This window comes from Lactobacillus xylocopicola (assembly GCF_033096005.1).
Lineage (GTDB): Bacteria > Bacillota > Bacilli > Lactobacillales > Lactobacillaceae > Lactobacillus > Lactobacillus xylocopicola.
The window spans coordinates 522095-579765 of sequence record NZ_AP026803.1; the positions used below are offsets into that span (position 1 = coordinate 522095).

At 43.6% G+C, this 57671-nt stretch carries 52 protein-coding genes (1 of these 52 cut by a window edge); 44 read left to right on the plus strand and 8 right to left on the minus strand.

Annotated elements, in window-relative coordinates:
* Window positions 1-135 precede the first annotated feature (135 nt).
* Complete coding sequence (locus R8389_RS02715) at window positions 136-1290, plus strand: glycosyltransferase family 4 protein (protein ID WP_317637947.1); 1155 nt, start codon at window positions 136-138, stop codon at window positions 1288-1290.
* Window positions 1291-1306: 16 nt separating this feature from the next.
* Here the strand turns inward: R8389_RS02715 and R8389_RS02720 are convergent, their stop codons facing one another.
* On the minus strand, window positions 1307-1969 hold the full coding sequence (locus tag R8389_RS02720; RefSeq protein ID WP_317637948.1) for a YigZ family protein: 663 nt from the start codon (window positions 1967-1969) through the stop codon (window positions 1307-1309).
* A gap of 47 nt (window positions 1970-2016) precedes the next feature.
* On the opposite strand from R8389_RS02720, the gene R8389_RS02725 reads away from it, so the two are divergent.
* The 17 genes from R8389_RS02725 (at window position 2017) to whiA (ending at window position 22824) form a co-directional block, all read left to right on the plus strand.
* Complete coding sequence (locus tag R8389_RS02725) at window positions 2017-3300, plus strand: helicase-related protein (protein ID WP_317637949.1); 1284 nt, start codon at window positions 2017-2019, stop codon at window positions 3298-3300.
* A complete protein-coding gene (locus R8389_RS02730) occupies window positions 3297-3986 on the plus strand; it encodes a ComFC family protein (protein ID WP_317637950.1) in 690 nt (229 codons plus the stop codon). Before R8389_RS02725 ends, R8389_RS02730 begins: the two co-directional genes overlap by 4 nt.
* An 81-nt stretch (window positions 3987-4067) precedes the next feature.
* Entirely contained in the window at window positions 4068-4613 is a 546-nt protein-coding gene (hpf, locus tag R8389_RS02735) for a ribosome hibernation-promoting factor, HPF/YfiA family (RefSeq protein ID WP_317637951.1), read from the plus strand.
* A 130-nt stretch (window positions 4614-4743) separates the two neighbouring features.
* Window positions 4744-7143 carry a preprotein translocase subunit SecA gene (gene secA / locus R8389_RS02740; protein ID WP_317637952.1) on the plus strand — a complete coding sequence of 800 codons (2400 nt, stop codon included), beginning with the start codon at window positions 4744-4746 and terminating at the stop codon, window positions 7141-7143.
* Window positions 7144-7213: 70 nt separating this feature from the next.
* Window positions 7214-8330, plus strand: a protein-coding gene (gene prfB, locus R8389_RS02745) for a peptide chain release factor 2 (RefSeq protein WP_317637953.1) whose coding sequence is annotated in 2 segments (ribosomal slippage) — window positions 7214-7285 and window positions 7287-8330 — 1116 coding nt in all. Because the reading frame shifts where the segments join, the coding sequence is not laid out codon by codon here.
* 8 nt (window positions 8331-8338) lie between these two features.
* Window positions 8339-8608 (plus strand): hypothetical protein, encoded by a 270-nt coding sequence (locus R8389_RS02750; protein ID WP_317637954.1) that lies wholly within the window; start codon window positions 8339-8341, stop codon window positions 8606-8608.
* Window positions 8609-8626: 18 nt separating this feature from the next.
* The gene (gene hprK, locus R8389_RS02755) at window positions 8627-9586 is read left to right on the plus strand and encodes an HPr(Ser) kinase/phosphatase (RefSeq protein WP_317637955.1); all 960 of its coding nucleotides are present in this window, start codon (window positions 8627-8629) and stop codon (window positions 9584-9586) included.
* Complete coding sequence (gene lgt, locus R8389_RS02760; RefSeq protein WP_317637956.1) at window positions 9587-10423, plus strand: prolipoprotein diacylglyceryl transferase; 837 nt, start codon at window positions 9587-9589, stop codon at window positions 10421-10423. It abuts the gene before it with no gap.
* A gap of 31 nt (window positions 10424-10454) precedes the next feature.
* A complete protein-coding gene (locus R8389_RS02765; protein ID WP_317638232.1) occupies window positions 10455-11474 on the plus strand; it encodes an NAD(P)H-dependent glycerol-3-phosphate dehydrogenase in 1020 nt (339 codons plus the stop codon).
* 57 nt (window positions 11475-11531) lie between these two features.
* Window positions 11532-12461 carry a thioredoxin-disulfide reductase gene (gene trxB / locus R8389_RS02770; protein WP_317637957.1) on the plus strand — a complete coding sequence of 310 codons (930 nt, stop codon included), beginning with the start codon at window positions 11532-11534 and terminating at the stop codon, window positions 12459-12461.
* 117 nt (window positions 12462-12578) lie between these two features.
* Window positions 12579-14303, plus strand: a complete 1725-nt coding sequence (locus R8389_RS02775; RefSeq protein ID WP_317637958.1) for a phospho-sugar mutase — start codon at window positions 12579-12581, stop codon at window positions 14301-14303.
* A 96-nt stretch (window positions 14304-14399) separates the two neighbouring features.
* On the plus strand, window positions 14400-16442 hold the full coding sequence (gene uvrB / locus R8389_RS02780) for an excinuclease ABC subunit UvrB (RefSeq protein ID WP_317637959.1): 2043 nt from the start codon (window positions 14400-14402) through the stop codon (window positions 16440-16442).
* Window positions 16432-19284, plus strand: a complete 2853-nt coding sequence (gene uvrA / locus R8389_RS02785) for an excinuclease ABC subunit UvrA (RefSeq protein ID WP_317637960.1) — start codon at window positions 16432-16434, stop codon at window positions 19282-19284. Before uvrB ends, uvrA begins: the two co-directional genes overlap by 11 nt.
* Before the next feature lie 51 nt (window positions 19285-19335).
* Window positions 19336-19878 (plus strand): HdeD family acid-resistance protein, encoded by a 543-nt coding sequence (locus R8389_RS02790; RefSeq protein ID WP_317637961.1) that lies wholly within the window; start codon window positions 19336-19338, stop codon window positions 19876-19878.
* Window positions 19879-19972: 94 nt separating this feature from the next.
* Entirely contained in the window at window positions 19973-20851 is an 879-nt protein-coding gene (rapZ, locus tag R8389_RS02795; RefSeq protein WP_317637962.1) for an RNase adapter RapZ, read from the plus strand.
* Between the two features lie 4 nt (window positions 20852-20855).
* Window positions 20856-21884 (plus strand): gluconeogenesis factor YvcK family protein, encoded by a 1029-nt coding sequence (locus R8389_RS02800; RefSeq protein WP_317637963.1) that lies wholly within the window; start codon window positions 20856-20858, stop codon window positions 21882-21884.
* 4 nt (window positions 21885-21888) lie between these two features.
* On the plus strand, window positions 21889-22824 hold the full coding sequence (gene whiA, locus R8389_RS02805) for a DNA-binding protein WhiA (protein ID WP_317637964.1): 936 nt from the start codon (window positions 21889-21891) through the stop codon (window positions 22822-22824).
* Between the two features lie 41 nt (window positions 22825-22865).
* On the opposite strand, the gene R8389_RS02810 is transcribed toward whiA, so the two are convergent.
* Together R8389_RS02810 and clpP are read right to left on the minus strand one after the other, a co-directional pair.
* The gene (locus R8389_RS02810; RefSeq protein WP_317637965.1) at window positions 22866-23015 is read right to left on the minus strand and encodes a hypothetical protein; all 150 of its coding nucleotides are present in this window, start codon (window positions 23013-23015) and stop codon (window positions 22866-22868) included.
* A 133-nt stretch (window positions 23016-23148) separates the two neighbouring features.
* Window positions 23149-23733: an ATP-dependent Clp endopeptidase proteolytic subunit ClpP gene (gene clpP / locus R8389_RS02815; RefSeq protein WP_317637966.1), complete on the minus strand. Its 585-nt coding sequence runs from the start codon at window positions 23731-23733 to the stop codon at window positions 23149-23151.
* Window positions 23734-23902: 169 nt separating this feature from the next.
* On the opposite strand from clpP, the gene R8389_RS02820 reads away from it, so the two are divergent.
* Window positions 23903-25606: an SH3-like domain-containing protein gene (locus R8389_RS02820; RefSeq protein ID WP_317637967.1), complete on the plus strand. Its 1704-nt coding sequence runs from the start codon at window positions 23903-23905 to the stop codon at window positions 25604-25606.
* Window positions 25607-25634: 28 nt separating this feature from the next.
* Here R8389_RS02820 and R8389_RS02825 read toward each other — a convergent pair whose 3' ends face one another.
* Together R8389_RS02825 and R8389_RS02830 are read right to left on the minus strand one after the other, a co-directional pair.
* Window positions 25635-26087 carry a Fur family transcriptional regulator gene (locus tag R8389_RS02825; protein WP_317637968.1) on the minus strand — a complete coding sequence of 151 codons (453 nt, stop codon included), beginning with the start codon at window positions 26085-26087 and terminating at the stop codon, window positions 25635-25637.
* 94 nt (window positions 26088-26181) lie between these two features.
* Window positions 26182-27624: an APC family permease gene (locus R8389_RS02830; protein WP_317637969.1), complete on the minus strand. Its 1443-nt coding sequence runs from the start codon at window positions 27622-27624 to the stop codon at window positions 26182-26184.
* Between the two features lie 165 nt (window positions 27625-27789).
* Between R8389_RS02830 and R8389_RS02835 the strand changes: the two genes are divergently transcribed.
* The 11 genes from R8389_RS02835 to R8389_RS02885 all read left to right on the plus strand — a co-directional run bounded on the left by R8389_RS02835 (window position 27790) and on the right by R8389_RS02885 (window position 41561).
* A complete protein-coding gene (locus tag R8389_RS02835; RefSeq protein ID WP_317637970.1) occupies window positions 27790-29328 on the plus strand; it encodes a GW dipeptide domain-containing protein in 1539 nt (512 codons plus the stop codon).
* A gap of 350 nt (window positions 29329-29678) precedes the next feature.
* Complete coding sequence (locus R8389_RS02840) at window positions 29679-31205, plus strand: LBA0864 family S-layer associated protein (protein WP_425604653.1); 1527 nt, start codon at window positions 29679-29681, stop codon at window positions 31203-31205.
* A gap of 262 nt (window positions 31206-31467) precedes the next feature.
* Window positions 31468-32490, plus strand: a complete 1023-nt coding sequence (gene argF / locus R8389_RS02845) for an ornithine carbamoyltransferase (RefSeq protein WP_317637971.1) — start codon at window positions 31468-31470, stop codon at window positions 32488-32490.
* A 395-nt stretch (window positions 32491-32885) separates the two neighbouring features.
* Window positions 32886-33917, plus strand: a complete 1032-nt coding sequence (locus R8389_RS02850; protein ID WP_317637972.1) for a sugar-binding transcriptional regulator — start codon at window positions 32886-32888, stop codon at window positions 33915-33917.
* A gap of 62 nt (window positions 33918-33979) precedes the next feature.
* Window positions 33980-34996: a type I glyceraldehyde-3-phosphate dehydrogenase gene (gap, locus tag R8389_RS02855; RefSeq protein WP_317637973.1), complete on the plus strand. Its 1017-nt coding sequence runs from the start codon at window positions 33980-33982 to the stop codon at window positions 34994-34996.
* A 105-nt stretch (window positions 34997-35101) separates the two neighbouring features.
* Window positions 35102-36313 (plus strand): phosphoglycerate kinase, encoded by a 1212-nt coding sequence (locus R8389_RS02860; RefSeq protein WP_317637974.1) that lies wholly within the window; start codon window positions 35102-35104, stop codon window positions 36311-36313.
* A 20-nt stretch (window positions 36314-36333) separates the two neighbouring features.
* Window positions 36334-37089 (plus strand): triose-phosphate isomerase, encoded by a 756-nt coding sequence (gene tpiA, locus R8389_RS02865; RefSeq protein ID WP_317637975.1) that lies wholly within the window; start codon window positions 36334-36336, stop codon window positions 37087-37089.
* Window positions 37090-37350: 261 nt separating this feature from the next.
* The gene (locus R8389_RS02870) at window positions 37351-39390 is read left to right on the plus strand and encodes an SLAP domain-containing protein (RefSeq protein WP_317637976.1); all 2040 of its coding nucleotides are present in this window, start codon (window positions 37351-37353) and stop codon (window positions 39388-39390) included.
* Window positions 39391-39551: 161 nt separating this feature from the next.
* The gene (locus tag R8389_RS02875) at window positions 39552-40178 is read left to right on the plus strand and encodes a hypothetical protein (RefSeq protein WP_317637977.1); all 627 of its coding nucleotides are present in this window, start codon (window positions 39552-39554) and stop codon (window positions 40176-40178) included.
* A gap of 126 nt (window positions 40179-40304) precedes the next feature.
* Window positions 40305-40889 (plus strand): hypothetical protein, encoded by a 585-nt coding sequence (locus R8389_RS02880; RefSeq protein WP_317637978.1) that lies wholly within the window; start codon window positions 40305-40307, stop codon window positions 40887-40889.
* A gap of 102 nt (window positions 40890-40991) precedes the next feature.
* Window positions 40992-41561 carry a GDSL-type esterase/lipase family protein gene (locus R8389_RS02885; RefSeq protein WP_317637979.1) on the plus strand — a complete coding sequence of 190 codons (570 nt, stop codon included), beginning with the start codon at window positions 40992-40994 and terminating at the stop codon, window positions 41559-41561.
* A gap of 22 nt (window positions 41562-41583) precedes the next feature.
* Here the strand turns inward: R8389_RS02885 and R8389_RS02890 are convergent, their stop codons facing one another.
* Together R8389_RS02890 and R8389_RS02895 are read right to left on the minus strand one after the other, a co-directional pair.
* Window positions 41584-42105 (minus strand): LURP-one-related/scramblase family protein, encoded by a 522-nt coding sequence (locus R8389_RS02890; RefSeq protein WP_317638234.1) that lies wholly within the window; start codon window positions 42103-42105, stop codon window positions 41584-41586.
* 10 nt (window positions 42106-42115) lie between these two features.
* Window positions 42116-42991 (minus strand): Cof-type HAD-IIB family hydrolase, encoded by an 876-nt coding sequence (locus R8389_RS02895; RefSeq protein ID WP_317637980.1) that lies wholly within the window; start codon window positions 42989-42991, stop codon window positions 42116-42118.
* An 82-nt stretch (window positions 42992-43073) separates the two neighbouring features.
* Here R8389_RS02895 and R8389_RS02900 point away from each other — a divergent pair, with 82 nt between their 5' ends.
* Genes R8389_RS02900 through tsaE form a run of 3 tightly spaced genes read left to right on the plus strand, consistent with a single transcriptional unit; the run spans window position 43074 to window position 45232 of the window.
* Window positions 43074-43769: a uracil-DNA glycosylase gene (locus R8389_RS02900; protein WP_317637981.1), complete on the plus strand. Its 696-nt coding sequence runs from the start codon at window positions 43074-43076 to the stop codon at window positions 43767-43769.
* Window positions 43770-43780: 11 nt separating this feature from the next.
* Window positions 43781-44755, plus strand: coding sequence for a phosphate acetyltransferase (pta, locus tag R8389_RS02905; protein WP_317637982.1), 975 nt, complete (start codon window positions 43781-43783; stop codon window positions 44753-44755).
* A 3-nt stretch (window positions 44756-44758) separates the two neighbouring features.
* A complete protein-coding gene (gene tsaE, locus R8389_RS02910) occupies window positions 44759-45232 on the plus strand; it encodes a tRNA (adenosine(37)-N6)-threonylcarbamoyltransferase complex ATPase subunit type 1 TsaE (RefSeq protein ID WP_317637983.1) in 474 nt (157 codons plus the stop codon).
* A gap of 30 nt (window positions 45233-45262) precedes the next feature.
* Here the strand turns inward: tsaE and R8389_RS02915 are convergent, their stop codons facing one another.
* Window positions 45263-45796, minus strand: a complete 534-nt coding sequence (locus tag R8389_RS02915) for a 3'-5' exonuclease (protein WP_317637984.1) — start codon at window positions 45794-45796, stop codon at window positions 45263-45265.
* Window positions 45797-45894: 98 nt separating this feature from the next.
* Between R8389_RS02915 and murB the strand changes: the two genes are divergently transcribed.
* From murB to R8389_RS02970, 11 genes are all read left to right on the plus strand, one after another.
* Window positions 45895-46794 (plus strand): UDP-N-acetylmuramate dehydrogenase, encoded by a 900-nt coding sequence (gene murB, locus R8389_RS02920; RefSeq protein WP_317637986.1) that lies wholly within the window; start codon window positions 45895-45897, stop codon window positions 46792-46794.
* 35 nt (window positions 46795-46829) lie between these two features.
* Window positions 46830-47675: a diadenylate cyclase CdaA gene (gene cdaA / locus R8389_RS02925; RefSeq protein WP_317638236.1), complete on the plus strand. Its 846-nt coding sequence runs from the start codon at window positions 46830-46832 to the stop codon at window positions 47673-47675.
* On the plus strand, window positions 47672-48652 hold the full coding sequence (locus R8389_RS02930; RefSeq protein ID WP_317637987.1) for a CdaR family protein: 981 nt from the start codon (window positions 47672-47674) through the stop codon (window positions 48650-48652). The genes cdaA and R8389_RS02930 overlap by 4 nt, the downstream gene beginning before the upstream one ends.
* A gap of 19 nt (window positions 48653-48671) precedes the next feature.
* On the plus strand, window positions 48672-50024 hold the full coding sequence (gene glmM, locus R8389_RS02935; protein WP_317637988.1) for a phosphoglucosamine mutase: 1353 nt from the start codon (window positions 48672-48674) through the stop codon (window positions 50022-50024).
* Window positions 50025-50217: 193 nt separating this feature from the next.
* Window positions 50218-52029 carry a glutamine--fructose-6-phosphate transaminase (isomerizing) gene (gene glmS / locus R8389_RS02940; protein WP_317637989.1) on the plus strand — a complete coding sequence of 604 codons (1812 nt, stop codon included), beginning with the start codon at window positions 50218-50220 and terminating at the stop codon, window positions 52027-52029.
* A 94-nt stretch (window positions 52030-52123) separates the two neighbouring features.
* Window positions 52124-52939 (plus strand): Cof-type HAD-IIB family hydrolase, encoded by an 816-nt coding sequence (locus R8389_RS02945; RefSeq protein WP_317637991.1) that lies wholly within the window; start codon window positions 52124-52126, stop codon window positions 52937-52939.
* A 23-nt stretch (window positions 52940-52962) separates the two neighbouring features.
* Window positions 52963-53397: a CopY/TcrY family copper transport repressor gene (locus R8389_RS02950; RefSeq protein ID WP_425604654.1), complete on the plus strand. Its 435-nt coding sequence runs from the start codon at window positions 52963-52965 to the stop codon at window positions 53395-53397.
* A gap of 34 nt (window positions 53398-53431) precedes the next feature.
* Window positions 53432-54151: a hypothetical protein gene (locus tag R8389_RS02955; protein WP_317637994.1), complete on the plus strand. Its 720-nt coding sequence runs from the start codon at window positions 53432-53434 to the stop codon at window positions 54149-54151.
* A 125-nt stretch (window positions 54152-54276) separates the two neighbouring features.
* Entirely contained in the window at window positions 54277-55797 is a 1521-nt protein-coding gene (gene asp1, locus R8389_RS02960) for an accessory Sec system glycosyltransferase Asp1 (protein ID WP_317637995.1), read from the plus strand.
* Between the two features lie 129 nt (window positions 55798-55926).
* Window positions 55927-57324: a DHA2 family efflux MFS transporter permease subunit gene (locus tag R8389_RS02965; protein WP_317637997.1), complete on the plus strand. Its 1398-nt coding sequence runs from the start codon at window positions 55927-55929 to the stop codon at window positions 57322-57324.
* 3 nt (window positions 57325-57327) lie between these two features.
* Window positions 57328-57671 carry the 5' portion of a MarR family winged helix-turn-helix transcriptional regulator gene (locus R8389_RS02970; RefSeq protein ID WP_317637998.1) on the plus strand. The gene runs 82 nt beyond the window's last position, so only the first 344 of its 426 coding nucleotides appear in the window; the start codon lies at window positions 57328-57330; the stop codon falls past the right edge of the window.

The window sequence follows — 57671 nt, forward strand, 5'->3', positions numbered from 1 at the left end:
GGCTGTGACAGTGGGATGCAAACTCAAAAAAGGCAGGGATCAAATTTAACTTTTAGCAGGTATTTGTCCAGTAATTTGTGCATTCTAAGTCAAGCTTGTATAATTAAAGCAACTTAATTATGAAAGTAGCCGACTATGTTTAAAATTATTGTTGAATTATTCTTTTTAGTGATTATTCAAGCTGCAATCACGCCCTTTATCAGACGGCTGGCCTTTGTGTTAGGGGCAGTTGATATTCCTAATAAACGACGGGTTAACAAGCAACCAATGCCCACATTGGGTGGTCTAGGGATTTTTGTGACCTTTAATATTGGGGTCTTTATCCTGCTACGAGAGCAATTTCCTACGCATGAGGCCTTTAGCATCCTTTTGGGTTCTAGTGTCATCGTTTTGACGGGGATCATTGATGATATTATGGAACTTAAACCCAGACAGAAGATGTTTGGCATTTTTATTGGCGCACTGGTTATTTACTTTTTAGCAGGGATCAAGATGAATGTGCTCAACCTGCCCTTTGTAAATAAGCAGATTAATTTAGGTTGGTGGAGTTTGCCGATTACAATTTTTTGGATCCTGGCCTTGACGAATGCAGTGGACTTGATTGATGGTTTGGATGGGTTGGCTGACGGAGTCTCAATGATTTCGCTGATCACGATGGGGGTCGTGGGTTACTTTTTCTTGCACACCGGCCAGTTATATATTCCGATTGGCTGTTTTATGTTAGCGGCCTGCCTGCTCGGCTTTTTGCCCTATAATTTTTATCCAGCTAAAATGTTCTTGGGCGATACGGGGGCGCTTTATATCGGTTTTATGATTGCCATTTTTTCACTCAAGGGTTTGAAAAACGTCACTTTCATCTCTTTGCTGGTACCGATTACAATTCTGGGTGTGCCAATCACTGATACAATTTATGCGATGATTCGGCGCAAGCTTAACAACCGACCAGTTTCGCAAGCTGACAAGCACCACTTGCACCATCAACTGATGAAGATGGGCCTCACGCACCGCCAGACCGTCTTAACGATTTATGCGCTGTCATTGATTTTTTCCTTTATCTCGCTATTGTTCTTGTTGTCACCAGCTTGGGGGATGTGGCTATTAATCGCTGGGTTAATTTTGGCCTTAGAAATTTTTGTGGAGTCAATCGGCTTACTTGGAGAAAAGTACAAGCCGCTCTTGGCATTGACCCAAAAATTTATTAATTCACGCAGTAAAAAAGACCCGACGGTTGAGGTTTGGCATTTAGGTCAGGAGAAACCGGAACAATTGAAAAAGCATCAAAAAGACTAGGATCAGCTAGTCTTTTTTAGTGGCTGTGGTAATTATGGTCGATGATGGGAAGTTCATTGTAGCGCTTAATGCCGACTTTAAACTGCACTTTACCCGCTAGTAAGTTAGTAAGCTGGTCTGCTAGTTGTTTTTGTTTTTGACTATCAGTATAAACATGCAGGACGACATCTGTGCCATAGTCAATGTGGTCGACCAAAAACTGTTCCGTCGCCAAAAAATGCTGTACTTCGTCGAAGTGGTTATACGGTACGTGGAAGATGAGCTCTTGCTGGAGCACCCGCTTGACTACGCCGATGGCTTCTACGCCTTTGGTAACACTGTTAGCATAAGCGCGAATTAGTCCGCCAGCACCCAGCTTAACCCCACCGAAGTAGCGGGTAACGACCACTGTAACATTTTTTAAATTCATCAGTTGCAGTGCCTTTAATTCGGGTACACCGGCAGTTCCAGCTGGTTCACCGTTGTCGCTTGCTTTCACGTGTTCGTCGTTTAAGCCTATCGTGTAAGCAAAAGTATTGTGGCTGGCATCGCGGTATTTTTGCTTTATTAAGCCAATTGCAGTTTCCGCTTCAGCAATGCTTGTGGTTCGAATTAGCGTGGCAATGAAACGACTCTTTTTAATGGTAAGTTCGTGACTACCGTTTACCTTAATGGTTAGGTAATTATTCTCTTGGGTCAAAAAATCAACCTCCTTTTTTGCGTATTTGGTAACTGGAGGATAAGTCAATGGAAAATCTAACCAACCTCGCAGGCCGTCAATGGATTAGCAGTCAAGAGGATTTTATCACAAGTGCGGGCTTGACCAAAGTTAGTGCAATTGTCAACAAGCATTGTCAGCGGTGCGGTGCCCGTGTAAGTGCGACCTTGCCTAACGGTAAGTTTTATTGTCGCGCCTGCATTGGGATAGGGCGTGTAGTCGAAGGAGATTTGCTGGTGCGTAATGGGGTAAGTAGAACTTTTCCGCACTGGCAAAACGGTGGCTTGACCTGGCGAGGACAATTAACAAATCAGCAAGCGGAAATTTCTCATAAATTGGTGACGAACTTCCAAAAGGGCCAAAATACATTGGTTCACGCGGTAACTGGTGCCGGTAAGACTGAAATGATGTTTTACCAGGTGGCTAAATGTCTAGCTAAGGGTGGCCGCTGCTGCATTGCCAGCCCGCGAATTGATGTGGTTAACGAACTGTTTCCCCGCTTTAAAGCTGCCTTTACCGACTTAACAATTGGAAAATACCACGGACGCGACTTTAATGAACCTGGGTTAGAACAACTGACAATATGTACAACGCACCAGTTGTTGAAGTTTTTTCGGGCCTTTGATCTACTAATAATCGATGAAGTTGATGCCTTCCCATATGTGGCCGATCCGCAGTTGCACTTTGGTGCCCGGCATGCGGTCAAAAAACCTGGCGTGTGTACTTATCTGACGGCGACTCCAACAAGGGCCTTGCTTGAGCAAGTTAAGACGGGTGAGCTTAAGCTGGTGCGACTTCAGCGCCGTTTTCATGGTGGACTTTTACCAGTTCCGCGAGAACGGTTGTTTTTGCGTCCCTATTTAGCAAAAGGTAAAATCCACCCGCAACTGCTAAAAGAAATTCGACTTGCCGTTAAACAGGGCCACCCGTTGCTACTCTTTGTCCCGCGGATCGAGCAGATTCCGCGCTATTTAGCCGCGCTTAAGCAGGTGAGCGCGCTCAGCGGGCTTGGCATTGCCGGTGTGCATGCCAGTGATCCGCACCGGCTAGAGAAGGTTGACCAATTTCGCCGGGGTGAGTTGCAGTTACTGGTGACTACGACGATACTGGAACGGGGCGTCACCTTTAAACATGTGTGGGTAATTGTCGTCCAGGCCGATGATCAAATTTATCCGGCTGCGAGTCTGGTTCAAATTGCTGGGCGGGTCGGTCGTGCAAAAGATGATTCCGCAGGGCTGGTTTTATTTTGCTACCACAAGTACACAGGCAATATTCGTCAGGCAATGCAGCAGATTAGGAGAATGAATCAGTGAAAAAATGCTTACTCTGTGGCCAGCTTTTTGTACCGCGAACTGCCCTGCTGCACCTGCTATCATGGCATTTACACCGCCAAGCAGCTATTTGTAGTCCCTGTTTGGCTAAGTTTGAACGGTTGGCAGAGCCAAAGTGCCGAATTTGCGCTGGCCAATTAGTGGCAGGCCAAGGGTGTGATGATTGCCAACGGTGGCAACAAATTTATGGCAAAAAGATTTTGTTTAACCATGCTGTTTACCGCTATAATGAGGCCTGCCACGACTTGATGGTAAATTTTAAACGCTACGGTGACTACCTGCTGTATCAGGTTTTACAGGAATTATGCTACCGCGAATTAAGTAAAATCAAGGCTGACTTTTATGTACCAGTGCCAACTTCACCTGAACATCTTGCCCAAAGACAATTTGACACAATTAGTGCAATCTATGGCGATTTAGTTCCCCTCAGTAATATTTTGTTAAAGGGGCCGGGCTACGGTGCACAAGGCGAAAAAACGCGTGCGGACCGCTTAAGCAGCCAGCAAAGTTTTACCGTTGCCAAAAAAACAGCTTCCAATTTAAACAAGCATAAAGTCTTGCTGTTGGATGATATCTATACTACTGGTAGGACACTGTATCATGCTCGGGATGCGCTTTTAAGCGTTTTTCCTCAGGCTCAGATTACTAGTTTCACAATTTGCCGGTAGATTAACTTGGTCAGTGCATTTTGGTTTTGGTATAATATGGGTAACAAAAAACTGCAGATACAGTTGAAAGGAGAATCTCAAATGTTAAAGTATAATGTTCGTGGAGAAAATATCGAGGTAACCGACGCTTTAAGAAGTTATGTTGAAAAGCGACTTAAAAAGCTAGAAAAGTATTTTGAATTGAATCAAGATATGTTAGCCCATGTCAACTTAAAAGTGTATCGTGACCGGCAGGCCAAGGTTGAAGTTACTATCCCACTGCCATACTTAGTTTTGAGAGCAGAAGAGACAACTGATGACATGTATCGCAGTATTGACTCTGTTTCCGAAAAGTTAGAGCGCCAGATTAGAAAATACAAGACCAGAATTAACCGGAAGAGTCGTGAAAAGGGGATTAGCGATTTCTTTGTCGACGGTGCTGCGGAAGAAGCAGATAAGAAGGCCAGCGATTTCACGATTGTCCGCAACAAACATATCGGTTTGAAGCCAATGAGTCCAGAAGAGGCAATTTTGCAAATGAATATGTTGGAACATGACTTCTTCGTTTTTCGTGATGCTGAAACAAACGGCATCAGTATTGTCTACCGTAGAAATGATGGTCGTTACGGTTTGATTGAAACCAAGTAAACAAGCTACTAAATTAACAAAGACCTCGCAGTTATTGTGGGGTCTTTGTTTCGTTTGTTTTTCATTTAGCCTCAATCATGGTAAAATTATTATGTGTTTTTATACTTATCTACATACAAGGATCGATTAAATGGCAAACATTTTAAAGAAGTTATACAACAACGATAAAAGAGAACTAAAAAAATTTGAAAAGATTGCGGCTCAGGTCGAAAGTTATGCTGATGAATATGCTGAACTGACGGATGAGCAACTACAGGAAAAAACACCTGAATTTCGTGAACGCTTGCAGAGCGGGGAAGAATTAGACGATCTTTTGCCAGAGGCCTTTGCGGCTTCACGTGAAGGGGCTAAAAGGGTCCTAGGTCTGTACCCGTTCCACGTTCAAATATTAGGTGGGATTGCATTGCATTTTGGTAATATCGCCGAAATGATGACCGGTGAAGGTAAGACTTTGACGGCAACGATGCCGGTTTATTTGAATGCCTTGACTGGTAAAGGCGTTCATGTGGTTACGGTCAACGAATACTTGTCTAGCCGTGATGAGGAAGAGATGGGCCAGCTCTACAAGTGGATGGGCCTAAGTGTTGGTTTGAACCTCAATGAGAAGTCACCGGATGAAAAACGGGAAGCGTATGACTGTGATGTTACCTACTCGACTAACTCCGAGCTAGGTTTTGACTACCTACGTGACAATATGGTGGTCTACAAGGAACAGATGGTTCAGCGCAAGCTTAATTTTGCAATTATCGATGAAGTCGATTCAATTCTGATTGATGAGGCCCGGACGCCGTTGATTATTTCGGGTGAAGCTGAACAAGCGAATGGCGACTATGTACGTGCTGATCGCTTTGTTAAGACTTTGCAAGAAGATAAGAGTGATGATGATGCCGATGACATTGAAGATTATGGTGACTACAAGATTGACTGGCCGACCAAGACTATTTCTCTGACCCGGATGGGCATTCAGAAGGCCTGCGACCATTTTGGTTTGAAAAACTTGTATGATGTTGAAAACCAGAAACTGGTTCACCACATTGATCAAGCCATGCGCGCAAATTACATCATGCTCAAGGATATTGACTATGTTGTGCAAGATGATGAAGTCTTGATTGTGGACTCATTCACTGGCCGGGTAATGAGTGGGCGACGTTATTCAGACGGCCTACACCAGGCGATTGAAGCCAAAGAAGGCGTTAAGATTCAGGAAGAATCCAAGACTCAGGCGACGATTACTTATCAAAACTTCTTCAGAATGTACAAAAAGTTGGCCGGAATGACTGGTACAGCCAAGACGGAAGAAGAAGAGTTCCGTGAAATTTATAACATGCAGGTTATTTCAATTCCAACCAACCGTCCGTTGCTGCGAAAAGATCGTTCAGATATCCTATACCCAACACTGAACTCAAAATTTGCAGCAGTAGTTGAAGAAATTAAGGAACGACATGCAGCGGGTCAACCAGTTTTGGTGGGAACTGTTGCGGTTGAAAGTTCTGAGCTGTTGAGTGACCTACTGAAAAAAGAAGGTATTCCGCATGCTGTTTTGAATGCCAAAAATCACGCTAAGGAAGCCCAGATTATTATGAATGCTGGGCAACGGGGTGCAGTTACGATTGCGACTAATATGGCTGGTCGTGGTACCGATATCAAGCTGGGGCCAGGCGTCAAGGAATTAGGTGGCTTGGCCGTTATTGGTACTGAACGGCACGAGTCACGCCGGATTGATAACCAGTTGCGGGGACGGTCAGGTCGACAAGGAGACCCAGGTGTAACCCGCTTTTACCTTTCACTTGAAGACGATCTAATGAAACGCTTTGGTGGGGAGCGGGTTAAGGACTTCCTCGACCGTCTGTCTAATAATGATGATGACAAGGTAATTGACAGCCGCTTGATTACGCGCCAAGTTGAGTCAGCGCAAAAACGGGTTGAAGGTAACAACTACGACACCCGGAAGCAGACCTTGCAGTACGATGATGTGATGCGGATTCAACGGGAAATTATTTATGGCGAGCGGATGCAAGTCATTGATGAAGAAGACTCACTTAAAGATGTCTTGGTGCCAATGATTCGCCGGACAATTAATAGTCAAGTTGACATGTTTACTCAGGGTGATCGCAGCAAATGGCGGTTAGATTCTCTGCGTGACTTTATTACGTCGAGTCTAACTTCTGAACAGGAGACCGATTCGCTTGATTTCAAGACGATTTCTATTCCTGATTTAAAGCAAGAACTATATGAGATAGTTGAAGCTAACTATGAAGACAAGCAGGATGCCTTGGCAGATCCAGCTGAAATGTTGGAATTTGAAAAGGTGGTTATCTTAAGGGTGGTTGATGACCGTTGGACCGATCACATTGATGCAATGGATCAGTTGCGGCAGTCAATCAGTCTACGCGGATATGGTCAGCTTAATCCACTGGTTGAATACCAGGATTCGGGCTACAATATGTTTGAAGAAATGGTTTCGAATATTGAGTTTGATGTAACTCGTTTGTTTATGAAAGCTGAAATCAGACAGAATCTTACCCGGTAAGCGGTAATTTTAAGGAGAAAGCAGAAGCTTTCTCCTTTTTACTAAGAAGGACAAAGGAGAAAATTTGACAATGGAACTAAGCGAAATTCAAAGCGAACTAGATAAGCTGAAGCGTCGTCTAGATCACTTTAGGGGGTCTCTTTGACCTGGATGCAATCAATGAGAGCATCATTGTTAACGAAAACAAGATGCAGGAACCAACTTTCTGGGATCATCAAGAGCAGGCCCAAGAGTTAATTAGTGCAACCAACTTATTAAAAGAAAAAAGAGATTCCTTCCAGAGTCTGGAGCAGAATTATCAAGATGAGCTGACCGCAGTTGAATTGTTGCGCGAGGAAGCTGATCAGGACTTACAAAAAGAAGTCGAAGAAAATCTGGCCAGGCTAAAGACAGAATTTCATCACTATGAGCTGGATCTGCTCTTGTCCGATAAGTATGATAGCCACAATGCACTGCTGGAAATTCACCCTGGTGCCGGTGGTACTGAAGCGATGGATTGGGGACAAATGCTTTTGCGAATGTATCAACGTTATGCGGACATTCAGGGCTTTAAATTTGAGCTTAATAACTATGAGCCTGGCGAGGAGGCTGGCCTAAAAAGTGTCAGTGCAAAAATTTCGGGCAAGAATGCATACGGTCTACTCAAGTCAGAAAATGGGGTTCACCGCTTGGTGCGAATTTCTCCCTTTGATTCAGCCAAGAGAAGGCACACTTCTTTTGCTGCGGTTGAAGTTATTCCGGAAATTGATGATAGCATCAAGATTGACATTAATCCCAAAGATTTGCGTATTGATGTTTATCGTTCAAGTGGAGCCGGTGGCCAGCACATTAATAAAACATCCAGTGCAGTGCGAATTACCCACCTGCCGACCGGCTTGGTGACTACTTCACAGGCTCAACGGTCTCAGCTGCAGAACCGTGAAACCGCAATGAATGAACTGCGGGCAAAACTTTTTCATTTAGCAGAAGAAAAAAAGCGGCAGCACAAAGAGGTGCTTAAGGGTGATCAAATGGAAAACGGCTGGGGCTCACAGATCAGGTCCTATGTTTTTCATCCTTATAATTTAGTTAAAGATTTACGTACCAGCTATGAAACTTCAGATACAAATGGTGTAATGGATGGTAAGCTGCAGCCATTTGTATACAGTTACTTGCAATGGTTGCTTAGTCAGGATAATCCAGAATAGGTGAGAAAATGACTTTTTGGGGAATTATTGGTATTGTGCTCTTAGCGGTAATTATTTTAAGCATGATTTTTGCGGTTTTTCATATTTTCTTGATGCTCTTACCCGCAGTGGTGGTGATAGCTGTCATTATTTGGCTGATTAACCACTTTACCAAGGATGATCGCCATAGCGGCTCAAGTAGCCCGGGTTTTCAAGATGATGAGTGGCCAGACAGAAACAGTGATAGACCTAAACGTAAAAAAGTACGTGATGCAGAAACCAAGGATGTTGACAAGTAAGCTGGGGGAACGTTTGAGATGGCAAGTGCAGTAAAATTAAAAAATCTTATTCGTGATAATAAGATTATTCAGGTCGTACATGGGCAGCAATATATTGCTAACCAGGAAATTACGGTGTCTGATATCTACCGACCGGGTTTGGAGTTAACCGGATACTTTGATTTTTACCCGAAAAGGCGCATTCAACTGCTCGGCCGCACCGAGATTTCATATGCTGCAAGACTTGATCATGAAAGCCTCGTTCGGGTCTTTACTAGATTGTGCAGCCCCCACACACCGTGCTTTTTTGTTTCACGTTCGCTGCGGGTGCCCGCAGAATTGGTAGCAGCGGCTGAGCAAGCGCAAATCCCGATTTTGTCTTCGAGTGAGTCGACCACTTATGTTTCGAGCATTCTGACGGAATACCTGCGTGAACGCTTGGCGGTACGTGATACAATTCATGGCGTATTGGTTGAAGTTAAGGGCTTGGGTGTTTTGTTGACGGGGGATTCTGGCGTTGGAAAGTCGGAAACGGCCCTAGGCTTAATTCATCGCGGGCACCGCTTAATTGCCGATGACCGGGTCGACGTCTACCAAAAAGACGTTGAAACGGTTATGGGGGAGTCACCGCAAATTTTAAAACACCTGATGGAAATTCGCGGGATTGGAATTATTGATGTAATGGACTTGTTTGGCGTTGGTGCGGTAAAAAACCGTGAAAGTATTAGATTAGTTATTAAACTAGTTAACTGGAACAAGGAAGCTAACTATGATCGGCTTGGCTTTGAGGAAAGCAAGCGTGATATTTGCAATGTTGAGGTGCCACAAGTCACGATTCCCGTTAAAGTTGGGCGCAACATGGAAGATATTATTGAAATTGCAGTGATGAATTATCGGGCAAAGAAGATGGGGCATAATGCGACCGCGACCTTTGACCATAACCTGACTAACCTAATTGCAGAAAATGCAAAAGAAGATTCACCGAAGGATAAGAATTAAATGATGTTAACAATCAGCCCAGTGGCCTTTAATTTAGGCGGGTTAAGCGTTAAATGGTACGGCGTAATTATGGCCTGCGCAATTATTTTAGCAGTCTCAATGGCCATTGTTGAAGGTAGAAAAAGGCAGATTGCCAGTGATGACTTTCTGGACCTGTTGCTCTGGGCAGTGCCACTAGGCTATCTTGGTGCGCGACTCTATTACGTGATTTTCGAATGGCCTTATTACGCCCAACATCCTGACCAAATTATTGCCATTTGGAATGGCGGAATTGCCATCTATGGCGGTTTACTTGCCGGCTTAGTCGTTTTACTGGTATTTTGTTATAAAAGGATGCTCCCGCCCTTTTTAATGCTTGATGTAATCACGCCCGGGGTAATGGCCGCCCAAATTATTGGACGGTGGGGCAACTTTTTCAATCAAGAGGCCCATGGTGGTCCGACAACGCAGGCTTTTTTGCAAGGGTTGCATTTACCGGCATTTATCATTGATCAAATGAAGATTGGTGGTGTTTACTACCAACCGACTTTTTTGTATGAATCGTGCTTTAATTTGCTTGGGTTAGTCATCATCTTAGCCCTCAGGCATAAAAAACACTTATTCAAGCAAGGTGAAGTTTTCATGCTCTACCTGGCTTGGTATGCCGTTGTCCGCTTTTTTGTTGAAGGACTGCGGACCGACAGCCTGTACCTGTCAGGTACAATTAGGGTGTCGCAGATGTTGAGCCTGGTCTTGTTAGTCGCGGTAATCGCCTTGTTTGTATACCGCCGGATGGTGGTTAAGCCGAAGTGGTACCTGGATGGCAGTGGTCTCAAGTATCCCTATACAAGAGATTAGCTAATATTTTAAGAAAGAAAGTTTGGATAAAATAATGAAAATAGCAGTTTTAGGAGCAGGTTCATGGGGGTCAGTCTTAGGCTCAATGCTTGCTGATAATGGTAATGAGGTTGTGCTATTTGGTAACAACGAAGAGGTTAACCAGGAGATCAATGACTACCACACCAATGACCACTATATGAAAGATTGGCAGCTCAATGAAACAACCCGGGCAACTGGGGATTTATCCCAGGCCCTGGACGGTGCAGCGCTAGTGCTCTTTGTTTTACCGACGCAAGCAATTCGATCAGTTGCCAAAAACGTCGGTAAGATTTTAATTCAAACTGGCAGTAAGCCACTCCTAGTCACAGCTACCAAGGGAATTGAACCCGGAACAAAAAAGCTGATCTCTGATATTCTGAGTGAAGAGATCTATCCCAACGACCAGGACAAGATTGTGGCTATTTCTGGTCCAAGTCACGCTGAAAGTGTTGCACAAAAGGATTTGACGGCAATTTCTTGTGCCTCCACCAGTTCCAGCAATGCTCAGCAGGTTCAGCAAATTTTTTCAAATGATTATTTCCGCTTGTACACTAATGATGACTTGGTTGGGGTCGAAGTTGCTGGTGCCGTCAAAAACGTGATTGCGATTGCAGCCGGGATTTTAGTGGGTAAGCACTATGGCGATGATGCCAAGGCAGCACTTATGACTAGAGGATTGGCCGAAGTTACTAGACTTGGTGTTAATTATTTTTGTGCTCAACCAATGACATTCAGCGGCTTAGCCGGTATCGGTGATTTGATTGTGACTTGTACTTCTGTCAACTCACGTAATTGGCGGTGCGGTAAGCAATTAGGTGAAGGCAAGAGCCTAGATTATGTTCTGGAAAACATGGGTCAAGTGGTTGAGGGTGCAACCACGGTCAAGGCGGTGTATGAACTATGTCAGGAAAAGCAAATTGATATGCCGATTAGTGAGGCGATCTACCGGGTGATGTATGAAAATTGTAACGTTGACGATGAAATCACCAAGATGATGGGGCGCAGTCCTAAACAAGAAATTAGACTTTAGGCGCGTTTCATTGTAAGATTTACTTACTTTAAATAAGAAAGGGTTCAGGGCAAAAAAATGACTAAAAAATATGATGTTATTATTATTGGAGCCGGACCAGGCGGCTTAACAGCAGCTCTCTATGCTTCTCGCGCCAACCTCTCCGTCTTGTTACTTGACCGGGGACTATACGGCGGTCAGATGAACAACACCGATGCAATTGACAACTACCCCGGCTTCAGCGAAATTAAAGGGCCAGAACTGGGCGAAAAGATGTACAATTCAATTATGAAATTTGGGACTGAGTTTGAATATGGTGATGTTCAGTCCGTTACGCTAGCTGGTGAAAACAAGGTGGTTAAGACTGATGCGGGTGAATACAGTGCTCCGGCGTTAATCATTGCCACCGGGGCTGACCACCGTCACCTAGGCGTTCCGGGTGAAGAGGAATATTCTGGTAAGGGTGTTTCTTATTGTGCCGTCTGTGATGCAGCCTTTTTTAAGGATGAAGACATTGCGGTGATCGGTGGTGGTGATTCTGCGATTGAAGAGGGGATTTACCTCGCTCAAAGTGCCAAGTCAGTGACAGTAATTCACCGCCGCGATCAGTTACGGGCACAGCCAACCTTGCAAAAGCGGGCTTTTGCCAATCATAAGATGCACTTCATCTGGAATGGTTTAACCGCGGCAATTGACGGGGATGGCAGCCGGGTAACAGGCGTGACCTACCAGGATAAGGTCAGCGGTGTCAAAAAGCAGTTGCCCGTGCGCGGTGTCTTCATCTATGTTGGAGTAATTCCGCAAACCGCACCCTTTAAAAACTTAGGCGTGACCGATGAAAAGGGCTGGATTCCAACTGATGAGCATATGCGGACCAAGGTTGCCGGCGTTTTTGCGCTCGGTGATGTTCGTGCTAAAGACCTGCGTCAGATTGCTAATGCAGTTGGTGATGGCAGTATTGCTGGGCAAGCGGCCTACAATTACCTGCAAGATTTGCAGGATCGTTAAAGTAAAAAGAATTCACCACTAGGTGAATTCTTTTATTTTTAAGATTGGACAGCAGATAAATGTTAAAATAGAAACTAGCAAAATTAATTACGGTAGAAATAGAGGATAGATGCTGGAATGAACGCAGAAGAAGCTTTTCACAAATGGCAAGACGCAAAAAATATACCCGATTATTTACAATTGCAACTGACAGAGCTAGGTCAAAATTCTGGCTGGATTAGTGATGCTTTTGGGCAGGATATCAACTTTGGGACAGCGGGCATGAGAGGGCGCCTTGAACCTGGCACCAACCGCATCAACCTCTTTACAATTGGTCGTGTAACCGAGGGGTTAGCGCGGTTAATTGACGAGGAGGGCGCAGCGGCGCAAAAGCGTGGCGTGGTGATTGCTTTCGACTCACGTTATCATTCACGGGAATTTGCTGAATATGCTGCACGTGTTTTGGGTGCGCATGGTATTCACGTTTATCTCTTTGATGACCTACGGCCAACTCCGGAACTGTCTTATGCTGTGCGCCACCTAGGCACCTTTGCTGGTATCAATATCACTGCTTCCCATAATGCCAAAGAATATAATGGCTACAAGGTGTACGGTGAAGACGGTGCGCAGATGGGACCAGAACATGCTGACCGCGTTTTTAAGTATCTGCAAAAGGTAGATGACATCTTTAAGGTCAAGGCTGAGGCGGTCGAAACGCTCAGGGCCAAGGGCTTATTGCAATTAATTGGTGAGGATGTCGACGAGGATTACCTGGCTGAATTAAAGACCGTTAATGTTGATACTAGGCTAATTAAGGAAAATGCGAACAAGTTAAAATTGGTCTATTCACCGCTGCATGGGACGGGCAAAATGCTCTATGAACGGGCATTTAGGCAAAGCGGTTTTACTAATGTGATTCCAGTAGCAAGCCAGTCTATTTTGGATCCTGAATTTCCCACTACCCAAAAACCCAACCCGGAATATCGTGATGTTTTTGATGCGGGGATTGAACTGGCTAACCGCCAAGGTGCTGACCTGATTATTGCTACTGACCCAGATGCTGACCGCATGGGAGCCTGTGTCAGAACAAATGATGGTGATTTTCAAGTTTTGACTGGTAATCAGATTGCGACCTTGATGATTAACTACTTATTGCTTAACTTGAAAAAGCAGAACCAACTAAGCAGCGATTATGAGCTGATTACGTCCATTGTTTCGAGCAGTATGCCACTGAAGATTGCGCGTGATTTTGGAATTAAGACCAAGTCTGTTCTGACTGGTTTTAAGTTTATCGGTGAAGAAATTGACCGGATGACTAGAGACCGTAATGGTAAGTTTTTGATGGGCTTTGAAGAGAGCTATGGTTACTTGTTTAAGCCATTTGCGCGTGACAAGGACGCAATGCAGGGTGCCCTTATGTTTGCCGAAGTGGCCTCATATTATGCTGCTCGCGGGATGACCGTGCTTGACGGCTTAATGGAAATTTGGCACAAGTATGGTACATCTTATGAAATCACCAAGGCAATTGAAATGCCAGGAATTGGTGGACAAAAGCGGATGGCCGCGCTTATGGCCAACTTGCGTAAAGAGCAGTTGAAGACAATTGCTGGGGTCAAGGTAGTTAAGACGCAAGACTTTTTGATGCAGCAAGAAACAACCGCGCAAAAGACTACGATGATGACCGGCTTACCAAAGTCAAATGTGTTAAAGTACTTTTTGGCAGATGAGACCTGGTTGGCGCTCAGACCATCAGGTACAGAGCCCGTAATCAAGGCTTATGTTGGAGTTAACAAGCCCGATATTAAGGCTGCAGAACAAGCGGCTGCTGACTATCAAGGTGCTCTGGCTAAATTGTTGAAATAAAGCAAAATCTGTGCGAAAATACGTTCGACAGCGTAGAATTAATGTATGAACTTGAAGTTGGGCTTTTCGTCCAACTTTTTTACGAGGAGCCATTCAATGATTAAACGAGAAGATAAGCGTAAATTCGAACTTGTGTCCAAGTTTCAACCAGCTGGTGACCAGGAGCAGGCTATTGATAAACTAACGAACGGCTTTAAAAAAGGCTACCGTGAGCAGATTCTTGAAGGCGCCACGGGGACGGGCAAGACTTTTACCATGGCCAACGTGATTGCCAATCTGAACAAGCCCACTTTAGTTATTTCGCACAATAAGACCTTGGTTGGTCAGCTTTATGGTGAATTTAAGGAATTTTTTCCGCAAAATGCAGTTGACTACTTTGTTTCATACTATGACTACTATCAGCCTGAAGCATACGTGCCGCAGTCAGATACTTACATCGAAAAAGATTCTGCCATTAATGATGAGATTGACCAGTTGCGGCACCAGGCGACCAGTGACCTGATGGAGCGCAACGATGTGATCGTGGTTGCTTCTGTTTCCTGTATCTACGGTTTGGGTGATCCCAAGGAATATTCTGCTAGTGTGATTACAGTTCACGAAGGTGACGATTACGGCCGCAATACCCTACTACGTAACCTAGTCAACATTCAGTATGATCGCAATGATATTGACTTTCAGCGGGGGCGTTTCCGGGTACGCGGAGATGTGGTCGAGGTTTTTCCGGCCGGTAACTCTAACCATGCTTACCGCATTGAATTTTTTGGTGATGAAATTGATCGCATCGTTGAGGTGGATTCGTTAACTGGTGAAGTGATCGGCGAACGTGAAAGTATTTCTCTGTTCCCAGCAACTCACTTTGTGACTAATGATGAGCAAATGCGCCGGGCCCTTAAGGCCATTTCCCAAGAAATGAAAATTCAGGTAAAGGATTTTGAGGGTCAGGGGAAGCTGCTTGAAGCAGAGCGAATTAAGCAGAGGACGACCTTTGATATGGAAATGATGGGCGAAGTAGGCTACACCAATGGTGTCGAAAATTATTCCCGGCACATGGAGGGACGCAAGGAGGGAGAACCGCCCTATACCTTGCTGGACTTCTTTCCGGATGACTTTTTAATTTTAATTGATGAGTCACACGCCACAATGCCCGAAATTCGGGCAATGTACAACGGTGACCGAAACCGCAAGAAGACTCTGATTGACTATGGTTTTCGTCTGCCGTCAGCACTTGACAATCGTCCGCTTAAGTTGGAAGAGTTTGAGCAACACGTTAACCAAATCATGTACGTTTCGGCCACACCGGGTGACTACGAATTGGCCAAAACAGACCATAAGGTTGAGCAGATTATCAGGCCCACCGGTTTGCTTGACCCTAAAATTAAAGTTAAACCAGTTGAAGGCCAAATTGATGACTTAGTGGGTGAGATTAATCACCGAATTGACCACAATGAGCGGGTCTTTGTGACTACACTTACGAAGAAGATGGCTGAAGACCTGACCGACTACTTAAAAGACCTGGGCATTAAGGTCCAATACCTGCACTCAGACGTTAAGACATTGGAGCGGATGCAGATCTTACATGATTTGCGGCTAGGAAAATACGATGTGCTAATTGGAATTAACCTGCTGAGAGAGGGCATTGATGTACCAGAAGTATCCTTGGTAGCGATTCTCGATGCTGATAAGGAAGGCTTTCTGCGGGCATATCGACCGCTAGTACAAACGATGGGTCGGGCTGCGCGTAATGCCAACGGTGAGGTAATTATGTATGCTGATACGATAACTGATTCAATGCGGCAGGCAATCGAGGCAACCCAAAGACGGCGAGAGTTGCAAATGAAGTTCAACGAAGAGCATGGCCTGACACCGCAGACAATTGTCAAGCCGGTCAGGGAGGTTATTTCTGCTACTAAGGTAGCTGATGAGACTTTGGAGACTGACAGTTTTGCTGATTTGAACTTCGACGAACTAACTGCCAAGCAGAAGAAGTCAATGATTAAGGACTTGCGTCAACAGATGCAAGAAGCAGCAAAGAAGTTGGACTTCGAAGGGGCTGCTACTTTGCGTGATGCGATTATGGAGCTTGAAAGTTCTACTAGAAAGCCGATTAAGAAAAAGGGAAAGACATTAAATGGTAAATGATCAAATTGTTATTCGTGGTGCCCGCGAACATAACTTAAAGGATATCGACCTTGAGATTCCGAAGGATAAGCTGGTTGTTATTACCGGTTTGTCCGGTTCAGGTAAAAGCTCACTAGCCTTTGACACACTTTATGCGGAAGGTCGCAGACGTTATGTCCAATCGCTTTCTAGCTATGCCCGGCAGTTTTTGGGTCAAATGGATAAACCAGACGTTGATTCAATTGACGGTTTGAACCCGGCAATTTCAATTGATCAAAAAACGACCTCGCACAATCCGCGTTCAACCGTCGGCACGGTAACGGAAATTAATGATTACTTGCGGCTCTTGTGGGCACGGGTGGGACAGCCAATCTGCCCTAACGATGGTACCGTGATTGAACGGCAGTCCGTTGAACAAATGGTGGACCGAATTTTAGCCTTACCGGAACGCAGTAAGATTCAGTTGCTTGCCCCGGTTATTAGAGCTAAGCGCGGTGGTCATAAGGAAGTCTTTCAGCGGGTTCAGCGGGCAGGTTACGTCCGTGTTATTGTTGATGGTGAAATGCATGAAATTGGTGATGACTTTAACTTGGATAAGAACAAGCGCCATAGCATTGACATCGTTGTTGACCGTTTGGTCGTAAAAGAGGGCATTCGCTCGCGACTCTTTGATTCAGTTGAGGCCACGCTGCGCTTGTCCGATGGCTACATGAATGTTGATGTAATTGGAAGCGACTTGCTGAACTTTTCAGAATACTATGCTTGTCCTAAGTGTGGCTTTACCGTGGGGGAGATGGAACCGCGGCTCTTTTCTTTCAATGCGCCTTTTGGTGCCTGCCCTGACTGTGATGGACTAGGAGTTAAGTTAGCAGTTGATGAGGACTTGGTTATTCCAGATCAGGACAAGACACTGGCTGACGGTGCAGTGGCTCCTTGGAAAAATTCTAAATATTACAGTGAGATGTTAGAACAGGCCTGCGCGGTGCTTAAGATTCCGCTCGATCAGCCCTTTGCCCAGTTAACAGCTAAACAGCAAACAATGATCCTGCATGGGTCGACCAAAAAAATCAAGTTTCACGTTACCGGTGATTTTGGGGTTAATGATACAACTGCTCCTTTTGAAGGTGCAATGGAAAACGTGGAGCGCCGCTATCTGCACCCAATGTCTAAGTTTATGCGGGATGTGATGGGGAAGTATATGACGGAGTTAACCTGTCCTACTTGTCATGGCAAGCGGTTGAACCGTAAAGCGCTGGCTGTTAAGGTGATGGATAAGGATATTGCCGAGGCATCAGAGCTTGCAATCAACCGGGCCCTTGACTTTTTCAAGGAAATTGAACTCGATGAGCAAAAAACAATTGTTGCTAAACCGATCTTAAAAGAAGTTTGTGATCGGTTGTCTTTCCTGAATAGCGTGGGGCTGGACTACCTAACCTTATCGCGAACAGCAAATACCTTGTCGGGCGGTGAGGCGCAGCGGATTCGGCTGGCTACCCAGATTGGTTCTAACTTGTCGGGTGTCATGTATGTTCTTGATGAGCCGTCAATCGGTCTGCACCAACGCGATAACGATCGCTTGATTGCGGCACTGAAACGGATGCGTGATTTAGGTAATTCGCTAATTGTGGTTGAGCATGATGACGAAACAATGCGGCAGGCTGATTACTTGGTTGATATGGGACCTGGTGCGGGTACTTATGGTGGCCAAGTGATGGATGCTGGGACACCGCAAGAGGTTGAGGAACGGGCCAAGTCGCTGACGGGCCAATATTTAGCTGGCCAAAAGTTTGTCCCTGTGCCGGCTGAACGCCGCCGCGGCAATGGCAAGAAAATCACGATCACTGGTGCTATTGAGAACAACTTGAAGCAGCTCAAAGTGGATTTTCCACTAGGTAAGTTGGTGGTCGTGACTGGTGTTTCGGGCTCAGGCAAGTCAACGCTGGTTAACATCATTTTGAAGCGAGTGCTGGCCCAAAAGCTAAACCGGAATCAGACTAAACCGGGAAAATATAAAAGTATTACGGGCTATAAAAATATTGAAAAAATCATTGATATTGATCAGAGTCCAATTGGGCGGACACCGCGCAGTAACCCGGCCACCTATACCAGCGTTTTCGATGATATTCGGGCACTGTTTGCACAGACTAACGAGGCCAAGTTGCGAGGTTATACCAAGGCACGCTTTTCTTTTAACGTTAAGGGGGGCCGCTGCGAAGCTTGTCACGGCGACGGCATTATCAAGATTGAAATGAACTTCTTGCCGGATGTCTATGTGCCGTGTGAGGTTTGTCATGGTAGTCGGTACAACTCGGAAACAATGGAAGTGACCTATCGCAAGAAAAACATTGCCCAGGTGCTTGATATGACGATTAGCGAAGCGTGTGAATTCTTCCAAAAGATTCCCAAAATTGCCCGCAAATTGCAGACGATTGTCGATGTCGGCTTAGGCTACGTTAAACTGGGGCAATCGGCAACGACCCTGTCTGGTGGTGAAGCCCAAAGGATGAAATTAGCTGCAGAACTGCAGAAATTGTCAACTGGTAAGAATTTTTATATTCTGGATGAACCAACAACGGGTCTTCATACGGACGACATCAAGCGTCTCCTTGAGGTGCTACAGCGTCTGGTTGACCAAGGCAACACGGTCCTAGTAATTGAGCATAATCTTGACGTTATTAAAAGTGCAGATTGGCTGATTGATCTGGGACCTGAGGGCGGTGAAGCAGGCGGCCAAATTGTTGCCACCGGGACACCGGAGCAGGTAAGTGAAGTTAAGGAGAGTTATACTGGTCGTTATCTTAAACCCGTATTAATGCGAGATACGGCATTAACTAAGCAGGCTACTAAAAAAATGACCAAATAGTATTCATTTATTTAGGATAAAGTGTAGAATAGTCGAAAAGGAGGAAAAAAGATGGATAATTTTTCAAGTTACAGGGGAAATCGCGGCTTTAACTGGGCAGCTTTTATTTCCGGCATTTTAATGATCATCGCGGGCTTGTTCTTAATACTTCACCCCAATAAAGCCTTGCATGCATTTGTCTTGCTGTTTGCAATTCTATCGATTGTTCAAGGCTTCGTTTGGTTAGCGGTATATAGTCGCTTTCGCTATATTATTTCCTTTAGCTGGCTCTCGATTATTTCTGGGGTTTTGGATATTATTATTGGGGTTGCTTTCCTTTATTCGTATGACGCAGCGGGGCTGACTATTGCATATTTATTTGCTTTTTGGTTCCTGTTCGACTCAATCTCCGGGCTCCTGTTCTCGTGGCACTTGCGGGATATCTCGAGTTTCTACTTCTGGATCAACTTAATTTTGAATATTCTTGGTTTGCTAATTGCGGTTAGTTTGCTGTTTAATCCGGCTTTGTCGGCGCTAACCTTAATCTGGCTTGTATCATTCTGGCTGTTGCTTTTTGGTATTGGCGAGATTCTAGCTGCATTTGCCCACCGATAAAAAGAAAAAAGGCTCTCAAGAGTCTTTTTTTATGCTCAGGAAAGTTATGGCACACCCGGTATGTTATAATTTGCTTAAAAGGAGGGCGGCAAAGATGGCAGATAAGAAAAAGCAGTTACTAATCGTGACTGGTATGAGCGGCGCCGGCAAAACAGTGGCTTCACATGCTCTAGAAGATATGGGCTACTTTGTAGTTGATAATTTACCCCCGACGCTGCTTTCCAGCTTTTGGGATTTGATTATTAATTCAGATGATTTTACCAAGGTGGCAGTTGTCCTTGATTTAAGGATTAAAAGTTTTTACAAGGACCTATTAAATGAGGTCAATTCACTTGAAGATAATAGTAGTGTACAGACAACCGTGGTCTTTTTGGATGCCTCAAATGATGCTTTGGTGGCCCGTTACAAGGAGACGCGGCGGGTCCCCCCACTTGCCACCAGTAGCCGGCTGCTTGATGGCATTTTGGCCGAGCGGCAGGTTTTGACTGGTATCAAAAATCGGGCTAATGACATTATTGATACCTCTAATTTGACGCCGAAAGAATTAAGGCAAAAACTACTTGCTGCATTTAGCGAAAAACATGAACAGCCTTTTTCCATTGAAGTGCTGTCTTTTGGGTTCAAGTATGGCATGCCGATTGATGCTGATATTGTAATGGATGTCCGCTTTTTGCCTAATCCGTTTTATATTCCTGAATTGCGTCCTTTTACTGGTCTCGACAAGCGAGTTTTTGACTATGTAATGGAAAAAAAGGAAACTCGCAGCTTCTACCAAAAATTATTGGACTTGTTACAGGATGCGCTGCCGGGCTACATCAAAGAGGGTAAGGGTAAATTGACGATTGCAATTGGCTGTACGGGTGGCCAGCATCGCAGTGTAGCAATTGCCAAACAACTTGCCCAAGACCTGGCCAGGGACTATCCGGTTGACATCACGCACCGTGAAATCAGCCGTTACACGAAGAAGGGATAAGATTATGACTACAGGAGCTACAAGAACGGTCTGGATAACCAAAAGCCGCCGACCCAAGGTGGTTGTCATCGGTGGTGGAACTGGCCTGCCCGTTGTTTTAAACTCGTTGAAAGATCAGGATGCAGAAATTACGGCGATTGTGACCGTTTCAGATGATGGTGGCTCATCTGGATCGCTGCGTAATTACATTAACGTGGTGCCACCTGGCGATATTCGTAATGTGTTGGTTTCCTTAAGTGACATTAGTCAAGAAGAAAAGGATATTTTTCAATATCGGTTTGATTCTTCTGATTCCTTCTTTTCTGGACATGCGATTGGAAATTTGATTATTGCAGCGTTAAATGAGATGCACGGTAATATTTTTGATGCCGTACAATCATTGTCAAAGATGATGCAAGTTGATGGATACGTCTATCCAGCCTCAAACGAACCCTTAACTTTAAATGCTGAGTTTGTTGATGGCACTGTTCAGGTGGGTGAAAAAGAAATAACTGACATGGACAAGCGGATTAAACGGGTTTGGGTTACCAATACTAAGTCGGCTGACCAGCCTGAAGCCGTTCAGCCAGTTTTGGAGGCGATTGAGCAGGCAGATGCAGTTGTTCTGGGACCGGGAAGTTTATTCACGTCGATTTTGCCTAACCTAATGATTCCCAACTTGGGCGAGGCCGTGCGGAAGACCCGAGCAGAAGTGATTTATATTTGTAATATCATGACCCAGTTGGGTGAAACCGACCACTTTTCTGATAGTGAGCATGTTGGCGTAATTAATCAGCATCTAGGTGGTAACTACATCACAACCACTCTGGTAAATGGCGCCAAGATTGACATGTCCAAGTTTGATCCAGCTGATTATGATGCCTACATTGAACCAGTCAAAAATGATTTTGCCGGTTTGCGTCAGCAAGGGTGCCGGGTTATTACTGATGACTTTATTGATCAGCACAGTGGCCTGGTTTTTCATGATGGTCAAAAAGTGGCCCAAGAGATTATCAACTTAGCCTACGCTGCGATGGCGCGCAAGAAGGGGTAGAACAATGGCAAGCTATGCAAGCAAAGTGAAGAAGGAGCTAACGTCGCTGCCGATTCATGCTGAGCATGCAAAGGCAGAATTGGCCGCCTTTCTGCGGATGAACGGCGTTTTGAATTTTCATGATCGGAAGTTTAGTTTGGATATTACAACGGAAAATCCGGCCATTGCACGGCGCATTTTTTCCCTAATTAAGAGTGCATATGGAATTGAGCCACTATTAATTGTTTCGCGCAAGATGAAGTTGAAAAAAAATAATCAATACCTGGTGCGTTTGCAGTACCATGTCCGCGAAATTTTGACTAACTTGGAAATTTTGTCGCCAGCCGCCGGTATCATTACCCGCATTCCGCCACGGATTACGGCATCGCGTGAGGGTGCGATGTCGTACTTGCGGGGGGCCTTTTTGGCCAGTGGCAGTGTCAATAATCCGACTACTAGTCGCTATCACTTAGAAATTTATTCAGCGTACGCCGACCATAATGAAGACTTGCTAAAACTGATGAACCATTATTTTCAACTTAATGCCAAGTCGACCCAGCGCCGGCGGGGTTATATCGTTTACTTAAAAGAAGCAGAAAAAATCGGCGACTTTCTTCATATCGTTGGCGCACTAAATGCAATGCTAGCCTTTGAAGACCTACGCATCATGCGTGACATGCGGAATTCGGTCAACCGCTTAGTTAACTGTGACACGGCTAACTTGAAAAAAACAGCCACGGCTGCAGCTAAGCAAGTTGAAGATATCGAACTCCTTGAACGTAAAATAGGTATTGATAACCTACCAGAAAAGCTGCAAGGACTAGCTCGGCTGCGCCTGGCTAATCCTGAATTATCTTTGAAAGAGGTAGCGGAACAGGTGCCGGATGGGCCAATTTCAAAATCAGGGGTCAACCACCGGTTCAAAAAAATACATGAACTGGCTAAGAATCTAGGAGAATAAAAAAAGGAATCCCGAAAAGGGCTTCCTTTTTGTTTACATCGCTACTTTAAGTTAACACTTTCACCGCCGTACAAAATTAAGGCAACTCCCAGCGTTGTTACTACTATTGATAAGGAGTCAGATAAAACCAGACTATTTAGGATGGTAATAAATAAGCCGGCATAAAACAGCGCTTGTTTGATTTTGTCCATTCGTTGTCTCCTTTCTGGCAGAACAATACCTTACTACCTAAATTGAGTAAAAGTATACCTTAATAATCTCGTACATGCAAAAAAGCCCCAAAATTAATTCGGGACTTCGTTTGGCCTTTTTACTAAAATCTAACTATTTCTTTTGGTTGACCATGATTTCATCAATTAGACCATAATCTTTGGCCTCTGGTGCAGTCAGATAGTTGTCACGCTCGGTATCTTTTTGGATCTTTTCGAGGGGCTGGCCGGTTGTTTCATGCAAGATATTGTTAATCTTTTCACGACTTTTTAGAATTTCGTTAGCCGCAATCTGAATGTCAGTCTGCTGACCCTGTGCACCGCCTAGCGGCTGGTGAATCAAGACAGTAGAGTTAGGGAGGGCAAACCGCTTTCCCTTGGTTCCGCTGGTCAACAGGATAGAAGCCATTGAAGCTGCCATCCCAATTGCAATGGTTGAGACATCCGACTTAATGAAGTTCATGGTGTCCATGATGGCTAGACCTGAAGTAATGACACCACCGGGCGAGTTAATATACAGGGAGATGTCCTTAGTGTTGTCTTGGGCATCAAGGAATAGTAACTGGGCAATAATAGAATTAGCCATGTCATCATTAATTTCACCGCTTAACATGATAATGCGGTCTTTTAATAAACGTGAATAAATGTCGTAAGCACGTTCACCACGTGCAGTTTGCTCAATAACTGTAGGTACAAGCATGTTTTAACCTCCTGATTTAAGTTCAAAAACATTAGCACTCTAATAAGTACAGTGCTAATTAAATCACTTACGTTAAATACTGTCAATCAAAGTGTATCAATTTTGTATTTTATGTAACATGTTCTTATTATATAATGGAACGAGTAAGTTTGAATTTGGAGGAAATATTTTGAAGCTTTTTAAGAAAATTGCAACGATTGCGATTGCGTTGATTGGAGGGCTGGTCATTACGACCAAGCTTTCAACAACGGCGGTCTTTGCGGCAGAGTCTGATAATACTCAGTCGCAAACGCAAACACAAACGCCGCAAGATGATTCGAGTCAGCCGTCAGAAGACGATGACGATACAGGCGGTACCACTAATACTGGAACGGCCAGTGGGAATCAAATCACTCAGCCTAAAAAGGAGCCCAAGCAAGTGGTTACTGGTTATGCCATGATGACCAAGGTTGCTGGTAACAAGAATTATGCGGTTTGGAAAAATGTTAATAATGGTAAGGTTAGTCAAAAAGTTGCTGACGGAATTAATTACCGTTACAGCCATATCCAGTCGGATCAACTGATTGAAACTAAGAAATACCGCTATTGGCGTATTTATGTTAACGGGCGTGAAGTGGGTTATGTTAATGAAAACTACTTCGCCAGAAATCAGATTGCTGTTCCTAAAAAGGTGACTTTGGTAAGAAATGAGTTTTATAGCTTTTCTCCTAGGGATGCAATTTCCTATGTAACTAACTATATGGGAACAGTTATTGATAATAGCCAAGTAAAAGTTTCGCGCGAAAGTATTTCTTGTGCTACACCCAAAACTTACCAGGTTAAGTTCACCTATGGGACAGCTACGGCCACCCTCATAGTGACAATCAGAAAGAGTACCAAAGAGGGGGTTGCTGATGCTGCCGAAACGAATGCGGTTGAGGCTAAACCAGGAACTAATGACTATAAGGCTTGGAAGACCCACTATGGTTCGTCCATCAACTATATTAGTCCAACTGAGTACAGTCCTGAAACAGACAAGCACGTCTTAACCAGTGGTAAGATGACGCTTAAAACTAAGTTTTACCAACCGGTTCTGCTGAGCGTAAAGGACCCAACCGATGATGATATTAACCGAGTTGGGCATATTCCTGAAGGAGTTACTGTTTCTAATGGTTGGGCCTACACTAGCTTGTTAAGTCATACTTACTTAAGCTCAGGCCACATTGTTGGTTATGACTTGAACAAGTTGACTAATCCATACAATGCGCAACGCTTACTGGAAATGTCGCAAAAGGACTTTAATAACTATGTCAAGCACATTAAGGTTAGTCCGTATATTCCAATTGGCCACGGTCAGGCAATGGGTTCTAGTGATAAGTACATCTATGTTTTGAATAATGACAACACGTTAAAGGAGTCATCTGATTCTGAAGAATTGATTCAAATCCGCAAGAGCGACTTGCAGATTAACAAGATTTGGACAATTAAGACTTGGGTTGGTGATGAAAACAACCCACGTTACTTCCAAAATGGCGTGATGATCTCAGACGATGACATGTACACGGTTTACCATGATACTAAGAATAACTGCTATGAATACTGGGAATTAACCCGGAAGGGTGACAACTGGTATCCCAAGCTAGTTGGTAAGACTGATGGCAATTTTGTTAACAACAACTCGCCTGTTCAAGGGTTTACCTATGATCCAGTGAATCGGAACTTCTACTTGGCCTTTAATGATCTGATTTTCAAAATTGGTCGTGACGGAACCTTGAAAGATACATACTCCTTTGACACCGGTCGGGAGATTGAAGGAATATCAGTTAATGATGGTAAACTTTACGTCAACCTGGCACAACGTGCTGAGTTGCTAGTAAGTATGAACATTGATTAAATAACCTAAAACAAAAAAGCAAGAGCCTTTAGCTCTTGTTTTTTTGTGTCTTTGCTTGACATTCGGGACAAATGCCAAAAATTTCCAGATGACTGGAGGAAGTGACATAAGCGGTCTGCCGTTCTGCCTCCGTGCGCATGCGACCTTCAACCGCGTCAAAGTTGGGATAAAAGACATCGGCAATCCGTCCACACTGGGTACAGATAATGTGAAAGTGCGGTTCGACGAAAAAATCATAGTGGAGTGATTCATCGCCATTTTTGATTTCAATTACTACGCCAGCTTCAACTAGCTTGTTCAGTGTATTGTAGACAGTAGCGCGATAGGCAGGAACGCTGCCGCTAATGGCCTTAAAGATAGTATCTGCGGTTGGATGATTGTGGTGGGTCATCAGATAATGCAAAATTTTTAGTCGGGGTTGAGTTACCTTAAGCTGGTTCTTTCTAAGCAAGGTTTCAGCCTCATTAAGCTGGTCTGCCATGAAATTCATCTCCTTTAGTTTAAGACTAGTTTAGCATTAATCGCACCAAAAAAGCCGCCTTTTGCTAGGCGACTTAAGTAATCTTTAATTGCTATTAGCCTTTAGCCTTTGTTTCTTGATAATGCTTAATTGTTGGCAAAATCAATCCCAGCAGAAATAGGACGACGGGAGTGGCAATGTTTAAGGCTAGGGTAAACGGATCGGTTGAATAAATACCTAGAAGGCAGGCCCCAATTGTTACTGCGAAGCCCCATACTCCAGCTGAATATGCTAATCCTTGATGCTTGGTCATCTGGTAGCTGTCGCTATTTTGAAATTGCTTGATTTGCTTACGCAGCGCAATGTAAGCAACAAAGACCCACAAATACCGCATTGGCATCACAATTGAATTCAGCTTAACCAGTTGAGCCATAATGTCCTGGGCATTAGGCATCAGAGCTTGCAAGGCAATCAGACCACCGGAGAGGCAGATGACCATCCAGATACCATTAATGTAGGCACCATGCTTGTTAACCTTCAGTAACTTTTGGGGAATAAAGTCTTTAGCTTCCTTACTACCCAGGAGCATTCTTAGTGGGGCATCGATACTGATAACCAAAGTCGAGAATTGACCGATGACGTTGCACCAGGCATAGATATACATGAACAAGCCACCGACGCCATAGTATTCACCTAGCTTTCCAAAGGCCATGTAAGGACCGTTGGAAATGTATTCATTGAGGTGGCCATTAACTGCTTTGGGGTCAAACATCATGGCCAAAGCAATTGTCCCCAAGATGGCTGAGACCATTACCATCACAGCTAGTCCCAACATTGCCTTAGGAAAGTTGCGCGAAGGATCCTTTAGCTTGTTAACGTAGGGGGAGATTTTTTCGGCACCACCAACAGCGAAAACTAGAATTGAGAGGGAAGTGAAATATTTGACATTAAAATCGGGAATAAAGCTCTTCCAATTCCAACTAAAACTCATGAAGTTGCCGTGAGGGTTAATCGCCGGAGCTGCAAACATCATAATGATGAACAAAATCGACATGATAAACATGGAACTGCCAGCAATGGTTGACAGAGTTTTAATAACTGGGACACCGCGACTGGCAACCCAGCAGAAGAAGAGGAAGACGGCTAGGGTGGCTAGTTGGGTCCAAGAGGTCGAAATACTGTCGTACCAGGTGGTATTACCAAAGATCCCCCAGGCCATTCCTCTTAAACCGCCAGTACCCTTACTAGAAATATAAACAACGTGAACGGCCCAGAAGGTCCAGCCGGCGTAATAAGCCCACTTAGGCCCCATAGTGGCATTGATCCAGGAAGAGACGCCACCCTCAGATTCTTTGAATACAGAGCCTAATTCCCCCACCATCAATGAATACGGAATAAAGAACAGTAAAAAGATCAAAATCCAACTGAAGATGACTTTGGTGCCATCAAAGTAAATGAACCCATTAACGACGTTACCAAAGCTCCAGACAATGGAAAAAGCCATTGTTGCCAGGGTGGTCCACATCATTTTTTGGGATTTTTTGGGTGATTCATTCATAATTTTTAATTCTCCCTAAGAAAAAGTAATAACTCGTATATTTTATCCTAAAGTGGTACAAAAATCTATTGTTTTCTTATACAATGGACGTTGCTGTATTTAGTTGTTGAATCATTTTAGAAAAAATGGCAATATTAATATATTGCTTTGAAAGGTGAAAGGTGAATGGGAAGAAATAACAAGAAAAAGTTGGTGTTAGCCAGCTTGGTTGCCCTAGTTTTTTTACTGCTTGGCAATAGGGTTACTGCAGTAAGCGCCAAAAGCTATCAGAAGGCTATAACAAAGGTGCCTGGAAGAAGCACCTACCCGGTCTACCAACGTGTTTCTAAAAAGGGGCCTAAGGGTAAATTTACTTCGACTAAGCATTTCAAATATGCCCAAATTCAGTCCAAGCAAGTGCTGGTAACTAAGAAGGGGACCTTTTGGAAAATCATTGTTGACGGGCGACCTGTCGGTTGGGTCAGCCAAGACTATTTTACCCGTAACAAAATCTCAGTTGCTAAAAGAGTCAGCCTAGTGCAAAATGCTGATTTTACGTTTGATACTAGAGAAGCAATTAACTATGTAGCGGATGAAACTGGTACTGCTGTTGATATCTCCAAGGTGTCTGTTTCCAATCCGACTATTAATTCAGGGACACCGGGCAGAACGATTGTCACCTATCGCTATGGTGATGCTGAAGCTAGTGTTCCTGTTACGGTACGGTCCAATGCAAAAGAAGGGATTGTGCGCGCTAAAAAGGGCCCTTTTTTAGGTCCAGTAGCCGTTCCAACTTGGAAGGGTTCTTCAAAGTCAACCTCACGAAATTGGAATGCAAAGCATAATTTTACTTTTGAGACCAAGCCGAATACCTTTTACGCCAATGGACTAACACTGAGAACTGAACTTTTTCAACCGCGTTTTGTCAGTCTGGACTACCATCAGGCAGCGGATAAGATGGGACAGGTGGGAATTGTTCCCGAAGGGATTGCTGTTCACGGTTCTAATTTCACAGTGGCAGTGTTTAATTCAAGCAAGGATCAGAAAGGACACCTCGTTTCTTATGATCTGAAGCAGATTGGCAAGTATCAGGCGCAGAACTTGCCTGGCTTGAAATGGAAAACTTTTGAGAAGTACGCTGCACATATCAAGGTCAGTACCTATATCAAGTTAGGACATGGTCAAGCGATCGGCTCATCAGCTAAGTACCTCTATGTGATTGCTAATAACAATACCGCCAAAAATTCAATTAAATCGGAAGAAATCATGCAAATTAGGAAGTCAGACTTGAAAATCAACCAAATCTGGAGCTTCAAAATTTGGAACGGGACGGCCAAAAAGCACACCGGACGCTATATTCATAATGCTACCTTTGTTGGTAACAAGACCATGTACTGTCTGTTTCATAATGGTCGCAAGCACCGCTATGAATACTGGAAAGTCACCCGATCGGGGGATACATGGACACCAGTTGAAATTGGAGCTACTGATAGTGACTTTATCAGCAATTCGTCACCGGTTCAGGGCTTTACCTATGATCGCGAGCACGGTCAATTTTATATTGGCTTCAATGATTATATTTTCAAAGTTGCTAAAAATGGTGCCCATCGCGAAACCCATCGTTTAAATGTCAAAAGAGAAATCGAGGGCTTGTCGGTTTCAGGTAACAAGCTGTACGTCGAATTTGCTCAACGCGGCGAACTGACTTCTGGTAGAACTAACTAACAGTAAAAAGATAGGTCTTTAATATGAAACCCCGAAGTTAAGACAAGTTCGGGGTTTTTATGATGACTAAATTATCTAATAAGGATATAAAAAAAGTAGTAACAAGTCTTGTGATATGCTGAAGCCCAGGCAATAGTGAGATTATACTGCCACTAATTTAGCCATTTGACCATTGATGAATAAATTAAGAAAAAAGTGCATAATAGTAGTTGAAACAAGCTCTAGCTTTAAGCTGATTCTTGCGGGGAAATAATTGTCCAGTAGTGCAAAATAGGGGAATTTTTGCACTGACTGAGGAGGGTTTTGAGCGTTTGAGTTGGGATTAGAAGGTTTGAAAGGAAAAAGTAAAAATGAGGAAAAATTTTAAAAATAAGTTGCTAGCTGCGAGTGTCTTGGCTATGCTGGGACTGTTGGCTACTGGCAGTAATCCACAAGTAAATGCCAAGAGTTATCACAAGGCGGTTACCAAAATTGCTGGGAGCGGTACTTATGCAATATACCATCACGCTTCAAAGCAAGGGCCGTCGGGCAAGTTTACTTCAACCAAGTATTTCAAGTATAGTCAGATCCAGTCTAAGCAATCAATTTCAACGAGTAAAGGCAAGTTTTGGAAAATCATTGTTAATGGTCGTACTGTTGGATGGGTCAGTCAGGACTTTTTTGCTCGTAATCAAATTTCTGTGGCGGCGAAGATTAGCCTGGTGCAAAATCCGAACTTTTCCTTTAATCCGAAAGATGCAATTAACTATGTGACCGATGCTAGTGGTACTGCCGTTAATCCAAGTAAGGTTAGTGTATCGACGACCAGTATCAATTCTGGCACCGCTGGACAAACAAAGGTTGAATACCACTATGGGACAGCTAGTGCCAGTGCTGACGTGACAGTTCGGGCGGATGCAAAAGAAGGTATTGCTAGTGCAAATAAAGCTCCTCAAAAGGGTCCTCAAGCAGTGCCAACCTGGAAGGGCGGTTCAAAATCTTCATCACGAAATTGGAACGCTGCGCACCACTATACGGTTGAAACTAGGGCAAATGCCTTTAGGTCTAACGGGTTAACGCTTCGAACCAAACTTTTTCAGCCGCGGTTTGTCAGCTTAGGTTATCACCAAGCAGCTGATTCGATGGGTCAGGTCGGAGCGATTCCAGAGGGTATTAGCATTCACGGCTCCAACTTTACGGTTGCTCTCTTTAACTCAAGCAGCAGTCAAAAGGGCCACCTGGTTTCATATAACTTAAAACAAATCAATAAGTTCAAAGCACAAGATCTTTCGAATCTTAAGTGGTCCACCTTCAAAAAATATTCTGCTCATATCAAGGTGAGCCCCTACATCAAGCTCGGTCATGGTCAAGCAATTGGTGCTTCGGCTAAGTACATTTATGTGATTGCTAATAACAATACAGCCAAAAACTCGACTGCCTCTGAGGAAATTTTGCAAATTCGCAAGTCAGATATGAAAATTAACCAAGTTTGGAGTTTCAGAATTTGGAACGGTGCCAATGGGCGCTATATCCACAATGCAACCTTTGTTGATGACAACACAATGTACTGCCTCTTTCACAATGGCAGTAACCACTTATACGAATACTGGAAGGTAACCAGAAGCGGTGACACTTGGACTCCGGTTGAGGTCGGTGCCACAAAGACCGATTTTATTAGTAATCATTCGCCAGTTCAGGGCTTTACTTATGACCAGAAGCACCAGCAATTTTACATTGGCTTTAATGACTACATTTTCAAGGTGGCCCAAAATGGCACTTACCGAGCAACGCACCGGCTGAAGGTGAAGCGCGAGATTGAGGGAATGTCAGTTTCAGGTAATAAACTTTATGTAGAATTTGCCCAACGAGGTGAATTAATGGCCGGCAAGACCAAGTAAGATAGTAAAAAGCAGCTCCGCAGTGGAGCTGCTTTTTTGGTTAGGGCATAGTCTCTCAAAAACTGGAACAGTAGATAAACAGCGAAACTACTGGTACTTAAGTATATTGCCCATGGCAATGCATGTATTTCTTGATTTTTCATGCAATGTTTAAGTCTTTATTAGCTTTTGCCATTTTATTTTGTAGCGGGCAAGAAGTCCTGTATTATTAACCGTTAGACAGAAAAATAGACAGAAAAATTTTTGCCAAAGGAGACTTTTCATGCCTAAAAAAGATTTTATTGATACTTGTGATTTTTCCAAAGCGGAAATGCAGTATTTAATTGAACTAGGACTAAAGATTAAGGAGGCTATTGCCCACGGTTACTACCCTCAATTGCTAAAGAATAAGAGTTTGGGAATGATCTTTGATCAAACGTCCACTAGAACCCGGGTTTCTGCTGAAGCTGCGATGACCGAACTTGGAGGCCACGCATTATACCTGGCTCCCGGCCAAATTCAATTGGGCAAGGGTGGCCATGAAGGATTGGCCGATACGAGCCGTGTCCTTGGTGACTTGCTTGACTTACTTGGTGCTCGGATCAGTAGCCACGAGGAATTAACGAATTTAGCCAAGTATTCTAAGGCGCCTGTAGTGAGCTTTATGAGTGATCAAGACCACCCAACTCAGGCCCTGGGAGATTTAATTACTATTGAAGAGCATCTGCCAGTTGGAAAAAAATTGGCTGAGGTGAAAATTGTCTTTGTTGGCGATGCAACCCAAGTTGCCGTTTCCACAATGCTATTTTGTGCTCAGATGGGCATGCAATTCATCCAATATGGGCCCCAGTCCAAGCATATGCCCAAAGACCTTTTAGCACGTGCCAAGAAGCTTGCCGCTGAAAGTGGCGGCTTGATTGAGGTCTCAGCAGATGACCAGGTTTTAAAAGGAGCCGACTTCATCTATACGGATGTGTGGTACGGTTTGTATGATCAGGAAATGGGTAAGGAAGAATACTTGAAGCTCTTCTATCCAAAGTATCAAGTTAATGAAGACTTGCTACAAAAGACGGCTAATCCCGAGGTTAAATTTATGCACTGTTTGCCGGCTAATCGCGGCGAAGAAGTAACAGCGGCAGTTCTTGAAGGTGATTCGTCAATTGCCTGGGAACAATCCGAAAACAAAAAGGCCGCCATGCGAGCAATTTTTGTCTATTTGCTCAACCCACAGCTGAAGTGCCCCACCAAGAATGAGGTTAAGCAGCTCCAAGCAGACCTGGACGATTTATTGGCTAGAGAAATATAAAAAAGCGTGAGTAAGGTGCGAATAACCATGCTCACGCTTTTGTTTTATTGGGATGGGTCCCCTGAGAGTCGAACTCAGATTTTAAGAACCGGAATCTTACGTGCGATCCATTACACTAAGGACCCAAATCAACACTTCAAATAGTATAACAGAAAAAAGCTAGAAGTTAAATTTTTTTGGTTAAAAATAGTTAAACTTGGGGTAACTGAAAATAGCGACTACTCCTTAACATGCTTTTGCTTGAATTATTCGTAGGAGGTTGTTATACTATAACTGTCGATTGAGGAATGAAGAATTATTAAGGTAAGTCTACGTTTCTCTTATATTTTTAGGAAGATTGGGACAAAAAATGACAAAACATGGGTCATAATTGTCCCACGAGGGAGGGGAAGCTAATGTACTCGGAATTTCCTGTGCTTGAGGCTCTCGTTCCTGACGTCTTAAAAGTCTTTCGGCAAAGATATCTTGTCCTTGAGCAGATTGAGCTGCATGCGCCAATTGGCCGTAGATATGTGGCTCAGGCGCTGGGACTTTCTGAACGCAATGTCCGTACGGAAACGGAGTACCTGCGTACTCTTGGTCTAATCGAGATTAAGAGCTTCGGAATGTTCATGACGGAAAAGGGTAAGAAGACTTTGCAGGATGCAGCACCTTTGATTGATCGCTTGTTTAACGCTCGCCAGACCGAAATTGATTTGGCCCGCAAGTTAGGCATTGAACGGACAATTATTGTTCCGGGTGACAGCGACCTTCAGGAACTAGTATATGAGCGTATGGGTGAAGAGCTGAATGCAGCTTTGGATCTACTCTTGCCACTAGGGCACTCAATTATTACAGTTTTAGGTGGTGCGGCCCTTGCCAAGTCAGCGAAGGACTTGTCTAAGAGTTTAAGTAAAAATCGACAACTTGAATTTGTACCGGGTCGCGGAGCCTTGGGCGAAGATGTGGCTTTTCAAAGCAACACAATCGTGCAAGAGATGGCGGCCGAGACGGGTGGTAAGTACAAGACTTTGTATTTGCCGGAGCAGGTTTCGTATGAAGCCTACAAGTCGCTAATTCGAGAGTCCACCTTTGCAGATGTGCTTGAAGATATTGCTAAGACAGATATCGTTATCCACGGTATTGGACTTGCCTTAGAGATGGCACGCCGCCGCGGGTATGATTCAATTCGGCTCTCTGAATTACGGGAAAAGAAAGTAGTCACTGAATGTTTTGGGTGTTTTTTTGACGGTGACGGTAAGATTGTCGATCGCGTGCAACAGGTTGGCTTGCAGTTCGAGGATCTAAACAAAATCCCCCACATATTTGCCTTTGCTTGTGGCGGCCATAAGGCCAAAGCAATTGAAGCTTATATGCCTAATGCTCCTCATCAAACCTGGTTAATTACTGATGAAGGAGCCTCAAAGCAGATTTTAAAGGAGAAGTAATTCTCATTTAAAATAATTGATGTTTACAGTTCTAAAATAGTTCTTAAGGAGGACTTTAGAAAATGACAGTTAAAATTGGTATTAACGGCTTTGGCCGTATTGGTCGTTTAGCATTTCGTCGGATTATGGATTTAGGTGAGAAGTCAAAGGATATTGAAGTTGTTGCAATTAACGACTTGACTACTCCAGCACTTTTAGCTCACTTACTTAAGTACGACTCAACTCATGGTACTTTCAACCACGAAGTTTCAGCTACTGACGATTCAATCGTTGTTGATGGTAAGAAGTACCGTGTATACGCTGAACCACAAGCTCAAAACATTCCATGGGTTAAGAATGACGGTGTTGACTTTGTTCTTGAATGTACTGGTTTCTACACTAGCAAGGCTAAGTCACAAGCTCACCTTGATGCTGGTGCCAAGCGGGTTCTGATTTCAGCACCTGCCGGTAACGACCTGAAGACGATTGTTTACGCAGTAAACGATGATACTTTAGATTCAAGCGACACAATTGTTTCAGCTGGTTCATGTACTACTAACTCATTGGCACCAATGGTTGATGCTTTGCAAAAAGAATTTGGTGTTAAGGTAGCTACAATGACTACTATCCACGCTTACACTTCAACCCAAATGCTTTTGGATGGCCCTGTACGTGGTGGTAACATGCGTGCTGCTCGTGCTGCTGCAGTTAACATTATTCCTCACTCAACTGGTGCTGCTAAGGCTATTGGCCTGGTTGTTCCAGAATTGAACGGTAAGGTTAACGGTCATGCACAACGTGTTCCAGTTACTGATGGTTCATTAACTGAATTGGTTTCAATTCTTGACAAGAACGTTACTGCTGATGAAGTTAACTCAGCAATGAAGAAGTACGAGAGTCCTTCATTCGCATACAACGATGACGAAATCGTTTCTAGCGACGTTGTTGGTATGACTGCTGGTTCAATCTTTGACCCAACTCAAACAATGGTAACCACTGCCGGCGACAACCAATTAGTTAAGACTGTTGCTTGGTACGACAATGAATACTCATTCACTTGCCAAATGGTTCGTACTTTGTTGAAATTTGCTACTCTTTAATCAATTAATTGATGATCTTTAAGTAGTAAAAGAGAAGGCGGAGGGGAATATTCTTCCTTCCGCCTTTTTTTCAAGAATAAGTAATTAACTAAAGAGAGGATAAAGATGGCTAAATTAATAGTTTCAGACCTAGATGTTAAAGATAAAAAAGTTTTGGTCAGGGTTGACTTCAATGTGCCGATTAAGGATGGAGTGATTGGTGACGACAATCGGATCGTTGCTGCCCTGCCAACTATCAAGTACATTATTGAAAATGGTGGTAAGGCAATTTTGCTCAGCCACCTGGGCCGGGTTAAGTCCGATGCTGACAAAAAAGAATTGACTTTGAAGCCAGTTGCTGACCGCCTAAGTGAAGTTTTGCAAAAGCCAGTAACTTTCGTACCTGAAAATGAAGGTAAGGAAGTTGAAGCAGCAATCAGCAAGATGAATGATGGCGACGTTGTTGTTCTGGAAAATACTCGTTTCCAAGACATTGACAACAGCTTTGGTAAGCGTGAAAGCAAGAACGACCCAGCGTTAGGTGAGTACTGGGCTTCTCTGGGTGACATGTATGTAAATGATGCCTTTGGTACCGCGCATAGAAGTCATGCCTCCAATGTTGGTATTGCAGAAGCCATGAAGAAGGCAGGCAAACCTGCCGCAGCTGGCTACTTGATGGAAAAAGAGATCAGGTTCTTGGGTGACGCCGTTGCCAACCCAGTACATCCGTTTGTAACTATCTTGGGTGGTGCCAAGGTTTCTGACAAGATTGATGTTATTACCAACTTGATTCCAAAGTCTGACCACATCTTAATTGGTGGTGGGATGGCATATACCTTCTTAGCTGCTAAGGGTCAGGAGATCGGTAAGTCATTGTTTGAACCTGATAAAGTTGACTTAGCTAAGAAATTATTGAAAGATGCTGCGGGTAAGATTGTCTTGCCAGTTGACAACTTGGCTGCAACTGAGTTCTCAAACGATGCTGCTCGTAAAGTCGTTGAAGGTAATATTCCTGAAAACATGATGGGCTTGGACATTGGTCCCAAGACTATTGCTAATTTCAAGGAAATCCTGAAAGATGCTAAGACTGTTGTTTGGAATGGGCCAATGGGTGCCTTCGAAATGCCAAACTTTGCCGAAGGTACATTGGAAGTCGGAAAATCCTTAGCTGAATTGTCTGGTGCAACTACTATCATTGGTGGTGGAGATTCAACTGCTGCAGCCAAGCAATTAGGGATTGCACCGCAGATCACCCATATTTCAACCGGTGGTGGTGCTTCTCTGCAATACCTTGAAGGTAAGGAATTACCTGGAATTGCCTGCATTTCAGACAAATAAGTTCTCAGAAAGGACGTAACATGCGTACACCAATTATTGCTGGTAACTGGAAGTTAAACATGAACCCAGACCAAACTAAAGAGTTTGTTGCTGCGGTTAAGAACAAGTTACCAAACCAAAACACCGTTGAAGCACTAATTTGTGCTCCAGCCGTTGACCTCGATGCCTTGAAAAAGGCTGCTGCTGGCTCCAACTTATTAGTCGGAGCAGAAAATGCCTACTTTGAAGATGAGGGTGCCTTCACAGGTGAAACTTCACCTAAAGTGTTAAAGGAAATGGGCATCGACTACTGTATCATCGGTCACTCAGAGCGGCGTGAGTACTTCCACGAAACTGATGAAGATATTAATAAAAAGGCCCAAGCTTTATTTGCTAACGGCGTAACTCCAATCATTTGCTGTGGTGAGTCACTAGAGACACGTGAAGCTGACCAGCAAGCAGAATGGGTTATTCAGCAAATCAAGGCGGCTTTAGCCGGTTTAACTAATGATCAAGTGGCTAAAGCTGTAATCGCTTATGAACCAATTTGGGCAATTGGTACTGGTAAGACTGCTAGTTCCGATCAAGCTCAAGAAATGTGCAAGACGATCCGTGATACGGTCAGAGACTTGTACAATGATGAGACTGCTGACAATGTTCGTATTCAGTATGGCGGTTCGGTAAATCCGGGCAACGTTAAGGAATTAATGGCTAAGCCAGACATTGACGGTGGACTTGTTGGTGGCGCCAGCCTAAAGCCTGATTCATACCTAGCTTTAGTTAACTACCAAGACTAGATTTTAACTATACAAAGTAAAAAAGCTCCTGCAAGTGCAGGGGCTTTTTGTGTATGGATTATTTTAAAATAAAATTTTGTTATTTTTTATTATTCTCAGCTTTAATCCATTAACATATTTGTGTTTGTGACCACTACCACGCGTTATTTTATTATTGATATGCAAATATAAATTGCAAAAAAAAAAAAATATAGTAAAATTTAATTGTTCGACAATCAGATTTTGCTGGAGTTAGCATCTAGCAATTTTTAGGAGGAAAAGATGCAAAATAAGAAAAAAACAAGAATTATAAGTGCTGCTGCCGCTTTGTTAGCGGTTAGTCCGATTTTTGCGACGACAGTATCAACTGTATTAGCTGATTCAATAGTCACTATTGATGCTGGAACAGTTACTAGCACTGCCGACGCTGCTACACTTAAGTTAAACGTCAAAAACGTTGCTGATTTAGTTTCCGGTAATGTTGCTTCTAAGTTGCAAGTGGCACTAGCTACACCAAATGTGCCAGCAGGTGCCAAAATAGAAGCAAAAGACGCAAAGGTTTACACTAATATTGATGCAGAACCAAATGGCAAAGGTATAGTGGGCGCTGGTTCTGAAGTTCAGAATTTTGCTGCGGGCTTTGAGTATTATGCTGCTACAACTGTTGATATTACTGGTTTAACTCCTGGTAAGACATATGAAATCACAGCCGGTGATGGTGTGTATAATCTTGAAGCTGACAACACAGGTAAGATTACCGGAATCGGCGTAATCAGTGATGCATTTAAACTTTTTGATAAAAGCAATAGTGGTACACCAATTGTTAAGGAAAAGAAGGAAGGAGGTTCAACAGTCACTTCAGGCGAAATCAAACTTGCTGCTACGGACACCAATGTTGATGCTATTGCCAAATTGATTACTGATAAATACGCTGTAGAAACTAATGGTAACGCATCAGCAGACTTTAAGAATATTCAAGATGACATTCGTGCCTCCCTTACTGATGCTGGTATTAATGTTAAGCCAAATGGTAGTTTTGCCCAACCAATGAAACCATTTAAGGTTACGTTGAATTTGTTAGCAGATAATGGTAATACTGCCACATTTGATACAATAGTTACTCCAGCCTTTATTGTTGAAGGTACGGCTTCACTTAAGTTAAACATCGACAACCTTGCTGACTTAGATGACAATGCACCTGCTACTAAATTGCAAACATCAGTGACGTCTTCAACTTTGCCGATAGGTGCTAAAGTTGAGAAGTCAGGTATTAAGGTTTACACTGACGTTGATGTAGAACCAAGTGGTAAAGGTTTAGTAGGATCAGGAACAGAAGTTACAAATCTTGCTAAAGGTACTGACTATTATGCAGCCACAACTCTTGATATTACTGGTTTAACTCCTGGTAAAATATATGAAATTACTATCGGTGATGGTACATATTACCTTGAAGCTGATAGTGCAGGTAAGATTACCGGAATCGGTGTAGTTAGCGATGCATTCAAGCTTTTTGATACTACTCTGACTGGTGAACCAGTTGTTAAAGAAAATAAGGCGGGTGGTGAAGTCGTTAAGTCAGGCTCTGTTGACCTGACTGCCGCAGACACCAATATTGCTGAAATCGCAGCTAAGATTACTGCTAAATATGCAGTATCAACTAATGGCACTCCAACTGAGAAAGCTGATTTTAAGGATCTTCAAGCTGATATTCGTGCAGCTCTCAGTGGTGTAGATGCTAACGGTAACTTTACCCAACCAGCAAACCCGTTCGATGTCATTTTGAACTTAATTGCTGATAGCGGTAAGACCGGAACTTTCAAAGTTACGGTTAATCCGGCAGTTGTTATTCCAGCACCTGTCAACCCAGGACCTGTTAGTGGTGGTGGGGCTTCCACTACTACTCCAGTAACTGGTGCTACTGATGGTTCTTCCAAGCCAGCTGAGGACAAGGTATCTAAGACTGTTATGCATAACGCATACATCTACGATCTACAGCACAAGCGTGTGGGCACTGAAACTTTACGTGCCTTCACTAAGGTTGATGTAGATAGTAAACCAGTTAAGCTTGAAGATGGTCGTCTGGCCTACAAGATTGCTGAAGGTCAATACGTAATGGCTGACAACATCGACGGTACTTCACGTGTCTTGAAGCATAATGCTTATGTCTACGATACGGGTAAGAAACGTGCTGACAAGCGTGTTCTGCGTAAAGGTAAGACTGTCATTACTTACGGTTCACCTTACAAATTCAAGAATGGTAAGCTCTACTACCGGATTGGTGGTCCTGCTAAGCAATACGTTAAGGTTGCTAACATTCGTTAATTAACTTTTTGGCAGTTAAAGTAAGCTACTAAATATAGAAAACCGGAAACGAGTTAGTCGTTTCCGGTTTTTTTCTTGAGGTGCAGACTTATGCGAAAAAAGCTTGCTATTTTGCCCATTTTAACTGATAATATATGAAAGATTCACTAAGGAGAGTAACAATGAAAAGAAAAAAATTGATACCACTGTTAGCGACTGTAATTACACTGAGTGCAGTTGGTGTGGAGGTTAGCCAAGCAAGTCAAGCAAGTCAAGTCCAAGCTGCTGACTGCAAGAAGGCTACGACCACTACTAAAAAGAAAAAGTATGGTTTAGACAAGGCTTTTGTTTTTCCGAAGTCATACCAGGGTAAGTGGTACAGTAGTAGCAATACAACTATTTATCCCCTTAACTTTCACCGGAGCGGCTTTGACGCGCCCTGGAATAACCAGTATATCAACGTTGTCAAGCTAGGCAAGATGAAGGGTACTAAGAAATACATTTGGCAGATGTCCCGGTCATGGGTAGAGCATAATATTACTGATATAGACCAATACTTACGTGGCAGTAAAGAAAAGAAGCGTGGGAATAACTGGATTGTAGTCAGTCCCGTTGATCAAAAGTTGCGTACGCGTGGTTATGCCTATACTGTGAAGAATGAAGTGTTGGATGGTAAGAAGCAAGCGGTGCTCTTTGAGTCAGCTCCAGGAACGGGTAAGGTAGTCAACCAATTCTTCAGGACCGAAGCACTGGCGCAAAAGTATGGCAGAGAAAAATTTGATAATATGAAGTATAGTTCAATTTTTTAAAACCATCACAAATGAGGCTAAATGCCTTATTTTGTTTTGAATTGAAAATTATTGTTTAGTAATACTTGTGTTATCAGGCAATTAATAAGATAATTAAACTCAGCAAATTTGAATGGAGAATAAATAATGAAACGGCAAAAAATCATTACGTTACTGGCGGCAGCCACTATTACTCTAACGACCGTAAGCGGTGTAGCAGTTAATGATGGTCAGCAAGTCCAGGCGGCTGCCAAGGGGAACAAGTATGGTTTTATCAAATTGTACACTTTTCCCAAGTCTTATCGAGGCACTTGGTACAATACTAGCTTTCTGAGCGGCAGCCCTATTACTATTCGTAAGACTTCTTTTGGGGCTTCAATTATTGGCAACCATATTAACGGTTACAAAGTTGGTAAGGTTAAGGGGACAAACAAGTATCCTTGGCAGATGTCCACTAGCTGGCAGGATGCCAATAGCGACATCTTTAATAAGAATGCGCGAATAACAGAAAAAACGATGCACGGTAGTAAGTGGATTGTTATTGGTATGGTTAATAAAAAGGCCCAGAATTTTGCTTTCACCGTTAAAACGGAAGTATTGAATGGTAAAAAACAAACCGTGCTTTTTAGAGCCAATGCAAGTAACGGCTTGGTTACTCACCAATATTTCTCTTCTCAAGCACTCGCCCAAAAATATGGCCAGCACCAGTTTAAAAATGTGACTTACCAGTAAATATTTCTTTATTAGGTAAGAGAAAAAGCTGTAACGAAACAGAAATGACGTTACAGCTTTTTGATTAAGGCAAATTTCAAGTTGAAGTGCAGGTAACTAATAATGAAATTACTTTTAACGGGTGATAGCATAATCGCCCGCAAAGAGGGGCTGCAAGAACCTCATATTAATAATGATATCAAGAAAAAAATACCCCAAGTTGAAGTAGTTAATACAGCAATTTCGGGTATTAATTCAGGAGCATTTTTGGCAATGTTGGCAGATTTAATTTTGAAAAAACCTCGTGGTGATAAACTGGCAATTTTACTTGGAACCAACGACTTGGCCTTACATAAGCAAGTCCCGCCGGAACGCTTTAAGCAAAATATTGAATTACTAGTTGCAAGTGTCATCTGCCAGTACTATCCGCCCAATGTGGTGCTTATTTCGCCACCAGCAGTTGATGAACGTAAGCAGAAAAAACGCAATAATAAGTTAGTAGAGCGCTATGCGGGCATTATCAATGAGGTTGCACACGTCTATCAGGTCAAGTTTGTCAACTTGTACCAGGCGATGATTAATGCGGGCGATTTGTCTAACCTGTGCCGAGGCGAGTTGGATGATGGGCTTCATTTCGGAGCGGCGGGATATGACCTACTGGCTAACTTATTGGTAGAGCAACTGACCAGGTAACCTTAAATTTGAAAACAACCGCCTAATTAAATTTTACCTTGTAGTTTCCACCGATGGGCGGGAAGGTAGGCAGGCGCAGCGGGGTAGTGTGCCACTGGGTAAAGAGAGTTGCACAAAGTAAGATAAAGGGTACGTCTTCGGGCCGGGCAATGTCACAAGTTAAGACGACCCCGCTTTTTTTCATTTCGGTTTTGACAGTTGCTACTTTCTTCAGACCGGTAATGAACTTGTAGCTACCATTTCTGATACTACCGGTAACTAGGTAGTTGAGCCTGGTAAGGTAGAAGAGATTGGCTGCTCGGTTGTTCAAGCGCTTGACTTTGACCAGCGAGTGATTGACCACATCAATTGTAAAGGAGGCAATTAGTCCGTTGCCGTCAGTGTAGAGGCGGCCAATTTCTTTACCCGTATTGGTTTTTAAATAAAGGGTATGGTTAGGATTGTCCAGGTTGCCCTGGATAATGTAGCGAATCTTGCCCTTGTCGTTAGCTACCGGAATCTGCCCGTATTCCCGCTTTTGAGTTAACTCTAAAAAATAGCGCATCATAGTACCCCTATTCTTTTCGATTATTGCTAATAAATTCCCTTAAAACAGCAGCTACGCCATGATCATTATTTGACTTAGTAATTACTTGAGCTAGTTCCTTGATCACCGGAACGGCGTTGCCCATTGCCACACCGGTTCCCGCCGCTTCGATCATGCTGGCATCATTTAGGTTGTCGCCAATAGCTGCGATTTCTGCACGTTTAAGTCCCTTTTGGTGGGCATAATCAAGGAGGGCCCGCCCTTTTTGAGCCTGGGCATCGTTAATTTCAATGTTAGCGGCGGCGCTGGAAGTGACTACTACCCCGCCAAGTTGCATAATTTCTGCTTTGGCTGCGCTAAAGGCTGCTGGTCCACGACGGTCAAAGGCAATTATTTTCATTATTTCAACTTGGGGATTGGCTAAGAGGTCACCGAAGTCACTTACTTCGACCATGCTGCGCATTGCGTCACTTCCTGCTGAAGTTGCCACGGCTTTTTTAAAAGAGACCTGCTGGTTTAATGCAACCAGTGAGTGTGCCAGATTGACGATGCGTTGACTGACATCCGTCGAATAGATCTGCTCTGTAGTCACTAACTCGAAGTAAATGTGGTGCCGGGCCAGGATTGCTGCCACCGCCCGGACCTTGGGAGCGGGGAGGGTGTGTTTAACCTGCAAGTTACCTAGCCGGTCAAAAACCAGTGCGCCATTAAGGTTGATAAAGCCAGTTTGGAGGCCGTAAGCTGCAATTGTTCGACGTGATTGACTAGGGGCTCGTCCTGTGGCCACCAGAAACTCAATACCATTTGTTTGGGCTGCTCGGATTGCGGCTACATTTTCGGCCGATATGGCCAGATCACGATTGAACAAGGTTCCATCCAAGTCGCAAGCTACTAACTTAATCAAAAATATCCCAGCTCCTTTCCAGCTTCCCCGTTAATTAATTTCATGATACCATAAAACTAGTGAAAGTGAGGCGGTTTAAAAAATGAAAAAGTTTATTGGTAATGACTGGGATGAAGTTTTGGCTCCAGTCTTTGAAAGTGAAAAGTATCAGCACTTACGTGAATTTTTAAAAAAAGAATACGCCACCAAGCAAATTTTCCCCGACATGTATCATATTTTTACTGCCTTTAAATTAACGCCATTTGCTCAAAGTAAAGTGGTTATTTTGGGTCAAGACCCTTACCACAATCCTGGACAAGCGACTGGCATGAGCTTCTCCGTAATGCCGGGCGTGAGTTTACCGCCGTCACTAAAGAATATCTACCAAGAATTGTACGATGACGTGGGTTGTCTTCCGGTTCAGCACGGTTACCTCAAAAAGTGGGCTGATCAGGGTGTACTAATGCTCAATGCGGTTTTGACCGTGCCATACGGTCAAGCTAATGGCCACCAAGGCCAGGGTTGGGAAGAAGTAACTGATGCTGCAATTAAGGCTTTAAGTGACCGGGGACGGATAGTTTTTATTCTGTGGGGGAGATACGCTCAAAATAAGATTACCCTAATTGATCAGGACAAAAACGTGGTAATTAAGTCAGCCCATCCTAGTCCGTTTTCAGCTGACCGGGGATTTTTTGGATCGAGACCGTTCTCACGGTGTAATGCAGCTTTGAAGGATTTTGGGGCAACCCCTATCGACTGGCAATTACCTGAACAAATTACACAAGCAGATTTAGCATAGGTGGAATAATAATGAGTATTTTTGAAGTATTAAAGTCTAAATTAAACGATGCTCCGCAAAAATTGCGGATTGTTTTTCCGGAAAGTGAAGATATCAGGGTCTTGCGAGCTGTGCAGAGACTAGTAGCAGAAAACTTGCTGGAGCCGGTTTTGCTGGGCCAGCCAAAACGGGTTAAGGAAATAGCCCGGCAAGCAGGCCTCAACTTAGACAAGATAATAATAGTGCAACCTGACGCTGATGACCGGATGGTCGCGGCTTTTGGTCAAGCGCGGGGAAAGCGTATTTCTGAAGAAGAAGTAAGAACTGCCTTGCGGGACGATAACTACTTTGGCACAATGATGGTCCAAATGGGTGATGCTGACGGGATGGTTTCTGGGGCCACGCGTTCAACAGCGGCAACTGTACGACCAGCACTGCAGCTAATTCACGCAGCGCAAGGAATGAAGCGGATTTCAGGGGGCTTCATTATGGAACGGGGCGAAGAGCAATATGTTTTTGCTGATTGCGCAATTAACCTTGATCCAGATAGTCAGACGCTGGCGGAAATTGCCTACCAGTCTGTTCAGACAGCAAGAATGATTGATCTTGAACCGCGGGTGGCTTTTTTGAGCTTTTCAACCAAGGGCTCGGCCAAGGGTGAGATGGTCGATAAAGTCGTAAAAGCAAGTGAATTATTTAAGCAAAACCATCCTGAAATTATTGCTGATGGGGAGTTGCAGTTTGATGCTGCCTTTGTGCCAGAAGTTGCAGCTGCCAAGTCCTCCCAATCTCCTCTCAAGGGGCGGGCTAATGTTTTTATCTTTCCTGAATTACAGTCGGGCAATATTGCATATAAAATCACGCAGCGCCTAGGAAACTTTACGGCAATTGGCCCGATTCTACAAGGCATTGCCCAACCAATCAACGATTTGTCTCGGGGAGCCAGCAGTGAGGATATTTATGATATCGCCATCTTGACTGCAGCCCAAGCGCTAGTAGGGAGATAAAAGATGAAGCTGAGGATTAATTCGCCGGTAGAAATGAAAAAAGTGGGCGCAATTATTGCAGGGACAGCTCAACCGCACGATATCTTGTTATTAACCGGTGACTTGGGCGCCGGTAAAACCACGCTGACCCAGGGAATTGCTGGTGCATTAGGAGTTAAACGGCCAGTCAAAAGCCCAACATTTACCATTGTGCGTGAATACCGCGAAGCCAGTTTGCCAGTTTTTCACATGGATTTTTACCGCCTTGAGGCAGATGACTTGTCTTCGATTGACCTGAGCGCTTATTTGGCAGAACCGGGTTTGGTCATTATTGAGTGGCCAGAAGTAATCAAGGCAGAGCTGCCGGATGAATACTTGCAACTGGTTATTAGCCGGATTGATGATAGCTGGGATTCTACCAAACGTGTCGTTGAATTTCGCCCTCGTGGGTTAAGAAACGAGGGCTGGGTCGAAACTATTTTGCAAAAAGTTGAATAAAAAACCAGGACAGTCTACCGTCCTGGTTTTTTAAATTTGATAAACCAAATTTTTCAGTGCCTCATCACCGAATCGTTTATTTTGCGCCAGCAGAATTCCCGCACAGGCCTCGCTATCGCTCAAAGCGTTGTGATGGTGCCATAATTCAACACTGAGCGCCTTAGCGACTGTATCGAGCTTGTGGTTGACCAGGTCCGGTTCGAAAACCTTGCTTGTTTGCAGGGTATCGATAACAAAGTAATGTGGTTCCTGGATATCATAGCGGGTCAGGCTTTGTCTCATGACATTGGTGTCAAAACGGGCATTATGCGCACAAACTAGCATGCCCGGTTGAAATAGATTTTTGATTTGTGGCCAAACTTCGGCCATCGTTGGCGCGTCTGCCACGTCAGCCGCAGTAATATCATGAATTTGAATATTGCGTGCATCAAAGGGCATTTGTGGATTGATGACAGTATAAAAGCGGTCGACAATTTGGTTGTTCCGCACCATGACCAGAGCCAGCGAACACGCGCTTTCTGGATGCCGGTTGGCGGTTTCAAAGTCCATTGCAATAAAATTCATTTTTTCTCCTTTAAAACTTAATTTTAGTATAACATAGGATGAAGCCGATCGCTGATTGCGGTAAAATAGAAAAAGACATATTAAAGGGGATAAAAACTTTGGAGTTATTCGAGCTTGCAAAAAAAGGAATAAAAATAGAAAAACAAGTTCCGCTCAGTCGCTACTCGTTTACAGAAACGGGGGGGCCAGCAGAATATTTGGCTTTTCCCAAGACTTTAGCTGAATTAGAACAGTTGGTTGCCGCTGCCCGCAACGAGCGACTTCCCCTGACGATAATTGGTAATGCATCCAACTTAATTATTCAAGATGGTGGCATCGCTGGATTAGTGCTTATCTTAACGGCCATGAAGCAGATTAGAATTGACCAAGATCAAGTAACTGCACAAGCCGGGGCTCGTATTATTGATACGGCCTTTACCGCTGCCCAGTGCAAGCTGACTGGTCTGGAATTTGCAGCTGGTATTCCAGGTAGCGTTGGCGGTGCTGTTTTTATGAATGCCGGTGCCTACGGTGGCGAAGTGTGTGATGTGGTCCAGAGCGTTAGAGTTTTGACTCGTACTGGTGAGTTTAAGTGTTACACGAACGAAGAAATGAAGTTTTCATACCGTCATTCTGTGGTGCAGGAAAATGGTGATATTGTAATCGAGGCTACCTTTGCATTGCAGCATGGTAAAAGAAATAAGATCTTGGCTGAGATGAACTATTTGAATGCATTGCGGCAGTATAAGCAGCCCCTGGAATACCCCTCTTGCGGCAGCGTCTTTAAGCGGCCAACTGGTTATTATGTGGGTCCCTTAATTATTAAGGCCGGCTTGCAAGGAAAGCAAATTGGGGGTGCTCAGGATTCGACCAAGCATGCCGGATTCATAGTTAATAAGGGCGCAGCAACTGCGACGGATTATCTTGATTTGATTCATTTGATTCAGCAAAAGGTAGATGAACGTTTTGGCATAAAGCTGCATACTGAAGTTAGGATTATTGGCAAACCAGCTGATTGAGGAGGGGGAATTTAGCAATAATGGAAGGAATACCCATGCATTTTAACATCGCAAATATTTTATCGTGGCGCAGTCTGTCACTTATCCTCGATGTATTGATTATCTGGTTCTTGGTCTATCACTTAGTGGTGTTGATCAGAGGGACCAAGGCGGTTCAACTTGCTAAAGGAATTGTCCTGATTTTTGCCGTCAGGATTATTGCCGGTATTTTGCAACTGCACACAACAACGTGGTTGATTGATCAGATTGTTTCCTGGTCTGTGGTCGGCATTATCATTATTTTCCAACCAGAAATCAGGCGTGGTCTTGAACACCTTGGCCGCTTACCAATCTTTGGTGAGCGCGAAGACAGTCAGCGTGATGAATCACTCAAATTCATTGATGAACTTGACAAGTCGATTCAGTACATGTCCAAGCGCAGAATTGGTGCGCTGATTACAATTCAACAGGAGACGGGTCTTGATGACTATATTGAAACGGGCATCAAGTTGAATGCCCATGTTACTGGCGAATTGTTGATTAATATTTTTATTCCCAATACTCCACTACACGACGGTGCCGTCATTATCGATAAGGACCACAAGATTGCTGTGGCAGCGGCTTATCTGCCTTTGTCAGATAGCAGCATGATTCCTAAGCGCTTGGGAACTAGGCACCGGGCTGCAGTTGGGATTTCTGAGGTGACAGACGCAATTACAATTGTTGTTTCTGAAGAAACAGGTGGTGTGACCATTACTCGTAATGGCCGGTTGTTGCTCGATATGACCCGTGAAGAATATTTGAAATACTTAACGGCGCAATTGGTGCCAAAACAACATAAAAATGAAAAATGGTACCAAAAAATTGTCCGTAAAATCTGGAAGTGGGGTGCTGATCGATGAAGAATTTTTGGAGAAAGTCCTGGGTCATCAGCTTGATGTCGCTTCTAATTGCGGTTTTGCTGGTGATTTATGTCAATTATTCACAACAGGGTTTTCTGATCCAGGGGCAGAGTGAGCGTACTAAACAAACGGCTAACAAAAGCCAAACAATTTCAGTTCCTTTGCAAGTTTCAGTTGATACCGACAAGTATTATGTCATTGGCTACCCTGAAAAGGTAAGTGTTACTCTAGAGGGGTCGACGGCACTAGTTACTTCAACCGTTAATACGCAAAACTTCCGTGCTTATATCGATTTGACTGCTAAAAGTATTGGCGAACATTCCGTTAGGGTAAAAATGACGGGAATCAGTAGCCAACTATCATACTCAATTAGCCCAAAAACAGTCCATGTCAATATTCAGCGGCGGAAGTCGACCACTATGCCTATTCAAATGGAGTATAATAAGAATGCCATTGCTGAAGGGTATAAATTGGGGCATACCAGTGTTTATCCGCAACAAGTCGAAGTGACCGGTGCACGTAGCGAGGTTGACCAAATTGACCAAATTGTTGCCAAGGTCGTTTTGCCTAATGGAATCGATCATCCTTATGAACGCCAGGTTAATTTGATTGCGGAAGATCGTAATGGTCGGCAACTTAACGTTGTGATTGAACCAGCCACCGCTAAGGTGACTATTCCAATCTCAGTTGTCAAGAAGACGGTCAAAGTGAAAATTGAGCCCAAGCATGAACAGACGGATAAGGTATACTCGCTGACTGCCAAAAGTAGTCAAGTAACGATATATGGAAGTGAAGAAACCCTGGCCAAGATAAAGCACTTAAAGGTTCCAGTTGACTTAAGCAACGTTGCTTCTTCAACTGTCAAGACTGTAACTCTGGCCTTGCCCCATGGTATTGTCAAAGCGAACCCAAGTCATCTGGTTGTGGAAGTTAAAGTTGAGAATATCAACGATTCGAAAAAAACACACGGTAAATAAAAAATGAGAGGTAGTTTTTATGTTGAAATATTTTGGCACTGATGGTGTGCGCGGAGTAGCTAATCGTGACTTGTCACCTGAAATGGCCTTTAAATTAGGGCGTGATGGTGGCTATGTCTTAACCAAGAATAAAGCTAAAGATGAGCAGGCTAAGGTTTTGGTATCACGCGATACGCGAATTTCTGGCCAGATGTTAGAATACGCTCTCATCTCTGGCTTGTTGTCGGTGGGAATTGAGGTTTTAGAAGCAGGTGTAATCACCACCCCGGGTCTGTCTTACCTTGTGCGTGCACAGGGCGCTGATGCTGGTGTCCAAATTTCAGCTTCACATAATCCCGCTGAGGATAATGGTATCAAGTTTTTTGGTAGTGATGGCTTGAAGCTTTCCGATGAAATGGAGGAAGAAATCGAAGCATTGTTTGATGCTGAAGTGGACACTTTACCCCGGCCATCTGCGAAAGGTTTGGGCTCAGTGACTGACTTTCATGAGGGTAGTGCGAAGTATTTACAATTTATCGAAAATACTATTCCAGAAGACTTGGACGGTATTAAGGTTGTGATTGATGGAGCAAATGGTGCGGCCAGTAGCCTCATCTCGCGCTTATTTGCTGACTGCGGAGTTGACTTCACTACGATTGCCACCCACCCTAATGGATTAAATATTAATGATCATGTTGGTGCAACTCATACGCAAAAGTTACAGGAAGAAGTAGTTAAACAGGGCGCTCAGTTGGGACTTGCCTTTGACGGCGATGCGGACCGCTGCATTGCCGTGGATGAGCATGGTAAGGAAATAGACGGGGACCACATTATGTACATTCTTGGCACCTATCTTGAAGACAGTGGTCGGTTAAAGAAGGATACAATTGTGACTACGGTCATGAGTAACCTGGGCTTTACTAAAGCGCTTGAGCGACGTGGAATTAAAAATATCCGCACGCAGGTTGGTGACCGCTACGTTTCGGAAGAAATGCGCGCAAACGGATATAACCTCGGTGGTGAACAATCTGGTCATGTGATTATGAGTGATTACCATAACACCGGAGACGGGATGCTCACCGGTCTGCACTTAATGCTAGTAATGAAGAAGACGGGAAAATCCTTAACAGAGTTGTTACAAGATTTCAAAGATTATCCCCAGTGCTTGGTTAATGTACCGGTTACTGACAAAAAGAATTGGCAAGAGCATCAGGCAATTCTTGATGTAATCGAAGCAGTAGAAGATGAGATGGCCGGTGATGGTCGTGTCTTGGTCCGACCATCTGGTACCCAAGAACTTCTCCGGGTAATGGCTGAGGGCCCGACTCAAGCAGAAACAGATGCCTATGTTAAGCGTATTACGGACGTCGTTGAAAGAGAAATGGGCGTTTAACAGACAACCAAAACAAAAGAAGCAGGAAATTTTCCTGCTTCTTTTGTTTAAGCGCAATGGCTCTCCCACTTAGTATATACCAATTCAAATATTATAGCTTGACCAATTTTATTAAATATCATATTATTGCTGTTGTAACTAAAATAATTTTTTAAACCAATTTGTATTTATGACTATACCAAAGGAGAAAAACATGTGTGGAATTGTTGGAATTGTCGGAAAAGCTGCTAGAGAAGCGGTCCTAAATGGACTGTCTAAATTGGAATACCGCGGTTATGATTCAGCCGGTATCTATCTGAATGACTTACAGGGTAATGAATACTTAACTAAAGCGGTGGGCCGCATTCAAAACCTTAAAGATAAGATGAAGCCAACTGAGCAGGGCACAGTCGGTATTGGCCATACCCGCTGGGCAACTCACGGCAAGCCAACTGTGGATAACGCGCATCCTCAGTTTGATGAGACTAGGCGTTTTTACCTAGTGCACAATGGTGTGATTGAGAATTACCAGGAAATCAAAAACGAATACTTGTCAGGAGTCGACTTTGAGTCCGCTACCGATACTGAAGTAATTGTACAATTAATTAGTAAAATAGCCAGGGAAGAAAAGACCGATGCCTTGATGGCACTGAAAAAGGCCCTGCAGCTGATTAGGGGGTCGTACGCTCTGCTGCTTGTTGATAATACTCAACCTGATCATATCTATATTGCCAAAAACAAGTCACCACTAATGTTGGGACTGGGAGCTGGCTTTAATGTGATTGCTTCTGATGCATTGTCGGTTTTGGATCAAACCCAGACTTTCATTGACCTTCAAGACCAAGAGGTGGGCGATATTACCCCAAATGATTATCGCCTTGAAACTATCACTGGTAGTAGAGTTGAACACCGCGAACACGTTTTAACGATTGATCCTAATGCTGCTTCTAAGGGTACTTATGAGTTTTATATGCTTAAAGAAATCAGTGAACAGCCAAGCGTCTTACGGCATTTGGACCAGTTCTATCTAGATGATAAAGGGGAGCCCCAAATTGACAAAGCGATTCTAACGGCTTTGGCGCAGGCGGACCGACTCTACATCTTTGCAGCCGGTACTAGTTACCACGCCGGCCTGGTGGGGCAGGCATTATTAGAACATCTGACGGATCTTCCTACGGAGGTTGGCCTGGCCTCTGAGGCCGGATATCACTTCCCGATGATGTCTAAACACCCCTTCTTCATCTTCTTGTCACAATCGGGTGAAACAGCTGATTCCCGAGTAGTTTTGCAGGAGGCTTTGAAACGCAAGATTCCCTGCTTAACCTTAACTAATGTGCCGAATTCAACGCTAGCTCGCGAAGCTGATTATACCATGTCACTTGAAGCTGGCCCTGAAATAGCGGTTGCGTCAACCAAGGCGTATACGGCTCAGGTTGCCCTTGAAGCTATTTTAGCTAAGGCATTGGGAGAACAACTTGGCAAGCAAAAAGCGCGGGACTTTAGCTTGCGAACAAACTTGGCCCTGGCGGCTGAGGGTATTGAAGAAGTGATTTCTGATCAAAAGCGACTTGAGCAATTGGCCCAAAAATATCTAATTCCATCACGTAATGCCTTTTACATTGGCCGTGGCATTGACTATCCGCTTGCTCTAGAGGCAGCTCTGAAACTGAAAGAGGTTTCATACATCCAGACCGAGGGTTTTGCCGCGGCTGAGCTCAAGCATGGAACGATCTCTTTAATTGAGCAGGGCACGCCAGTCATTGCTTTAATCAATGATCCTGTAACTAGTGATCTGATGCGCGGTAATATCCAAGAAGTGGTTGCCAGAGGAGCAAGTGTGATTACGATTGCCAGCAAGGAGCTGGCTAAGCCTAATGATGATCTTGTACTTCCACAGCTTGACTATTACTTACGGCCGCTAGTCAGTGTGGTTGTTAGTCAGCTGTTAGCCTATTTTGCATCCAAGGATAAGGGCTTAGATGTTGATAAACCGCGTAACTTGGCTAAGAGCGTGACTGTTGAATAAAAAGATCAAAATAGAATATTTTATGAAAAAGTCGTAAGTTATTACGACTTTTTGTATAATAAAGAAGATAATGTAAAAATTGGGGGAAAATAGTTTGGCAATTAAATTAATCGCAGTTGACCTTGATGGCACCCTGCTCAACAGTAATAATCAGATTTCACCAGAAACGGAAAAAGCCTTAAGACAGGCTAGCAGTCAGGGGATTCTAGTGGTACTGGCCACGGGGCGACCGTTATCTGGTGCAATGACTTTTAATCGGCAACTTGGGCTTGCGGGCCAAAAGCAATATAATATTGTTTTTAACGGCGCGGTTATCCAGGACTTAGCTGGTAATGTGCTCATGAACCAGGAAATGAATTACCATGATTTTTCCAATTTGCGGCGTTTGCAAAGGCTTGCCAAAGTTAACTTACATTTTGAAACACCAGAATGTTTTTGGACCTGTGATCGTGATCTGGGAGCGAATCTGGCCATTAATGCTGCGGTCAACAATGAACTGGTTAAGGTGAGGAAGCCAGAAGAGATTACTCAAGACTTTACTTTTAACAAAGTAGGGTTTAGCGTGATCAAAGAAGAACAAGAAGTGGACAAGCTCTGGCAGAATATTCCAGAATGGGCCTTTGCCAAGTATGATATTGTGCGTAGCTTTTCAAGTGTGATTGAAGTTAACCTCAAGGACGCCTCCAAGGGTAATGCACTAATTCAACTGGCTGACCGGCTCAAGCTTGATCAGCAGCAGGTAATGGTTTTTGGCGATCAGGGCAATGATATTTCGATGTTTGCCAACCCTAATTTCCAAAAAATTGCCATGGGCAACGCAATCGAAGAAATTAAACAGGAAGCGGATTACGTAACAGCTGATAATGACAGTGAAGGAATAGCTAAAGCGCTGAAAAAGTTTGTTCTATAATAAACTGAATTGAGTTGATGATAATGGTAAAAACTAAAGAACAAAATATTTCCGAGGCCGAATGGGAAGTTATGCGAATAGTATGGACGTTAGGGGAAATCCACGCTGGAGATGTAATCCAGCAGCTTCAAGCAAAGAAAAACTGGTCTGAATCAACGATTAAGACTTTAATGGGACGGTTAGTAAAGAAGGGCTTGCTCGGTACGCGTAAGGATGGCCGGCGCTTTGTCTATTCAGCTACGGTTAACCAGGTTCAGATGATGACTCGGGTTACAACTGAGATGATGCAGCACATGTGTGATATGCATAAGGGCCAGGTAATGATTGAAATTTTGCAGGGCATGCCGCTGTCTAAAGGTGACATTGCAACTATTCAAGCAGAGTTGACTAGTAAAGAAAAGCATGCACCTGATCAGGTCAGCTGTAACTGCCTGATTTCAGACCAGCATGATTGTTAGTAATGGTAAATTGGCATAAGGAGAAAAATGGTTGATGAAATCTAGTAATATTTTGGTGCGGATAATTTTTGTTGCCCTGGTTTGTGTGTCAGGGTTCATGTTGTTACGCAGTCCCGTAACAATCAATGAACCGAATGTTCACGGAATGGCTAAAACAGCCTTGAAGAAGGCCGTTGATGAAAAGGGGAATACAAGCGTAAAGGATTCTCTCCAGTTAGCTCAAAGTTTTGGTTTAATCGATAAGGTAATTGACCAATTGCCACAGAAATACCACTACGATCTCTCATATATCAGCTTGTACAAGCTCAGTGCCAGCTACCAGGAGAATGGGGAAATAACTGCTGAAAATTTAAACTTACCAGAAAAAAATGAGATTCAAAAAGCAGTCAACTCCGGGATGACGGCAAAGATTAATGAGTCACTTGACCAAAATTCAGACCAGCTCAAGCAGGGCATTAGCCTATTCCACTACTTTTGCCTGGGTATCCTTATTGTTCTTATCTTAGCTGCGGTATTGGGCTTGTTTGGCAAGAGTTGGGCAGCCGGCGCGCTGCTTTTGGCAGCAGTTGCTTCCTTTGGGATGTTACAATATTTTGCCAATAGCTTTGTCCGCGGTTTGCAGACTGAGTTAGATAAAAGTATTACGCTGGCAACTTCTTCATCACTTTGGCTGGGGTTGGCGTTAGGTGTTCTGACTTCTGTCGGCTGGATCATATACACGCGGTTAAATAAAAAAGAAGTAGTAAAAGAATAAGTAAAAAGCTTACCAAGTAACTGGTAAGCTTTTTTAGTGCGAAGAATTAGATGATAGCTATTAATATAATTAAAGTGTGATAAAATAAGAATGATAATTTTAGCTATATTAATAAGGAACAAAAAATGTATTACTTTTTAAATAACCGCTTAGACCCTAACAGTTCAGGAATAGAACATGCTGAAGTTAAAAGGTTGAAGTTATTTAAGCAAAATGGGGTCAGCGCCAAAATTGTGATGTCTGAATTTAACCGTTTTGCTCACCGGAATTTGCCACTGTATGGCCTGACTGATGCTGACTATGTCAACATGTTTGATTTTTTCGCGGGTACGGTAAATTATGAATATCAAGCAATGGCGATTGAAGACTTGTCGATCGCTGAGCATTTTCAGGTTAAGCAAGTGCCAGTTGGCTTTGAAGTTTATGATGATGATCGCAAAACCATGGAAATTGTCTTGTTTGCGGACAACAATATTGACACCATTCGCTATTACAATGCCGATAATAATTGTACTAAGGCAGACTTTTATGATACGCGTGGGTTTCGCAGTCTGACCCAAATCTACGACACTGGTGATGGCCATCTTAGCTACGAGCAGTTCTACCGGCCGAATGGCACCATTTATTACGAAATTTCTTATGAGCAAAGACCCAATTGGTTATCTGCAACTAATTTGCAGTTGGTCGATCTTGAGGGTAAGTTGCACTCGCTAATGAATAGTAGCCAGGCTTTCAGGATTATGTTGGATGAGTTGAACCAGCAAGATGGCACTGAAAAATCGACCTTTATATCGGACCGGAGCAATATTACAAATATTCCCATGGTCTATATGAAGACACCAGCTCGCAAAATTGAGCATTTCCACAGTATTCATTATCAGGATTACGATGATCCAGCTTCTCCACTTTCCTATAATTCGATTTCTAATAAAGAACAACTTAGTCGCACAGACTTAATTATCACACCAGGGGAACAGCAGGCTGCAGATATGCGTGCTCGCTTGCATACTCATGTTCCAATTGTTGCCATTCCGGTGGGAATTATCCCAGACGAGCAATTACAGGCGGAGCATGTTTCGATGAGTGAGCGCGAGGCAGGTAAGATTGTTATCGTAGCCCGACTTTTCCATGAAAAGCGTTTGGATGATGCCATCAAGGCCTTTGCGCAGGCCTACCAGACTAACCGTGCTTTGACGCTTGATATCTATGGTTATGGTGATGGCAGTGATAATTATCAGGAAGAAAAAATGTTAAAAAAGCTGGTTAGTGACTTAGAACTGGAGCGGGTAGTCAATTTTAAAGGATATTCGCAGGACATGGATAGCGTTTATAATAGTGCCCAGTTATTATTGCTCACCTCACGTTATGAGGGGGCATCGCTTGCGATAGCAGAAGCGCAAGCCCATGGGGTACCGGTGATTTCATATGATATTAACTATGGGCCAGCTGACTTAATCGCTGATGGAACAAGCGGCTTTCTAGTTAATAATGGTGCTGTTAATGAATTGGCAAATAAAATCAGCGAATTTTTTGCCGATGCAAGCATGCGCGGACAAATGAATGGGGCTGCCTACGAAAACAGCAAGCGCTTTTCAGGTAGTAACATTTGGCAATCTTGGAAAAAGTATGTCATTGATACTGAATAATCTGCAGGCAAAACCGTCTTTAAGCTAAGGACGGTTTTTTGTTAACTATTTTTATTGCAAAGAAAACTTTTTTAAGGTACCATAGTCATTTAGTTAGTTTGCTAACTAAATTTGCTAGGAGAAATTTTAATGCAAAGAAAATTAGATGCAAAGTTGATTTGTTCAATTTTTGCGGCTGGATTGATGTCTTTTTCGGGGGTTTTGATTGAAACAGCAGGGAATGTGACTTTTCCGGTTTTAATGAGTGAATTTCAGATTAATATGGCGACCGTCCAGTGGATGACCACGGGGTATTTATTGATTGCCTCGATTGTCATGCCATTGTCCGCATATTTAAAGCGAAATTTCCATTCACGGCAATTGTTTGTTACGGCAGCCGTCCTTTTTATTATTGGGTTGGTAATTGATGCGGCGGCGCAGTCCTTTGCCTTTTTGGTAATTGGTCGAATTGTGCAGGGTGCCGCTGCCGGTATTGCGATTCCCTTAATGTTTAATATTATTTTGGAAAGAACGCCTCTTGACAAAATTGGCCTGTTGATGGGCATTGGAACGATGATTACCGCTGTTGCACCGGCCTTGGGGCCGACCTTTGGTGGAGTGGTAGTTAACCTACTCGGCTGGCGTTATATCTTTATTTTTATGGTTCCGGTCATGATTATCTCTTTAATCATGGGGTTAATGTCAATTCCTCACGACTCAAGTTCAATTAAGCGTACGAAACTTGACTGGGCTGGGGTTGGCAGTATTGCGGTGAGTTTTGTGGGCTTAATTCTCGCCTTTAGTAACTTAGCAACTGTCATGCAAAATCCGGTACTCTTTCTGGCGCCACTACTTGTTGGTATTGTGGGATTAATTGTTTTTATCCGTCACTCATTAAAAGTGACCAGTCCATTAATTAATATTCGAGTGTTTAAAAAGTTGAAATTTACGCAAGGATTAGGTGCGTATTTTATTTTTCAGATTAATACTCTGGGCCTGTCCTTTATCTTGCCTAATTACGTGCAAATTGTTAACCGGATGACGGCCATGACCGCCGGTCTGTTGCTATTAACTGGTGGGTTAGTGGGGGCAATTGCTTCACCTGTTGGTGGACGCTTACTCGATAGTTATGGTCCGCGCAAGCCAATTATGACTGGTGCCATCTTGGAAATTATTGGTGCAATCCTATTCTGCGCCTTTGCTTCATCATTGACTGCTGGCCAAATTATTTTCTTTTATGCAGTGACCATGTTGGGTATTGGCTTGGTAATGGGTAATATCATGACTGCTTCACTCAATGCGCTTAAGCAGGATGAAAACACAGATGGTAATGGTTTGTTTAACATGACCCAGCAATTTGCTGGTGCAGTTGGAACTTCAGTTGTTTCAGCGATTATGCAATTTGCCCAACAAGTTAGCGGTAAGCAAAGTACGGCAGGCAAGTTGATTGATGGTGCCCAAACCGGATTAATCTTTTTACTGATTTTGGTCGTTGGAGGTGTATACTTGCTGTATCAAGCAACAAAACGACTTAAGACAAGGAAGTAAGTAATGAACAGACTAGGGTTGATTTTACAACGAGTACAGAATACTTTTAATCGTAATGTCGATCAATATGCTAGAGGCCTTGGACTCACGGGCATGCAGATGTTAATTATTGAATACTTGGCTTCGCTTACTGGCCAACGAACAATTTATCAAAAAGACATTGAACATGAATTTAATATTCGTAAGTCAACGGCAACTAACATTTTGCACCTGATGGAGCAAAGAGACCTAATTATTAGGGAAGTTGACCAGCAGGATACGCGTTTTAAGGCAGTTCGATTGACTGCTAAGGCGGTTAAGTTGAAAGAGCAAATTACTACCTACTTTATTAATTCTGAGGAAGAAAC

Coding starts and splice junctions, on each gene's coding strand:
- R8389_RS02715 (WP_317637947.1), top strand. CDS start 136: ATGTTTAAAATTATTGTTGAATTATTCTTTTTAGTGATTATTCAAGCT.
- R8389_RS02725 (WP_317637949.1), top strand. CDS start 2,017: ATGGAAAATCTAACCAACCTCGCAGGCCGTCAATGGATTAGCAGTCAA.
- hpf (WP_317637951.1), top strand. CDS start 4,068: ATGTTAAAGTATAATGTTCGTGGAGAAAATATCGAGGTAACCGACGCT.
- secA (WP_317637952.1), top strand. CDS start 4,744: ATGGCAAACATTTTAAAGAAGTTATACAACAACGATAAAAGAGAACTA.
- R8389_RS02750 (WP_317637954.1), top strand. CDS start 8,339: ATGACTTTTTGGGGAATTATTGGTATTGTGCTCTTAGCGGTAATTATT.
- hprK (WP_317637955.1), top strand. CDS start 8,627: ATGGCAAGTGCAGTAAAATTAAAAAATCTTATTCGTGATAATAAGATT.
- lgt (WP_317637956.1), top strand. CDS start 9,587: ATGATGTTAACAATCAGCCCAGTGGCCTTTAATTTAGGCGGGTTAAGC.
- trxB (WP_317637957.1), top strand. CDS start 11,532: ATGACTAAAAAATATGATGTTATTATTATTGGAGCCGGACCAGGCGGC.
- R8389_RS02775 (WP_317637958.1), top strand. CDS start 12,579: ATGAACGCAGAAGAAGCTTTTCACAAATGGCAAGACGCAAAAAATATA.
- uvrB (WP_317637959.1), top strand. CDS start 14,400: ATGATTAAACGAGAAGATAAGCGTAAATTCGAACTTGTGTCCAAGTTT.
- uvrA (WP_317637960.1), top strand. CDS start 16,432: ATGGTAAATGATCAAATTGTTATTCGTGGTGCCCGCGAACATAACTTA.
- R8389_RS02790 (WP_317637961.1), top strand. CDS start 19,336: ATGGATAATTTTTCAAGTTACAGGGGAAATCGCGGCTTTAACTGGGCA.
- rapZ (WP_317637962.1), top strand. CDS start 19,973: ATGGCAGATAAGAAAAAGCAGTTACTAATCGTGACTGGTATGAGCGGC.
- R8389_RS02800 (WP_317637963.1), top strand. CDS start 20,856: ATGACTACAGGAGCTACAAGAACGGTCTGGATAACCAAAAGCCGCCGA.
- whiA (WP_317637964.1), top strand. CDS start 21,889: ATGGCAAGCTATGCAAGCAAAGTGAAGAAGGAGCTAACGTCGCTGCCG.
- R8389_RS02810 (WP_317637965.1), bottom strand. CDS start 23,015: ATGGACAAAATCAAACAAGCGCTGTTTTATGCCGGCTTATTTATTACC.
- clpP (WP_317637966.1), bottom strand. CDS start 23,733: ATGCTTGTACCTACAGTTATTGAGCAAACTGCACGTGGTGAACGTGCT.
- R8389_RS02825 (WP_317637968.1), bottom strand. CDS start 26,087: ATGGCAGACCAGCTTAATGAGGCTGAAACCTTGCTTAGAAAGAACCAG.
- R8389_RS02830 (WP_317637969.1), bottom strand. CDS start 27,624: ATGAATGAATCACCCAAAAAATCCCAAAAAATGATGTGGACCACCCTG.
- R8389_RS02835 (WP_317637970.1), top strand. CDS start 27,790: ATGGGAAGAAATAACAAGAAAAAGTTGGTGTTAGCCAGCTTGGTTGCC.
- R8389_RS02840 (WP_425604653.1), top strand. CDS start 29,679: ATGAGGAAAAATTTTAAAAATAAGTTGCTAGCTGCGAGTGTCTTGGCT.
- argF (WP_317637971.1), top strand. CDS start 31,468: ATGCCTAAAAAAGATTTTATTGATACTTGTGATTTTTCCAAAGCGGAA.
- R8389_RS02850 (WP_317637972.1), top strand. CDS start 32,886: ATGTACTCGGAATTTCCTGTGCTTGAGGCTCTCGTTCCTGACGTCTTA.
- gap (WP_317637973.1), top strand. CDS start 33,980: ATGACAGTTAAAATTGGTATTAACGGCTTTGGCCGTATTGGTCGTTTA.
- R8389_RS02860 (WP_317637974.1), top strand. CDS start 35,102: ATGGCTAAATTAATAGTTTCAGACCTAGATGTTAAAGATAAAAAAGTT.
- tpiA (WP_317637975.1), top strand. CDS start 36,334: ATGCGTACACCAATTATTGCTGGTAACTGGAAGTTAAACATGAACCCA.
- R8389_RS02870 (WP_317637976.1), top strand. CDS start 37,351: ATGCAAAATAAGAAAAAAACAAGAATTATAAGTGCTGCTGCCGCTTTG.
- R8389_RS02875 (WP_317637977.1), top strand. CDS start 39,552: ATGAAAAGAAAAAAATTGATACCACTGTTAGCGACTGTAATTACACTG.
- R8389_RS02880 (WP_317637978.1), top strand. CDS start 40,305: ATGAAACGGCAAAAAATCATTACGTTACTGGCGGCAGCCACTATTACT.
- R8389_RS02885 (WP_317637979.1), top strand. CDS start 40,992: ATGAAATTACTTTTAACGGGTGATAGCATAATCGCCCGCAAAGAGGGG.
- R8389_RS02890 (WP_317638234.1), bottom strand. CDS start 42,105: ATGCGCTATTTTTTAGAGTTAACTCAAAAGCGGGAATACGGGCAGATT.
- R8389_RS02900 (WP_317637981.1), top strand. CDS start 43,074: ATGAAAAAGTTTATTGGTAATGACTGGGATGAAGTTTTGGCTCCAGTC.
- pta (WP_317637982.1), top strand. CDS start 43,781: ATGAGTATTTTTGAAGTATTAAAGTCTAAATTAAACGATGCTCCGCAA.
- tsaE (WP_317637983.1), top strand. CDS start 44,759: ATGAAGCTGAGGATTAATTCGCCGGTAGAAATGAAAAAAGTGGGCGCA.
- R8389_RS02915 (WP_317637984.1), bottom strand. CDS start 45,796: ATGAATTTTATTGCAATGGACTTTGAAACCGCCAACCGGCATCCAGAA.
- cdaA (WP_317638236.1), top strand. CDS start 46,830: ATGCATTTTAACATCGCAAATATTTTATCGTGGCGCAGTCTGTCACTT.
- R8389_RS02930 (WP_317637987.1), top strand. CDS start 47,672: ATGAAGAATTTTTGGAGAAAGTCCTGGGTCATCAGCTTGATGTCGCTT.
- glmM (WP_317637988.1), top strand. CDS start 48,672: ATGTTGAAATATTTTGGCACTGATGGTGTGCGCGGAGTAGCTAATCGT.
- glmS (WP_317637989.1), top strand. CDS start 50,218: ATGTGTGGAATTGTTGGAATTGTCGGAAAAGCTGCTAGAGAAGCGGTC.
- R8389_RS02950 (WP_425604654.1), top strand. CDS start 52,963: ATGGTAAAAACTAAAGAACAAAATATTTCCGAGGCCGAATGGGAAGTT.
- R8389_RS02955 (WP_317637994.1), top strand. CDS start 53,432: ATGAAATCTAGTAATATTTTGGTGCGGATAATTTTTGTTGCCCTGGTT.
- asp1 (WP_317637995.1), top strand. CDS start 54,277: ATGTATTACTTTTTAAATAACCGCTTAGACCCTAACAGTTCAGGAATA.
- R8389_RS02965 (WP_317637997.1), top strand. CDS start 55,927: ATGCAAAGAAAATTAGATGCAAAGTTGATTTGTTCAATTTTTGCGGCT.